Raw genomic sequence first — 50846 nt, 5'->3', positions numbered from 1 at the left:
GATGGGGCGTTCATAAAATAAAAATGTCCTCTTCAGGTCAGTGCCCATCTCTTTTTCATAATAGGTTGAATTGGACCATGTCCAGACAGGACTTTCCATATCAATCGGGCCCAAAGCTGACGATAGCCTTTCACGTGCGGCGTTAAAAACACCTTCACTTCCAAACAATATTGCTGTAAACAACTTAACCTGCTTAACGGGTCTTATAATTCCCATAATAATGTGTTAGACTATTTTAATATGAACTTAATACTAATGCAAATATCATGCAATATGTACCCTAAATCATTTTTTATACGATATTGGCGAAGCGAACGGGTAAATCCCCCACATGAAGCAGTCTTGAATCAGAATATTACTTGACAAGCACTTCATAAATCAATAAAATAACGTGTTTGTGTAAGGGGGTTTTTAATTATGAAGACTAATTCAGCTAGAAAAGAAGATGTAAAGAGGGACTGGTTTGTGGTGGATGCGGATGGCAAGGTGCTTGGAAGGCTTGCATCCCAGGTTGCGTCTGTACTGAGGGGGAAGCATAAACCGATATATACCCCGCATATAGATACCGGTGATTTTGTTGTTGTGGTCAATGCCGGTAAGATCAGGATTACAGGGACCAAGGTGAATGATAAGGAGTTTTATCACCATTCAGGGTATCCTGACGGGTTGAAAAAAGAAAGCCTCCGTCAGTATGTTGAAGAAAAACCTGACGAGCTTATAAAACGGTCTGTTTGGGGAATGCTTCCAAAGAACAAGCTTGGCAAGGCCATGTTAAAGAAATTGAAAGTTTATACAGGCGGTGTACACCCGCATGATTCACAGATGCCTAAGGCACTGGAAATAAAGGAGTAATGAATGAACACAACAACACAACACAGTGCGACAGGTAAGAGAAAGAACGCGATTGCACGCGTCAGATTAGTCCCTGGTGAGGGAAAGATCGTAGTCAATGACAGGCCGGCAGAGGATTACTTCCCTGGCCATACCCTGATCAGACTTATCAAGCAGCCTCTTGACTTGTTGTCATTAACAGGGAAATTTGATATATATGCAAACATAGCCGGGGGAGGGATTGCAGGTCAGGCAGGTGCATTAAGGCACGGAATTGCGAAAAGCCTGCTGGATGTCAATCCTGAATACAGGCGTCCATTGAAAAGCAAAGGCTTTCTCACGAGAGACGCGCGTGAAAAAGAGAGAAAAAAACCAGGGCAGAAAGGGGCCCGTAAGAAATTCCAATATTCCAAGAGATAATGCCGGGGTATTAACTCTTTTCCAAGAATGCTAAAGGTAGCTGTTGCAGGGGCGAGTGGTTATACAGGAGGTGAGTTGTTAAGACTCCTGGCCCTGCACCCTTATGTCAAAGTAGTTGCTGTTACCTCAGAAAAATCTTCAGGTAGACCAATAACACAACTGTTTCCAAGTCTGTCGCGGTTTTATGACCTGACGCTTGAGCCGCTAACTTCAGAGGTTATGTCAGGGGAGGCTGAGTTGATATTCACTGCCCTGCCTCACGGGACATCTGTTGCACCTGTCTCGGATTTTGTGAAGATGGGCAAGATGGTCGTGGATCTAAGTGCAGACTTCAGGTTAAAAGACCCGCTTACCTATGAGAAGTGGTATGGCGTGAATCACACGGCTGAATCTTTACTGCGGAGCGCTGTGTATGGACTGCCTGAGATCTACAGAAACAATATACGTGGGGCAACTCTGGTTTCAAATCCGGGATGTTATCCTACGGCAAGTATCCTCGGTATAGCGCCCCTGATGAAAAGCGGATTTTATAACGGCGGGAAGATTATTATAGATGCCAAGTCAGCTATTTCAGGTGCAGGACGTTCGCCGTCCCTCTCCTTTCACTATCCGGAGGCAAATGAAGGGATGGAGGCGTACAAGGCCGGCACCCACAGGCATATCCCGGAGATTGAGCAGGTGCTGTCAGATGTAGCAGGAAGCACGGTAACCACATGCTTTGTTCCGCACCTGATCCCGGCAAACAGGGGGTTGTTGAGCACTTGTTATGTGTCGTCTGATTTCAGCGGGGAGACGAATGATATTGTTAAACTTTACAGACAGTACTATAATGGAGAGACATTTGTGAGGGTACTCGATGCAGGGAGACAGCCAAATATAAGGGATGTAAAAGGGGCTAATTTCTGCGACATAGGGATCTCCCTTGATAAACGTAATGGGTTTATAATAGTCACCGCGGCGATAGACAATCTCGTAAAGGGTGCAGCAGGCGCCGCTATTCAGAATATGAATATAATGAAAGGCTATGAGGAGACAACAGGCTTAATGCAGCCAGGCCTGTTTCCATAATTATGAAAGAAATACCAGGCGGTATAACCGCACCAAAAGGATTCTTTGCCTCCGGCATTTACGCCGGTATAAAGCGAACCAATAAATTAGACCTCGCTATTATTTACAGCGAGAGAGATGCCGCAGTTGCAGGTACCTTTACAACTAATAAGGTAAAGGCCCCGCCTGTTATCTTTACGGAAAAGCAGATCAAGAATGGCAGGGCGAGGGCGGTAATTGTAAACAGCGGTAATGCAAATGCCTGTACAGGGGCTCAGGGAATGAAAGATGCAAAAGAGATGGCAGATCTGACAGCGGATGCCCTGTTTATTGATAAGGACCTTGTATGTGTCTCTTCAACCGGTGTTATTGGTGAACTCCTTCCAATGAGCAGGATAAAAGCTTCCATTAAACAGGCTGCTAATTCCATAAGCCCGGATGGTGGCAGTGATGCTGCAATTGCAATCATGACGACTGATACATTCCCTAAGGAGGTAGCTGTAAGGGGGCGTGTTGGCGGAAAGACGATCACTGTTGGCGGGATAGCAAAAGGTTCAGGAATGATCCATCCTGATATGGCAACTATGCTGGCATTTATTTCTACAGATGCTGCTGTAGACAAAAGTACACTTAGGGCGATATTGAGTAAAGAAGTTAACAAGTCATTCAATAAGATTACTGTAGATGGAGATACAAGCACTAACGATATGGTGTTATGTATGGCAAACGGAATGGCCGGGAATAGTCCGCTGGCCAATAAGGATCTTGCCCTTTTTCAGAAAATGATCGGACATGTATGCCGCAGTCTTGCCCTGATGATTGCAAGGGACGGTGAAGGGGCAACTAAACTTGTAGAGGTGTTCGTACGAAGGGCAAAGAGTGATAAGGACGCAGAGAAGGTCGGATTTGCAGTAGCCAATTCAAGCCTTGTTAAAACCGCCATCTTTGCAGGCGACCCCAACTGGGGACGTATCATGGCCGCTATTGGCTATTCAGGAGCAGTGGTTATCGAGGATCGTATATCCATTTCATTTGATAAAGTGAAGTTGGTCAGGAATGGTCTTGGTCTGGGCAAGGAAATTGAGAAGAAGGTAGCCGAGGTCATGAAGAACAAAGAGTATTTGATTACTATAGATTTGAACGTTGGAAATTGTGAAACCTCTGTTTGGACGACAGATCTTTCATATGACTATGTAAAGATCAATGTAGCCTACAGGTCATAGCCCTAATTATTTATTGCAATTTTTGCTGACTTATGCTAACTTTTTCTGCTGGACTAACAAATTTAATTTTCACAACAGTTACTGGAGGGTAGTTTATTATGGGAGTAGCAATTAAAGAATTACTTGAGGCAGGGGTACATTTCGGACATCAGACTAAAAGATGGAATCCAAAGATGAAGAAATTCATATTTGGTGAGAGAAATGGAATCTATATAATTGACCTGCAAAAGACAATGGCTAACTTCGAAGAAGCCAGCGAATATCTGAAGGAAGTGGCCATTCAGGGAAAGCCGGTCCTCTTCATAGGAACAAAGAGACAGGCACAGGAGATTGTCGAGGCTGAGGCAAAGAGATGCGGGATGTTCTTTATTAATCAGAGATGGCTCGGCGGCATGCTCACAAACTTTGCGACTATAAGAAAGAGTATTGACAAATATAAGAAGTATGAGAAGGCGCGTGAAGACGGTACACTTAATCAACTGCCAAAAAAAGAGGTTATAGGAATTGAAAAAAAGATGGCCCAGATGGATAAGATATTCGGTGGAATAAAAGGGATGAACGTCCTCCCTGGAGTCATCTTCGTAATTGATACAAAGAAAGAGACTATAGCGGTGCATGAGGCAAACAGGCTTGGTATTCCGGTCATAGGTGTAGTAGATACGAATTGTAATCCTGATAATATAGATTATGTAATACCAGGCAATGACGATGCTATAAAGGCGATCAGACTCATCTGTTCCAAGGTTGCAGATGCCGTTCTTGAGGGAAAGGCTATCTATGATGCAAGGGGCGGAGTTAAACAGGATATTGCTGTAAAAGCAGTAGAAGAACAACAAACTGCAGAGGCGGAAGCGGTAACTGAGATTGACGCAGTAACATCCAAGGAGGCATAATCAGCAATGGTAACGATAAGCAGTGATACGGTAAGAGAACTCAGGGAAAAGACCGGCGTTGGTATAATGGACTGCAAGAGGGCATTGGCCGATTCAGGTGGTGACCTTGAGAAGGCGGTAGACTTGTTAAGACAGAAGGGACTTGCATCGGCTGCCAAAAAGTCATCACGTGAGACAAAAGAGGGTGTGATAAGCAGTTATATTCATGGCGCCGGAAAGATTGGCGTGCTTGTAGAGGTTAATTGCGAGACAGATTTTGTGGCGAGGAATTCAGAGTTTCAGGAACTCGTGAAAGATATTGCAATGCAGATTGCGGCTTCGAATCCTTCATATGTCCGGCGTGAAGATGTCCCGGCTGATGTGCTGGAAAAGGAGCGCGATATATATAAGATACAGGCCAGGGAATCGGGCAAACCTGAACATGTGCTCGATAAGATCGTTGAAGGAAAGGTTGAGAAATTCTTCGTTGAGACATGCCTTCTTGAGCAGTCATTCATCAAGGACCCCACTGTCACAATAAATGACATGGTTCAGCAAAAGATCGCCAAGATCGGTGAAAATATCTCGATTAAACGTTTTACAAGATACCAGCTCGGCGGTTAAGCCAGACATATCGTAAAATGACTCAAAAAAAAGGCTTTAAGAGGGTACTTCTCAAGGTCAGCGGTGAGGCCCTGATGGGTGAAAAGGGATATGGTATAGATCCCGCCGTAATTGACTCCATCGCAGATGAGATCAAGGCTGTTTATGATGCCGGGGTTGATATAGCGATCGTAATAGGCGGCGGCAATATATTCCGTGGACTTGGGGCAGCGGCTACCGGTATGGAACGGGCGTCAGCAGACTACATGGGGATGCTGGCGACGGTGCTTAATTCCCTTGCCCTTCAGGATGCACTTGAGAAAAAGGGTGTTGTCACCAGGGTCCAGTCTGCAATTGAGATGAGGGCGCTGGCAGAGCCTTATATAAGGCGCAGGGCTATCAGGCATCTTGAGAAAAAAAGGGTAGTGATATTCGCAGCCGGTACCGGCAATCCATATTTCAGTACCGATACTGCCGCCTCACTTCGCGCCATGGAGACAGGGGCCGACGTAATCCTTAAAGGCACAAAGGTTGACGGAGTCTATGATACAGACCCGGTGCTCAATAAAGATGCAAAGAAATTTAAAACACTTTCTTATCTTGATGTCTTGAAGTTGGGACTCAAGGTAATGGACTCCACAGCAATCTCCCTATGCAAAGACAACAACCTCCCAATAATTGTATTCAATCTGAGGGAAAAGGGAAATGTCAAAAAGGTGGTTATGGGCGAGGACATCGGCACGGTAATTAGTTGATGAGGGTCTCAATACATGATAGGCAATATTAAAAATAAGGCTGCAGAGAAGATGGAACAGACGCTGAGTGTCTTTAGAAAAGACATCGCAGCCATGCGTACGGGCAGGGCTTCCGTATCAATAGTTGAGAATATATCAGTGGACTATTATGGCACACCCACCCCTGTCTCACAGGTGGCTGCCCTTACCGTTCCGGAGAGCAGGATGATTGTAATTCAGCCGTGGGAACAGCGTTTGATACCTGAGATTGAAAAGGCCATCATGACATCGTCGCTTGGCCTGACGCCCTCCAATGACGGAAAGATTATAAGAGTTCCTGTCCCGGCGCTTACTGAAGAGCGAAGGAAGGATATTGTCAAGACGGTAAAGAAAATGGCTGAGGATGCCCGTGTTGCGGTACGCAATATACGAAGAGATGCCAATGATGAAGCAAAGAGGGCAGGCAAAGAGGCAAGCATCTCGGAAGATGAAATCAGAAAATCTCAGGACGAGTTGCAGAAGCTGACAGATCAGTATATTCATAAGGTTGATGAAGTACTGAAGAAGAAGGAACAGGAAATAATGGAAGTATAGTTGGCGCTTCCTTGCACCTGGGCATTTTTGAGCGCCAACTATGGATGCAATATGGGCATTATAAGACAGGGTAGCACATATTTCCATGAATGGTTTTAAGCGCAGGTTAATAAGGAGGTTTTATGGTTAAGAAACTTGGAATTTTATTGGGACGTTCGATTACAGTGTATCTGATTATTGCCATGTTCGTTATTGCATCAGTACCGACTCAATCAGCCGCTATGTTTCTTTCTTCAGGCACTACCGGTGTCTCTGCTGCCGATGTAGTCGTGGATGCCGCAGCTGATGCAGTCAGGGTAAGGACATTTCTCGAATCCAAGATTGTCAGGCAGCGGCTCTCAGATTTCGGGCTTACTTCAGAAGAGGTATCATCCAGGCTGAATCATCTTTCTGCTGACCAGATGCATCAGATAGCCTCTCATATTGGTCAGGTAGATGCCGGAGGAGACAGCTTTATCGGTGGCATTATCGCCATGCTGGTGATAATTATTCTCGTTTTAGTGGTGCTGAAGTTAATGGGACTCGAGGTTGTAATTAAATAAATTTAATTAATGGATATATTTAAAAAATCTAATAAGACCCCACGGCTCAGGGCCGCTGGGGTCTTTCTTTTTTCAGGGTTGATTTTTGCTGCGCTGGCAGGATGTTCAGCAGGCAGCCATGGTTACACAACTGAAGCGGGATTTAATACACCTCTGTCGTCGTCATACATACCTGATGTACCCTTTTACCCGGGTGAAGATTACCAATGCGGGCCATCTGTCCTTGCCGGTGTCTTAAATTACCGTGGATACGATATTAAGCCTGAAGATATATCAAAAGAGATTTACCTGAAAAATATCAGGGGTACCCTTAATATTGATATGGCTGCTTTTGCGCGCAGGTTTGATGACGCAGATGTCAGGGAATTTCAGGGTAATATTACATTTTTAAAAGAGAATCTGTCCATGAATAATCCGTTGATCGTCTTTGTTGACCTTGGTATATGGAATATCAGGAAAGGGCATTACATGCTTGTGGTAGGCCACGATGACACTGCCGGAGGGTTCATTGTCTATTCTGGTGCAGAGAAAGACAAGGTTATAAGTTATAAAGATTTTATGAGGATTTGGAAACGGGGCAGCTACTGGGCGTTACGAATTACAAAAAAATGAAAAAACCGTACATTGATATACTTGCAATTATATTAATATTCTCAGTCTCTTCCTGTGTCACAATCCCAAGGTTAATAGTCATGCATGACCCTCTGACAATGAATGAACACATTACCCTCGGCCTCAGTTATGAACAAAAAGGAGAGGATGACCTTGCGGTTAAAGAGTATGACAAGGCAATCAGAATTTCGAAGGACGACTTCAGACCATTTCTTTATGCAGGTAATGTTTACTACAAAAAAAAAGATTATAAACTTGCTGAAAGATATTATAATAAAGCGTTAAAGGTTGCACCGGATAACGGAGATGTGCATAATAACCTTGCATGGGTCTATCTTGATACAGGCAGGTTTGCGGATGCTGGCAGGGAGGCAGAGAAGGCGGTCAGAATAGAGAGGAGTCCGTATTACCTGAATACACTGGCTAATATTTATTATCGTGTGGGAAGATATGAAGATGCAAGGAAAATATTAGAGGAGGCTATGGTGCTTACCTCGCCAGATGATAAGTCATTACGGGATGATGAGATAAAGTTGCTTGAAGAGATAAATATGAAAATCCCCCTTAATCCCCCTTTTTCAAAGGGCGAAATTAGTTACCCCACTTTAGAAAAGGGGGGCTGGGGGGATTTGAAAGGCTATTTCGAGTGAATCTAACAATCGCTGAGATGAATCTTTCCAATTTAGTCCATAACCTTAACCAGGTGAGAATGTTAATTCCTGCAGGCTGTAAAGTCCTTGCAGTTGTAAAGGCCAACGCCTATGGTCATGGAAGTATAGAGGTGTCGCGGGAGCTTGAAAATGCCGGTGTAGATATGCTTGGAGTCGCTACTGTTGATGAGGGACTTCGCCTGAGGAAGGCCGGTATCAACAAAGACATCCTGGTCCTTGGATTAATATGTGCCGGCAGTGTACAGGATATTATAAAGTGGCGCTTAACACCTGTTGTTTACAGTCAGTCTGTGGTAAAGTCGTTGTCTGAGGCATCCTGTTCGGCAGGCATAAAAGTACCGGTTCATGTAAAAGTGGATACCGGTATGAGAAGGATCGGGGTTGACTCAGACGATGCAGCAGAGTTTGTCTCAAGTATCTCAAATTTCAAAGGGATTACGATACAAGGCCTGATGACCCATTTTGCAGAGTCAGACCTTGATGATAAGGATTTTGTAAAGGAGCAGTTGAGCAGGTTTTTAACAGCATGCAAAAATATCGAAGAGGCTGGTATCAGAATACCTCTGAAACATGCAGCCAATAGTGCGGCGATTATTGATATGAAGGAAACTCATCTCGACATGGTGAGGCCCGGGATAATGCTGTATGGCTATTCGCCATCTGCTCTGTCTCGGGAAAAGGCTGATCTGAAACCGGTAATGACATTGAAGAGCAGTATCATATATGTGAAAAAGGTCCCTCCCAAGACAGGTATAAGTTATGGCAGGATTTTCACTACGAGTCGTGAAACCATTGTGGCTACTCTGCCTGTCGGATATGCTGATGGCTTCAGCCGCCGTCTGTCAAATACAGGGCAGGTCATTATAAGAGGAGTTCGTGCCCCTGTAATTGGACGGGTCTGTATGGATATGACGATGGTTGATGTTACCGATATTCCGGGTGCAGCAGTTGGTGATGAGGTTGCAATTATAGGCGGCCCGGATGGTAATGGTATATATGCTGATGACATAGCACGCTGGACCGATACAATACCGTATGAAGTGTTGTGCGGGATAGGCGAGAGGGTTGACAGGGTGTATATAAAATGATAATCAGATCATTTGCATACATAGGCAAGGGCACACTGAAGCTCACAGAGGAGATCGGGCGTGGTTCTATAATGTTCTGGCAGACTCTATCATGGAGTTTCAGACGTCCTTTTAATCTTCGTATAATTTTTCAGCAGATGGAGGCGATAGGTTTTAATTCGCTCCCGGTTGTCATTATCATGGCGTTGTTTACAGGAATGGTTCTTGCGATTCAGACATACACTGGCTTCAAGAGATTCAACGCAGAGAATTTTGTGGGTACTGTCGTTGCGCTTTCAGTTGCAAGAGAGCTCGGTCCGGTACTCACAGGGCTTATTGTATCTGGCCGGGCAGGAGCCGCCATGGCTGCTGAGTTGGGTACAATGCGTGTTACAGAACAGATAGATGCACTTGTGACCCTGGCGACTAATCCTGTAAAACATCTTGTTGTGCCGAGGTTTATTGCGGGACTTATTGTGCTGCCTTTGCTTGTAATAATTGCTGACATCATTTCTGTAATCGGCGGTTATTTAATAGCCGTCTATGTATTAGGCGCCAATTCCGTTATTTATATGCGAATGACTACTGAGTATATAGAATTAAATGATGTGTACGGGGGGCTGCTTAAGGCGTGCGTTTTTGGTGTCATCATCTCTACGGTCAGTTGTTATAAGGGGTTCTATACGCAGGGCGGTGCAGAGGGCGTCGGGAGGGCAACGACAGGCGCCGTGGTGTTATCCATGATGTTTGTCCTGATTGCAAACTATTTTATGGCAGCCTTGCTGTTCAGGTAAATCGGCAAATTAGCAATGAGCAGCAAACAATCAGCAATAAGTGATAATAAGTAAGTAGTAAATAGTGGGCATTTTTTTATGATAGAAATTGTCAACCTGCATAAATCCTTCAACACCAAGCAGGTCCTTCGTGGTGTTAATCTTAATATAGAGCGCGGCGAGACTATGGTTGTTATCGGAGGGAGCGGTTCAGGCAAGAGTGTACTTATTAAACACATAATCGGGCTCCTGATACCTGATGAAGGGAGTGTCACGATTAATGGTGTTGACATTTTCACCTTATCTGAAGGAGAATTGAATAATATAAGAAAGAAATTCGGTATGTTATTTCAGGGTGCGGCGCTTTTTGATTCGCTTACTGTCTGGGAAAATGTCGGATTTGCTCTCAAACAGCACACCCATATTTCAAAGGAGGAGATCCGCGATATCGCATCGCGTAAACTTGAAATGGTAGGTCTCAGGGGGATCGAAGACCTCATGCCATCCGAGTTGTCAGGCGGGATGAGGAAGAGGGTGGGACTTGCAAGGGCAATAGCTATGGAGCCTGAGATCCTTCTATATGATGAACCTACGACAGGTCTTGACCCGATAATGGCTGACGCGATAAATGACCTTATTTTAGATATGAAAAACAAGATTAATGTTACCGGGGTTGCTATAACTCATGACATGACCAGCGCTTACAAGATAGGCGACAGGATAGCGATGTTGTATGAAGGCCGTATACACGGTGTCGGTACTCCTGATGAGATCAGGATGTCAGATGATCCTGTAATCAGGCAGTTTATCACAGGAAGTTCGGTCGGGCCGATAAAGGCTGTGTAGGAAGTAAAGGAGGAAGAGTGCAGTCTTTTACAACTGAAGTAAAAGTTGGGATATTTGTTGCAGTAGCGCTTGTATTTCTTGGATACATGACAGTCAGGATAGGGGATCTGACTTTCGGTCGTGATACAGGATATATTGTCTATGGTGTGTTTGATTCTGTCGCGGGCCTTGATGTCAAGGCCCCTGTAAAAATGGCGGGTGTTGCGATTGGAATTGTAGAGACGATAACGCTTGACGACAGCAGGGCCAAAGTTGGAATGAGGATCAAGCCTGACGTTAAGATAAAAAGGGGGGTTATCGCTGCGATGAAGACCGAGAGTCTTCTTGGAGAGAGATATGTTGAATTGATCCAGGGTGACAGGGAGGTCTATCTGAAGGATGGTGATGTTATAGCGAAATCTATAAGTGTGGCAGACATTGACAGCCTGATAACAAGGATTGACAGTGTTGCAGTGGACCTTAAGACAATAAGCAGTTTCTTCAGTGAGACACTGGGGGCTCCGGAAACCAAGAAATCCATTAATGAAATAATAGTGAATATGAGAAATCTTACTGCAAATCTTGCCAACATTGCAGAGCGCGACAGCGACGCCATTGAAAAAGTTATCCAGGACCTGAGCGACCTCATTGCAGGTGTTAAGGAGATGACTGTAGAAAACAGGGAACCGCTTAAAGGGGCCATAGCCAATCTTGAAGGCATAACGAAGGATATAAGTGACATGGCCAGGGACAACAGGGAGCCGTTGAAGTCAACCATTGCCAATCTGAATCAGGTCTCGGCAGACATAAGGGAACGTACACCCAGGATACTGGAAAGGGTTGATAACCTTGTTGAAAGGGTGGACAAGGGTGAGGGTACTGTCGGTAAGCTGATGAAGGAGGATGGGTTGTATAATAAGCTTGATTCTGCGTTGGCAGGTGTTGATAAATATATATCTGCAATGGACAGGTTCACGCTTAATCTGGGATTCAGGGGTGAATACATGTTTGATGAGGGTGATACCAAGGGGTATTTCTCCCTTAAGCTGCAGCCTCGGGATGATAAATTCTATTTGTTTGAGATAATAGATGACCCAAAGGGTAAGGTAAAGGTGACAGACACAGAGGTTACAACCACTCCCGGCACCCTGGTCAAGACTCATGAGGTCAAGAGGGAGGATGCTTTAAAATTCAGCGCTCAATTTGCCAGGCGGTTTGGAGATGTAACCTTCCGCGGCGGTCTGATGGAAGGGAGCTTCGGGGTTGGGGCAGATTATCATGTTATTAATGATAAGGTAAAGGCGACAGTGGACGCATGGAAATTTGATGGAGAGGTAGATGCAGAAAATCCTCATGTAAAACTAACGGCGAGCTATACAGTTTTCAAGACGCTCTTTATAAATGCAGGCGTTGATGATGTCGCCAATGAAAAGACCTCAAGCACCTTTGCCGGGATTGGCCTGACATTCGACGATGAAGATCTTAAATACATTATGACGAGGCTTCCGGTCTCGCTGCCGTAGTCTACTCCTCTTCCATTAGTCTTGCCAGTACCGAGTAATCTTCAAGCGTGGTTGTATCCCCGACCTTTTCCTTGCCATAAGCAATATCCTTGAGAAGCCTCCTCATTATCTTTCCGCTTCTTGTCTTTGGCAGGGCATCGGCAAATCGTATTTCATCAGGTTTGGCGATAGGACCGATCTCCTTTGAAACATGCTCCCGCAACTCCTTTTTGAGAGCCTCCGACGGCATATAGCCGATGTCAAGGGTTACAAATGCCGATATACCCTGTCCCTTCAAGTCATCCGGCCTTCCAACTACAGCTGCCTCAGCGACCTTTGAATGGCTGACAAGTGCGCTCTCTATCTCCATGGTGCTGAGTCTGTGCCCTGCTACATTAATAACATCATCAACCCTGCCCATGACCCAGAAGTATCCGTCCTCATCACGCCTTGCACCATCACCGGTAAAGTAAACGTCTTTAATCTCATCCCAGTACTGTTTTTTGTATCTCTCGGGATCACCATAAACAGTCCTCAGCATTGAAGGCCATGGCCTTTTTATTACGAGGAACCCGCCCTGATTTGCAGGCACTGACTTTCCATCTTTCGTGACTACATCAGCGGAGATACCGGGTAGTGGTTTTGTAGCTGAGCCTGGTTTGGTCGGGGTTGCGCCTGGAAGAGGAGATATGAGTATAGAGCCTGTCTCTGTCTGCCACCACGTATCAACGATCGGACACTTTTCCTTACCAATGATCTTGTGGTACCAGATCCATGCCTCAGGGTTGATCGGTTCACCGACTGAGCCAAGGAGGCGCAGGCTGCCGAGGTCATTTTGCAGAGGCCACTTATCTCCATATTTAATAAGTGTCCTGATAGCTGTAGGGGCGGTATAGAAAATGTTTACCTTGTATTTGTCAACTATCTTCCAGAACCTGTCAGGCTGGGGGTGCAGCGGTGCACCTTCATACATCAGGCTTGTCGCTCCGTTTGACAGGGGGCCGTAGATTATATAGCTGTGACCTGTTACCCAGCCTATATCTGCCGTACACCAGTATGTGTCTTCGTCCTTAAGGTCAAAGACCCACTTTGTCGTAATATGAGCGCCGAGCAGATAGCCGCCTGTTGTATGAACTACACCCTTTGGTTTGCCTGTGGTGCCGCTCGTGTATAGGATAAAGAGGGGATGCTCGGAGTCTAACGGTACTGCCTCGCACTTATCGGAGGCATCCTTCATCAGGTCATGCCACCAGAGGTCACGTCCCGCAGCCATCTCCATTGCCTGTCCTGTCCGCCTGCAGACAATGACCTTTTCAACTGTAGGTGTATTCTTTACAGACTCGTCTACCTTATCTTTAAGCGTTACAATCTCACCGCGTCTGTGTCCGCCGTCAGCAGTGATAATCAGTTTTGCCTGAGAGTCATTTACACGGTCTTTAAGCGCCTCGCTGCTGAAACCGCCGAAGACAATGTTGTGGATGGCCCCTATCCTTGCGCATGCGAGCATGGCAATAGGAAGCTCCGGTATCATCGGCATGTATATGGCAACCCTGTCTCCTTGAGTTACTCCAAGCGACTTTAATACATTAGCGAATTTTGAAACTTCACGGTGCAGGTCCTGATAGGTGAGGGTCCTTGAGTCACCAGGTTCGCCTTCCCAGATGATGGCAGCCTTATTCTTTCGCCATGTAGTCAGGTGTCTGTCAAGGCAGTTATAGGAGAGATTAATTTCACCGCCAACGAACCACTTTGCAAATGGCGGATTCCACTCAAGCACCTTATCCCATTTCTTAAACCAGTGTAATTCGCCTGCAAGCCTCCCCCAGAATTCATCAGGATTGTCCTCCGCCTCTTTCCTTAAGCGTTCATAATCTTCCATACTTTTGATGTGCGATTTTTCACTGAAAGTCCTGTCTGGCGGGAATACGCGTTTTTCCTTTAGAATTGACTCAATGTCTGCTTCCGGCATTAGGCACCTCCATTTTGAAATGATAGCTGATTTTAGTATACATAGATTGATAGTGTCAAATGAAATGAAACTACACGCGTAATCTCTCGGTTAACAGAGGTATCCTGTCATACAAACCATCATTCCTGTCATCCCGAACTTGTTTCGGGATCTCCTCACGTAGCCACGTATGAGATCCTGAAACGATGCTGAAACAAGTTCAGCACATGGTTCAGGATGACAGGAAGATGACAGTAACATGATATTCCCGTTCACAGAGACATTACATTAAGTAGCTAAATATTTCTTGACAAGCGATTATTATTTAGCTATATATAAATACCTTCTATCATGGCAAACTGTCTGAGAGGGCAGGGCGCAAAGCCAACGGGGCTTATATCAGGAATTTAAGCAAGCCGGGCTGCCGAGGTGACAATGATTTTTTTAATTGTTGTCCGTTTGGCAGTCCGGCTTTTTTGTTTATGGGGGTTTATCATGACCAGCACTAATTCTATTTATCGTGATCTCCGGAGTGCAGCGACTCAAGTCGTTCTACATAAATCCCCCCATATGGTTAAAAACAGACTGGTTGTCTTAATGACGGTGGTATTGATTTTGTTTCTCCCTGTTTTTGTCCTGGCAGGGACGGTTGAGCTTCCGGAGACAGGGCAGACCACCTGCTATAACAGCTCGGGAAGTGTGATCGCCTGCCCCGGGACAGGACAGGATGGGGATATCCAGGCCGGTGTCCCCTGGCCTAGTCCGAGGTTTACAGCAGGCACTGGGACAGGGGCTGATTGTGTTACAGACAATCTTACCGGCCTGATGTGGCAAAGGATGCAAACTTAGCGGGGACATATAAGACCTGGCAGCAGGCATTGGATTATGCCATCAATCTCACCCTCTGCAGTTACATGACTGGAGGCTTCCAGACAGAAAAGAGCTGATGAGCCTTATTGACCGCTCAAAGTATGGCCCTGCCCTGCCGTCAGGTCATCCCTTTATTAATGTGCAGTCTAGTTACTACTGGTCGTCTACTACTAGCACGGACTATACGGATCTCGCGTGGATCGTCCATATGTGGGTTGGCTTCGTGTACACCTTCCCTAAGTCCAACGTCGCCCCTGTGTAGCCAGTACGTTCCGGACAGGTTGGCCCTTCGGTTCATTCGATCATTGGAACCGTCACGGAAAACAGTGCGGGTCTGAGCGGGGTAACCATGACACTGAGAGCGGAGATGCATCTTCAAGCACCACCACTGCGGCCGACGGGACATACAGCTTCCCCGGCCTTGCCGATGGGAGCTATACGATAACACCGGGCATGGGCGGCTATACCTTTACCCCTGAATACCGTTCGGTGACCGTTGCCGGGGCGGATGTGACAGCTCAGGATTTTTCAGCTACTTGTGTGCTGAACACCTATTATGAGGACTTCGACTTTGACACCTATGGTGACGCGTCGAGCGTTATCCAATCCTGCGTGCAGCCTGCCGGGTATGTAACGAATGGTGATGATTGCAACGACGGCGAACCCGACATCAATCCCGGAGCAGTTGAGATCTGCAATCTGGTGGATGACAACTGTAACGGCCAGGTGGATGAAGGGGGCACAAACCCCTTTTGGCCAGACGGGGACGATGATGGGTATGGGGATGTTGCATCTGTGCCGATTCTTGCATGTTTCGTTTCCGATGGATATGCGCCGAACAATGTGGACTGCGATGACAGTAAACCGGAGATTCATCCCGGTGCAGTGGATATATCGGGTGATGGGATAGATCAGGACTGCTCCGGATCAGATGCTGCAGGGTTGCGGATTTAGCGCTCACCAAGGTGGGTGCTCCCGGCTCGGCCTTAGTAGGCCAGAACCTGACATATACGTTGACCGCGACCAACCACGGGCCTGACATTGCGACAGGAGTTACAGTGACGGATACCCTCCCGTCCGGTGTGACATTTATCTCCGCAATACCGAGCCAGGGTAGAGACCGGAGACAACAGGATGATAGGAGGCTTTATCATTGACGGGACAGTGCCAAAGACCGTTCTTCTCCGTGCACGGGGGCCGTCAATGGGCGGGGCACCGTTTAATATAGCGGGTACATTGTCGAATCCCTATTTACGGCTGTACTCTTCAACTGCCGGAGCATATATAGCGCAGAATGACAACTGGGGTGATCAGAGCGACACCCTCTGTGAGTCAAAAGGGTTTGTCTGCGGCAGTCCGGCAGAGATTACAGCAACCGGTATTGACCCGTGCATCCCGAATCCCGGCCAGGCGTCAGCGCCTCCGGGATGCAGTAATGAATCAGCGCTTCTCATCACTCTGCCTCCTGGGGCATATACCGCTGTCATGAGCGGAGTGAGTGGGGGTACCGGTGTGGGTCTTGTGGAGGTGTTTGAGGTACTGCCATAATTCTTAACTGAGTGCAATCTGACGTCAAAAGGAGAATGAAAATAAATTAGGCTCTTGCTATACTACCTCAAAGTCTATTAAAATTTTGATCGGAATCTGCGGAAACTGCATTAGGAAATGCCGAAGAGCAATTCAGTCATGGATTGAAACAGCCAAGGAGTTCGGAGACCCTGTACCAGATCCTAAGGAAGAGAGATTAATGTTTGCATAGAATTAAAAGCGTATGCTTGTTCCGGAGACATCATTTGGCATTAGATCTTAAGATCGGTATACAGAATTATTCTTTTATTAAGAGAAATAGACATACTGTCCCCAAATTATTTCCCAGGATTGAAATTAAGTCGCTCGTTAACTACAATATTGACATTAAGATAATATGTAGTTAATATGTAGTTAACCATGAGTATCATCAAAAAAACATTAGAGGAAAATTATATATTCTTTATAAGAGAACTTTCCCGCATTGATGATGAAATTAAAAATCTGCCAGGAGGCAGTATTTCCGCCAAGAAGATTGGCAAATCAACCTACTACTATCATCAGTGGAGAGAAGGGAAAAAAGTGAAGTCTGTTTCCCTGGGCACTGAGATACCACCGGGATTGCTTCAAGCAATAAACAGAAGAAAATTACTGGAAGGACAAATAAAGGAGATATCTAAAGAGATAACAATTATAGCTAAGGTGATAGATACTCAGAGGGTTACGGTAGATGACATTATAAAAGTTCTTTCGCAGAATGATATACGGGTAATCCTTATCGGTTCATACTGTTTCCCTATCCTTAAGGAGGAGATGAAACTTAATTTGCCGACGATTAAGACCCAGGATATAGATTTCCTTTTAAATATTCCTTACCGCGGCAAAAATATAGATATAGTGTTGCTTCTAAAGCCTCTCGGATTTTCTCTGGGATTCAACCCGGATGGGTCCAATTTCTTTACAAATGGTATTTTTAAAATAGAGTTTCTGGCTCCTCAAGGCGGCAGGGGTACGGACGAGCCTGTTTACATCAAGCCTCTCAAAATAAGTGCGACTCCTTTGAGGTATCTCAGGATGTTGTTTGATCAGCAGATTGAGGTAGAGAAAGATGGGTATAAATTTATTGTGCCGAATCCGTGGGTACTTGCATACCACAAGATATTAATTGCAAAGAACAGAAGGGTTAAAGATAAAAAAGAAAAGGATATTATGCAGGCCGCAGCGATATTAAGAGAGATTTCAAAAAGGCCTGATGATCTGATAAATGCCTTGTCCTATTTGGAGACCCTGCCAGCTAAGTGGAAGAGCTACATTAAAGGACGGATTGCTGAGTATATACCGGATATTACTTTATAAAGGAGTACAGATTGTCTTAAAACCTACCTTCATTTCCATACTTCTCATCAATCTTCTCAAAGTCCTCTATGGTTTTCTGAAATTCCATGTAATCTATTTTGTCCCAAGATAAACAAATGAAGAGGCTGAAACTGGAACTACAAAAAGAATTAGTTAGGTTGTGTGATGCACTTAATCGCGCAGGAATAAAATACATAGTAGTCGGAGGATGTGCTGTTATTCTTCATGTATATTACAGGACAACTCATGATATTGGCCTCATCGTAGATACAGCGCCGGAAACCATAAGGAAAATGAAAGAAGTGCTTTATAAGGTCTTTGGATCTGAAGATGTATTTAATATTAATGATGATGTTGCACAATATGCTGTTGTCAGGATTGCCCCGGAATCTGAAGATATTGTAATTGATCTTATAGGCAAAATAGGAGCAATTTCTTTTGAGGCGGTTGATTAGGACAAGGAAGTAGTAGAGGTTGACGGAGTAATTATCCCAGTGTGTGGTCTTTCTACACTTATTGCGACTAATAAGTACAAAATTCATTTTAGGAATCAAAACGATTACTCTGTCCGACCGAAACTTCTGTAGATATAGCACGCGTAACTATGCTAATCTTATCTGCATGATAAAGAGACTAATTGCAATATTGTTAGCTGTCTCATTTCTTTTTCCGGCATTTGCTTGCAGTGAACAGCAGACATTGGGCCCCGTCAGTCCGGAAGGAAACGGTGTCCTTGTCCTTGAAGACAGCAGGTATCTTGATTCACTCCTGGACAAGATAAATCAAGCGCAGTCCGGTATCCTTGTCAGCATGTATATATTCAAGACAACCGGTAAGAAGAAGAGTGCGTCAAATAAGGTTAAAGACGCACTAATAAAGGCTGCGAAAAGAGGAGTTAAAGTTAAAGTAATACTCGAAGAAGAAGAGGGTAACTCTTCGTCACTTAACAATGATAACAGAATTACTGCAGGCAAGCTTACGAATGGCGGAGTTAAGGTCTTCTTTGATTCACCAAACAGACGTACTCACGTCAAGGCCATCGTAATTGACGACAGGTACACATTCATTGGAAGTCACAACCTGACAGCGAGCGCCCTGCAGTACAATAAGGAACTTTCCCTTATGATTGACTCTCTTGTAGTAGCGAAAAGAACAACAGGATATATTGAAGATATGATGACCAGAGCACATCGGTGAGATCGTTGATTTCAATCTTAATTCGTAATCCCTTGGTGAACCGGGGCAACCTGTCATGCTGAACTTGGTTCAGCATCTATTTTAGACCCTGAAACAAGTCAGGGTGACAAATCACCCCCATTCACCGAGGGGTTACCTTAATTCCTAAAATTTCCTTGATAGAGAATGTCTTTATATGATAGGTTGATTTGAGCGGACGATATGGTATAGCATGAGATTACTGATTTGATATTTAATATAGAATTGACAGACGATGAGTTATCGCTGATAGGAGGGATTAATGGAAAAAATAGTTAAATTGACGATATCTTCACTGGTTTGTGTACTTCTTATCATTTCTGCTGCATCATACGTTAATGCCGCAGGCAATGACATCAAACTTAATTCAGGGTTGCTGGAGAGCGAGTTCAAAGACCTTAGTAAACAGGCTGGTCTGATGATAAGCTATATTCCACTTGCACCTGCTGAACCTCTTGGAATACTGGGTTTTGATGTAGGCGTTGAGATGACGGCTACAAAGATTGACTCAGGTTCATCTGTCTGGAAAAAGGCCGTTTCTGACGGCAATCCGCCGGATTATATCTTATTGCCAAGGATTCATGCACAAAAAGGACTTCCCTTTGGAATTGATGTCGGCGCTGTTTTTGCTGCCCTCCCTGGTTCAAATATCAAACTTTACGGAGGAGAGCTTAAATGGGCGGTCTTAAAGGGAAGCATTATTTCTCCTGCTGTTGCAATAAGGGGGAGTTATACTACACTGGCAGGAGTTGATGATATTGATGTATCTACCTACGGACTTGACGCATCTGTAAGCAAGGGATTTGGTCCCATTACCCCATATGGCGGCATAGGGCAGGTCTGGGTCCACGCATCAGAGAGCGTTAATTTCCTGGATTTTGATAGTGTCAGTACAAGTGCGACCAAGCTGTTTGTCGGGACGAGGTTGAGTTTACTCTTCCTGAGCTTTGCCATTCAGGCAGATTTCTCTGATGTTAATATGTATAGTGCAAGGGCAAGTATAAGCTTCTGACATGAAAAATGGGGACAGCGGCGAGACTCTGACATACAGCGCTGAACACCTCAGCAATGCTTATCTTTTCCATGCAACCTTCATTTTTCAGGTCACAGTGTATGCGGCCGCAGGGGCTGCAATCAAACTGTTTGTATATAACAGTATGGCCATCTCCCCATGGTCTCCAGACTGCAGGTGAAGTCGGCCCGAACAGGGCGATTACCTTTGTGCCGGAGGCAGCAGCCATATGCGTGGGGCCGCTGTCATTGCCGATGAATAGAGCGGCCTTTTTCAGCAAAGCTGCAAGGTCCAGTATGCTCGTCCTGCCTGCTATAGAGTATGCTGGTGTTGTCATCAGGGATGCTATTGCCCTAACATCGTCCAACTCTTTCTGACCACCGCTGATAACGACTGGAATACACAGCTCTCTCTGGATAAGATCAATAGTCGCCGCCCATTTCTCTATGGACCAGCGTTTAAAAGAGAAGCGGGCGCCGGGATGTACAACTACATAGTCCTTGTGTAACAGCCCGTTGCTGAGTAACCATGATTCTATATAGTCTTCCTCTTCTGAACCCGTATAAAGTTCAAGTCTTGCATCTGTTCTTGACAGATTGATGGCCTGTTCAACTAACAGCAGGTTTCTTTCAACGGTATGGGTGTGGCTGTTGATTTTAACCTGCCTGTTGAAGATCAGTTTACGTATACCTTTGGGATATCTTAATCCTATCCTGATCCGGGTATTACTCAGTAAAGATAGATAAGCAGCCCTTTCTCCGCTGTCGAAATCCACAGAAAGATCACATGGCTGTTCGCGGAGGGTTTTCAGGGTGTTCCATTCATATCGAAGCCTGCTGAATAAATCTGCTTTCTCAATCATCCTCCTGTCAATAGTAATAATATTGTCTATATGTGGGTTGTATCGTATGACATCGTTAGTACCGCTGTTAACGACAACAGTAATATGGGCATATGGATATGACTGACGTATCAGCCTTATGGCAGGCGTAGTCAGCAATACATCGCCGATGTATCTTAACTTGAAAAGTCTGATGAAGTTGATGTCCTGTGTACAGGTGCCCATCTTAAGATATTATTTCAGAAAAGATCCAAGGTTTTTTGTTACCTCAACAAGCTGTCCCATCTTTTCTTTCAGGATAACCTTGGGATCTTCTGCGGGTTCATAATTCCCCGTATAAACATCAGCCATTCCTGCATTGTAGGATTCTGTTGACAGGACGATTGCAGCATCCTTCTCAACCATAGCAAATGTATCCCATCCGCTGATAACAACATAAGGGTGTTCATTCTCATCCAGGAGTGATCTGCCTTGTGAATAATAAGAAGGATCAGTCCTGATCCCGATTAAAGACAACATTGTCGGGGCTAAATCAAGATGGCTTGTCAATCGGTCTACCTTGTGAGGTTTAATCCCGGGGACATACAGGATAAAGGGAACCTTGGACTGCCAGGGTGAGAATGTAGTATTGTGTCCATAATATCCGGTCTCAAAAAACTCTTCTCCATGATCTCCTGTAATTACGATAATTGTCTTGTCCATCTGACCGGTATCTTTAATATCCCTGATAATCCTTCCCACAACAGAGTCATCAAAGTAGATTGCATTCCTGTAACGGTTAAACAACGGATGGTCCTGGTTGACTTCAGACCCGTTTTTCTTAACCTGGAAATAATTTACCTCATCTACTACTGGAGTATATTTTTCGAATCCCTTCGGAAAACGATACGGGGCATGAGGGGCGTCCAGAAACATAAAGGAGAAGAATGGCTTGTCTTTGTCTCTGTTATTCAAAAATGTCCTGAAAAGTTTCTCCATGTTGGTGTCCCTCTCATCTCCTGCATTTCCAGAAATGTGGTCTTCAATGGAGGTTTCCGGAACCTTTACAAACGCGGTGCTTCTCATCTCAGGATAAGTGAGTCTGGTGCTTGACATAATATTTAAATCATAACCAAGCTTCATTAGTGTGTCTATCAATACCGGAGACCGGCGTTCAGAAAGGAACTGGTGCCAGTAGGTGCCATAGATTCCATAGAACATGGAAAATATCCCGAAGCGGGATGCGTTGCCTCCGCTGTAGTGGTTATTAAAAATAAGCGCCTCCTTAGTGAAGTCAGAAATGTTAGGAGTGATATCCCGGTTCATCATATCAAATCGCCATGACTCAATAGTAATCCAGACAATGTTCCATTTCTTAAGATCACCGCTTGTATCAGGATCCCTATGCGGGTAGTTAAGCATAGTTCCGGTTTGGTTGGGCAGCAGGGCAGTCGAGCGCTCTTTCTTCCACCCAAGGTATTTCTCAAAAGTCTCATCCATAAACAGAGGCTGATATAATGGAAATAATTTTTGATATCGGGTGATATTCGTCATCTCATAAAAATTGGCATAGGCAAAGAGCAGTTTGTCGGTAACAACAATAATAAAAAAAGGCAGGATGATATAAATGAGACTCTTTCGCCATTTCAAATGCTCACGGCTGACATTATTACTACGTCCCGATTTATATCGCATCAGTAATCCCATTCCCCCCCATTCTGCAGCTGCGAGGAGTAGTAACACAATAACAATGGTAAGGATTGTCTTATTTCCAAGCTTGACTGAATCCCATGAGCCCTCTGTTGTAAGTGTGTTAAAGACCAGGCCATTGAAGTGAAAGCGGAAGAGCGTGTATATCTTAACATCTGTAAGGAGCATAGTCTGATAAATGAACATCATTAGAGGTGGAAGTATCCACATCTGTATCCTGCTTCGGATGAATAATGTGAATGGAAGCAGAATAATCCCGATGATCATCAGTATCATTGCAAAGTGAGATAAAAAGGCAACTCGTGTATAGAACCATCCCAGGTGTGTTTCAAAAGTCGGTGCAAAGGAGAGGTATTCCCTGGCAAGAAAGAGAGAGAGTAAGTAATTGCCAAGAACAAAATAGAATAGTTCTCTTAAGTAATTTGAATATTTCAATTGAATGTCTCCCATCCGGGCATATTAAACACCTCCATGTTCATTACTTACAAACGTCATTTTAATTTCAACCTGATTCAATCTAAAGCTTCAAAATATTAGATAGCTTTTTCCCTATAATTGGAATCGAGTAATTCCCTTCAACCTTGATGCGGGCGTTATGTCCCATTTTTATTCTAAGGTCTTTATTCTCAATCAGCATGCTTAATACATTATAGTATTCATCTTCTGATTGTACTACAAATCCATCCCTGCCATTTTCAATAATGTCGCTGTTGACCCCGACGTCTGAGCATACAGGTGGTACTGAAGCAGCCATGTACTGCAATGCCTTATATGCACACTTGCCCTCTGTATATTTATTATCCGGCAGAGGCATGACCCCGATATCAAACAGCGCAATCTCCCTTTCCTGAGTCTCAAGACTCCAGGGTATGAATGTCACTTCGACCGAAGGAATTTCGATGGTCTTGCTGCTTAATATCCTGAAATCTATTTTATGTTCCATGGAGAGTCTGGGCAGTACAGAATGTGATAATATCTTGAGGTAAGGAAGGTTTACCTCTCCGCCCACCCAGCCGATGATTGTCTTATCATCCGGCCCATTGTGTTCCTTTAATGGTATATTACGCGTTTCAACAGCGGAAGGGAGAATAAATACATTTTTATTTAACCAGCCGGCGTTATCAGCAAGGATTCTGTTTCCTGCTACAACAATATCCACTTGTTTTATCAGGTATTTAAACTTCTTATATCGTGACCAGCTGCGTGACGTCTTATGATCATACTGTCTGTAATAAATGGCGTCATCAAAATCGAAGATTAACTTTCTGGCAAATTTTCTTAAAAGGAAGGCATCCACAGGAGACAATAATTTCTTTTGAAGATATGTTATATCGTAATTTGCACATTTCTTAATAAGACTTATTTTATCTAAGTTATTTTTTGGATATTGAACAACGTCAGTCTCAATCCCATATTTCTGTATTTCAGGCAGCAGGTTTAAAACCCTTATCCTGCTGCTGGGAAGTCTGTCGTCCTGGATAATAAATAAGACCTTGATCATTTCGTCACTACCTGCGAACCATATTCAATTAGATTGTAATTATCTGTTGCAGATAACAGAAAGCATATTCCTTAATGTCCTGTCAAATGTAAACTCTTCTGCCCTTTTTCTCGCCGTCTTTTTGATGATCGGCGTAACAGCATTATCAAGTGTCTGTCTTATCCTTTCAGCTATTTCTTCAGCGTCAGTCGGATCATCAATGAGCCATCCATTTTCTCCAGCTGAAACTACCTCAGAATTTCCGCTATCCCGTGTAGTAACTACGGGGAGGCCGGATGCCAGTGCCTCAAGGATGACATTTGCCATAGGTTCATAAAGCGTTGGCGCTACAAGAATATCTGATGCGGCATAATACCTTTCTGCATCGTCTACCGGGCCTAAAAAGAGTACCCTGTCAGACACAGAAATCTTTTCAGCAATTTCTTTATATAATTTAATACTGCCTTTCCCTATCACTGCAAGGAACGTATTTGCAGGGAGATACTGCATGCTCTCGATGGCGTATCTTAGCCCCTTTCTTTCAAATCCCGTACCGATAAATAAGAGTAGTTTAACAGTCTCAGTTATACCAAGCTGTTTGCGTATCAGGTCGCGGTATTTATTTTCATTAGCAGGATGAAAACGATCAAGATCAACGCCGTTATATATAACAGTGATATCATCCGGACGCACATTCCTGTATTCCGACAGGATATTTTGTTTTATGAAATTTGATGGAGCGATAATCTTCCTGTATGCCCTCCTGTTAAAGATATGCCAGTCGAGGATACGTATGGACAGGTGCAGAGGATTAATAATGAATGAGAGCCTCCTGAAAGGAGAGGAGTATCGCATCCTTATCCTGAGCCATGTCTTGTGTACCCCGTCTGATGTTCTTAGTATATCCTGAGAAAACAACCTTTCATTGCTGAATATGATATCAGCATCAAATCGTCTTAATACAACCCATGCCGCAACAGCAAAGCTCCAGACCTTGAGTATTGACAACCCTCCAATCATTGGGACCTTATGAAAAGTTACACCGTTATTAGTTCCCCCGGGCCACTTGTTGGCAAAGATATGGACATCGTGTCCTTCACGAACAAGATGAGAGGCCAGCAGATTCAGGTAACGCTCGGCCCCGCCAAACGGATTATATTTCTTTCTGATAATTGCTATTTTCAATATCGGGTTCTATTTAATTGATATGGGAATTGTTTATTCCTTATCAGGTCATCCGTTGTTTACGGTTTTTAAGGAACGTCTTGCCTTTAATTTAATATCGTGCCGGCTGATCCTGTTGGTCTTGGAAATAACCTGTTTGATGAATGATATGTTTTGCCTGACCTTATCTTTGCCAACCAGGTAATGAATCAGGAATCTCAGACGGTCACTCTTTGTAATTATTCGTGATGAAGCAGAATAGTTCAATGCTGCGATGTCTTTGACTATCCAGTGCCTGCGGAACCAGCGTCTTCTGTCAACCCTCTGGAGGTCGAGGACACGCAGATCCCTGATGCCGTCTTCCGATCGCCTTATAAATATGTGGCAGCAGTAGAAATCCCTGTGATTAAACCCTGCATTGTGCATTCTTTTTGCTATCTCAGCGACCTCCCGTATTAATGCCCTTTTTTCCATTATCTTATCAGATGACATGGGATATGAAAAATAATCCTGTATAAATTTCTCAAGAGACTGGAATCCTGACAGTTCTTTCGTCATCAGAAATGATTCCATCCGTAATAATGAACCTTTTTCGCCTGCTGCAACAGGGGTCAGTGTCGGGATGCCGCATTTTTTGAATGAATCAATAACCTCCCACTCCTTTCGACCCCATGACAGGGAAAAGCCTGATAAATATGTACGCAGCATTTCAACGGGTCTCACAGGACCTGTATGACGCTTCAGGAAAAAGGTTGTTGTATTTTTTCCATCAGTAAGATCCACTTTAGTAATAGTCCTGGAGGGGAGACGTTTTAAGACCTTTCCTCCGGAAAAGTTCATAAAGTCTTTGAATTGATTCAGGCAATTCTGCTGCAACAATTCACTGAATTTGTTGTTAAGATAGAGCCACATTATTTCTTAACGAGGATATAACTCCCGCGTCCTGAGAATCTGTCTGTTATATGTTCCACCCACAGGGTTTTAAGTAATCGCAGTCGTTCTTTCCACGTCATTTCATTTCGCCAGAGGGGTGAAGAAAGATCAATTGAAATCGTGTGTCTTGATATCCTGTCATCCATAACTGCAGGGTGTGTACCTTCATATGGCGCTACAAATTTTCTGGGGAGGTTGTAATAAGTGTTGAATGCAGATTGTGCTGATTTAGTCTCACTCCAGTAATTTGAGGTAGTCTGTGCCTTAGCCTGCATGGCCTTCTCTGACTTGACGCTGCAATAGTGAAAAAGCTGTATCCCTGTATCTATTACCCTCATCCTGCGTCCTTTTTCTTTATACCGGGGGTGTACAGTAAAACCTGCTGCATCGCCCCGGGACATGACAAAATGATGGGGCTTTACGATCCGGCATCGTCTCCTCTTTCTCTGAGGGTAAACATCAACAACGGTCCTGTAGTCTCCCCAGAAACTCAGCTCGGTCAGTGCAAGACCGTCAACCCTGTCATCATATGCGTAGCGGTCCGCAAAAGACATTATTTTCTGAAGATCATTTTCGTGTATGACCTCGTCTGCCTGAAGATAGAATGCCCATTTGCCTGTACAGTTAAAGAGGGCGATATTGGTTTGCTGTGCATATATGTAAGCCCCTGTGGTCATATTTGGATTCCATTGACTGTGAACTATTTTAATTTTAGGGTTTCCTATGGACTGTATAAGTTTTGCAGTATCATCATTATCAGGTCCTATGTTGACTATAAATTCATCTACAACAGGCAGTATGGAGGAAATACTTTCAACTACAGGATAGTCGAGTGAGACGGCATTCCTGATAAATGTGAAACCGGACAGTTTTAACATAACGCTAACTTATTTTGCAAAGGACTACCCATTTGTCAGAAAAAAAACGCAGGGTAGGAAATATCCTGACTACCTTTATCCCGGCAGAGTGCAGTTCACTTTGCAGTTCAGATTCAGAAAAACGATATGAAGGCGGCCTTCCAATGCCAAGGTTGCTGAGGAAGCTTTTAATGTAGTACTTTACCGTGTATTTGTGGCGGAAATCTATGATCAGCCATTTCCTGCTGATCCGTGCCATCTCAATTAATATGTTATGTCTTACCTCTTTCGGAACATGGAACATAAATCGAATGCTTAATACAGAGTCAAATGACCTGTCCCTGAAAGGCAGCGATTCTGCATCACACCGCACCATACCATTGATCAGGCCGGATTTATTAAACCTGGTACGAGACACCTCCATCATTTCCCTTGAGATGTCAGATCCGGTAAAAGAAATCTTATTGTCTATTAACAGCGGGAATAATCTGCCTGTACCGCATGGTATATCGAGGACATTCTTAATCTCATGCCCGAGGTCCCGGGCCGTTGAAATAGCCTTCTGTATAGCAGCAAGTTTCCTGTTATTGCGCATCCTGTGCGAGCGTTTTATGAACCTTACATCATCATATTTTGAGGCGACAGTATCGCTCTGATAGTGCTTTTTTTTCTTCTCATATTTCTCTACTGTTTCGCCAGCAACTGTTTTATTTGCGTTCATCCGAAAAATGACACCTTCTCATGACTGGTTCATGACCCACTGAGCTGTCTGAGATAACCTTTCTCTGCCAGATAATCCTTTAAGGCATTACGCCAGTGCGACATGTCATCGAGACCAAGTAATCCCAGATTTCTGTTTTCGAGTACTGAGTAAGCCGGTCTGCGGGCCCTGGACCCGAACTCAGACGAAGATGTAGGGGATATATCCGCAACAATTCCTGTCAGTTCAAATATGGCGCTTGCAAACTCAAACCATGAGCATCCACCGTTATTTGTAATATGATAGAGACCATATTTATCAGTCCTTATCAGTTGCGAAACACGTGCCGCAAGTTCCTTTACATAAGTTGGTGTTACAATCTGGTCTGATACTACCTTGATTTTCTTGCCGCTGTTTGCAAGTTTTATCATCGTTTCAATGAAATTCCCGCCCTTACCGCTTTGTCCCTTCGCGCCGTAAAGACCGCATGTCCTTATTAAAAAGTACTTGCTGCATGTATTTCTGACAAAAAGCTCTCCTGAAAGTTTTGAAACCGCATAGACACTGCCTGGATTGGGACAGTCATCTTCGACATACGGGGTCTTCTTGTCTCCTCCGAATACAAAGTCTGTGCTGAAGTGAACAAACGGGATCCCGTATTCATTGCAAATCATTGCAAGGTTCCTTACGGCGAAGCTGTTTACGGCAAAACTCAACTCAACGTTGTCTTCGCAGTCGTCAACCTTGTGATAGGCAGCCGTGTTTATTACTACATCTGGCAAGTTAGAGGAGATGATGTCATTTACCTTCTGTTCATCCGTTAACTCTATGTCCCTGTGAGTCAGGGGTATGAGTATATCATCCTGCAACATGTTTACCAGCTCACTGCCGAGCTGACCGCCTGCACCAAGAATAAGTATCTTCACTCGAAATAGCCTTTCAAATCCCCCCTGCCCCCCTTTTCTAAAGTGGGGTAACCAATTTCCCCCTTTGAAAAAGGGGGATTAAGGGGGATTATTTTCATGTATCTTTGTGAGCCCCAAGGGCTCATGACAGTTCATCCGAAAATACTCCCTGATGATTTAGCCGTAAAAAATGCTGCCTTCGCAATAAGGATAATCAGCCCCGCAATAATTCCCAGCCATGTATTATATTCCCTGTGTTTCAGTACTAAATACCAGGCGAAATGCATATCCGTAATTTTAGTCGCTGCTGATCCAGAGGAGAGAATTTTTATAGGGAAAAAAACCGGTACCCGCGCCTTATATCTTGAAAATGTTTCTCCGAATTTAGATGACAGGAACGCTTCTTCGTCCTGTATAGTTAATCTGTATATATATATGAAAGCGGCTAAGTAGAGCAGGATAAGTAAGGCCCTGCTCGTAATGATGCTGAATCCTGTACCAATAAGGAAATTACCGACATAGAGAGGGTTTCTTGTAATAGCATATGGTCCGCTTTGTGAAAGCTCTTCATTCTTCTTTATGTAGCCTGATGCCCATATCCGCATAATTTCCCCAAGGATGATAAAGGGGATGCCGGCAAGAACCGAAGTGCGGGTAGGTGCGGCATAGTATAAAAAGAAGGCCGCAGCTGCGAAGCTTAGTGTAACCCTGTTCCTGGAAATGGATTGTCTGAGATATTCTGAAAAAGTCTGTTGCAATTGAAAAACCTGTATATGTTGTTTACTGAGAAAATGTCAAATATGACATTAACTTATGCTGGTTGCCTCGTCTATGAGCATGACCGGTATATCGTCTTTAACGGGGTAGAGGAGTTTGCATCTGTCACATATAAGCCCGTCTCCCTTTGCCGACAGCCGGATGTCACCTTTGCACTTGGGACATGCGAGTATTTCAAGCAGATCTTTACTTAGCGCCATGTTTCACTCCCTTAAGTATCCCGAGAACTGCATTCAATACATCTTCCGGGGTAATTGTGTCCATGCATACGGTTTTTCCCTCAGTACATGGTCTTCTCATACAGGGACTGCAATCAAGATTCTTCCTTACAACTGCATGTCCTTGTCCGTAAGGGCCGGTTAACTCAGGATCAGTCGGGCCGAACAATGCTGCTACCGGTGTTCCCAGGGCTGCCGCAATATGCATCGGCCCTGAATCATTTGTAATGAGCAGATTGACTTTAGTAAGTAATGCCGCCAGTTTTCTGATAGATGTCTTGCCAGTTGCTATGCCAGGCGTCTCATCTACAAGAGATGATATCTCATTCGCAATCGGAATATCATCCTTACTGCCAACGATTATTATACCTGCTTTCAGTTCTTTTATCAATTGATTTATTAAAGCGGAATAAGAGGCTGCAGGCCAGCGTTTTTTTATCCACCGTGCAGACGGATTGATGGCAATAAGGGGTTGCTTGTCGCTTAAATTATTTTCCAGAAGGAACTGCCTTACCCATTCTGCATCTTCAATCCTGATGTAAAACGGAAACTGTAATTTTCTTCTTTCCCCCTTTAATAAAGGGGGAAAAAGGGGGATTTGAGGACAGGAGAGAGCACTGATAGTGAGCATATATCTGTCAACAGCATGAATTTTACCTGGCGGTACCATAACTTTGTTATTGTAAAATATTGGAGCAAATTCTCTTGCATTGGAGAAACCAAATCTGTCTGCGGCACCGGAGAAAAAAGTAATAATCCCGCTTCTGAAAAGGCCCTGAAGGTCAATTACAGTATCAAATCTTAAACTGCGTGTTTCGCGGATAGCAGAGTTAATACCTGATAATCCTTTCTTAAGGATTATCAGGCGGTCAATCAGGGGGTTGTCTGCAAGGACATCCTGCCAGACCTCTTTAACAACCCAGGCAATAAAAGCGTCAGGATATATCTTCCTTAACGCCCACAGCACGGGAAGGCTGTGAATGATGTCACCGAGTGAGCTTGGTTTGACAATCAAAATACGCCTGACTTCACCCGAATACCCCATCCCCGCCCCTTCCCTCCCCTTGAAAGGGAGGGTGTTTTTATTTTCCTTCTCGCTCATTGCTCGTTGCTCATTGCTCATAACTTCTTTTATAATCCAGGATACTGCCTCATATAAATTTGCAGCAATATGGTCGGGCCTGTCTTCCGGATCCTGATTTGTCAGGCCCTTCATTTCTTCCGTACCATAACCTGTCAATACGAGTATGCCTTTGGCGCCAACGCTGTGAGCTGTTTTAATATCAATAATCTTATCTCCGATGACGAAGGATCTGCGAAGTGATACGCCATGATCTTTTGCTGCCTTAAGCAGCATCCCAGGCCGGGGCTTTCTGCAGGCACACCCTTCATCAGGGTGGTGGGGACACACATAAATGTCATCCAAAAAGCAGCCTTTTCTCTTAAGTATGGCTATCATACTGTCATGCAGTTTATTGACAAAATCAGATGAGAAATATCCCCGGGCAATACCGGACTGGTTTGTTATGACAATCGCCGGAATATTGTTTACATTTAATTTACAGACAGCATCTGATACACCTGGAAGTATTTTAAATCTGTCGAAGGAGTCCACATAGCCGGCTTCCTCGTTGATAGTGCCGTCCCTGTCAATGAATACTACGAATTTGTTCACTCTAAAATTGCCTTTCAAATCCCCCCTGCCCCCCCTTTTCTAAAGTGGGGTAACTAATTTTCCCCTTTGAAAAAGGGGGAGTAAGGGGGATTTTTATGTGCCTCTGTGAGCCTCTGCTAATGATGGTTCACCCGAGAATACTTTTTACAGCTGCCATCACATCTTCTACTTTTATCAAATCCATGCATTTAAGGTCAGTAGGGCATATCCTTTTAAAACATGGACTGCATTCTGCATTTTTCCTGATTACGATGTTTCCATCTCCCATAGGGCCTGTCTTTACCGGGTCTGTGGAACCAAATATGGCTACTACAGGTATTGCAAGGGCTGCTGCAATGTGCATTGGGCCTGAGTCGTTTGTAACAAAAACAGTGCACTGCTTTATCAGTGAAATAAGCCCCCTAATTGTAGTCTTTCCTGCCATATTGATTACCGGAACACCGGAAAGGGCCTCTATCTCTGCTGCTATACCTGATTCCTGCTGACTTCCGAAGATAATGATATTTGCATTATTGTACCTCTCTGCAATGCCCCTGCAGACCCGGGCAAAACGTTCAGGATACCAGCGTTTGGCAGAGCCATATGCAGCGCCAGGATTTATGCCTATAATCAGAGAGCCTGATGGTACTTTGTAATTCAGCAGTATTTTATCTGCGTTCTGAAGTTCTACCTTAGACAGGTGCAGCCATTCTTTTTTCTTATGATTACCTGAAAATCCTGGGTAAAATCCCCCCTTACCCCCCTTTTCTAAAGGGGGGTAGCTGTTTTCCTCCTTTGAAAAAGTGGGAACAAGGGTGCTTCTCATTTTCCTTTGTGAGCCAAGGCTCATGGGTGTTTCATCCGAAATTACTGCATTTCTGTCATTCTGAACTTGTTTCAGAATCTCTTTTTCAAGAAACCCCTTTAAAAGACTTACTATGTTCAGGTAATATCCAACCTGATCAAGTTTCCTAGTCTCTTCTGTTACTGATACCGGCAAATTAAGCATGATGCCGCGTCCATCCCTTTTATATCCGCAGCGATGCGGGATACGGGCAAGATGAACCATCAGTGCTGTCCTGAATGAGTTAGGGAATAGTACCGCCAAATCAAATCGCTTGTTTCTTAGTTCATTTACGGTTGTTAACATGGTCCCGGAGTATATCGTTCTTTCATCTATATACGGACTTTCTTTAAACAGTTCACATATATGTGGAAGACCCAGTACTGTCATGTGAGAAGAAGGCAAAAGCTCCCTGATACCTGCGATCGCAGGCAATGCAAGCACTGCATCCCCAAGCCAATTGGGTGCGACTATTAGCACTTTATTTATATTTGTACCATTCATCCGAAAATACCCTTGTTAACCCCATCACCACCCCTTCATTATGGCCTTGTCTTCCACCTTCTGTGCATCCAGAACCATTGTTCAGGGTGGTCTCTAACAAATGACTCGATTATACTGGTAAACTTTTGGGTGTATGTTAATACGTCACTCTCGAGATCATCACTTCTCTTAATCTCTATCTCCGGCAAATAGACAACCCTGTGCCTGCAGGTATCTTCTCTAACGATAAATACCGGAATTACCGATGCACCGCTTTTCATGGCAATAAGCGCCAATCCCTTATTGGTGGCTGCCAATTGCCCAAAATAGTCTACGAAAACACCGTCTTCCTTTGAGCTGTTCTGATCAAGAAGGATCCCGACAGCGCCGCCTTTTTTTAATACACGCAGGGTATCCCTGAGGACCCCTTTTTTAGAAAGGACATTGGCCCCGAGTACACTTCTGAGAGAAACAATGATCTGGTTCAAACGGTAATTGTCAATGGGTCTTGCGATGACATTAAATCCACACTTATTGGTGGACAAAACCTGGCCAAGCAGCTCCCAGTTTCCAAAGTGGGCGCCCAGGTATATGATGCCTTTATTATTCATTATTGCATTATTTACATGATCCTGTCCCTCAATCTTAACCCATTTATTCAGCATTTCCCTGACTGAGTCCGGAGGACGACTTGCTATATGAATAAATTCTGCAACAGATCTTCCAAGGTTTTCAAAGACCTTATTTGCAATGCGGGAGATGTCCTTCCTATCCCTTCCCGGAAATGCCCTCGAAAGGTTCTCTATGGCAACATTACGGTGCCTCTTGTCAATCTTATATCCAAGACGTCCTATAAGTCCGCCTGCATCTGAGGCAATCCTGTAGGGCAGGATTGCGAGAATTCGCAAAAAAACAACCGCCGCTGTGTATTCTGCAAGTCTTTTCAATTTGCTGTGCTTTTTCTTTTTCACTCGAAGAAACCCTTGATCATCCGCTTTTGTAGCCACCCTGTAAATCCATTGTCAATTATCATCTCAACATTAAGAATAAAGATTTTCATTGCGTCACTTGTCTTATCACAAAGGTCTAAGCCGTGCAGTCTGACAGCATCCTTGGCAGTCGTAAGCACTGCTTCTGCTGATATATCTGATGCCTCTTTCATGATCTTTCGCAAGTCATCATTCTTAAACCAGTAGTGGTCAGGGTATGATATTCTACCAACGACCTTTCCTCCGATATCTTCTATACTCTTTCGAAAAGACAGCGGATTTGCTATGCCGGAGAAAATAAATACCTTCTTGCCATTTATAATATTAAGACCATAAGAATAACCATCAGTGTCTGTTATATCCGCTGCCTTATATGATGCATAAAACACAGGGGCATCAGGATTATGTCTTCTCACCACTGTCTCTATGTCGTCTTTTCCGCCTTCATTTGCCCTTGTTACAATCACGCAGTCGGCCCTTGAAATGCCATTTAACGGCTCTCTCAGTATACCTTTAGGGAGAAGATGCCCGTTGCCGAAAGGATTTGAGGCGTCAATGAGAAGTATGTTTGTATCCCTGTGAAGCTGAAGGTGCTGATAGCCGTCATCAAGTATGAAGATACCTGAACCTGTATGTGATGCGGCATAGATGCCTGATTTATATCTGTTTCCGCCGACAATTACCGGGACATTCTTAAGTGTTGATGCCATCAGATATGGCTCGTCACCGGAATCTTCAGGAGTTGTAAGAATTGATTTCCCATCACTGACTACCAGTACCGGCGCTTTAGACTTTCTCTTATAACCGCGTGAGAGTATTACAACATTATTATTAAGTATTCTGGTTATTGCTATGACCGCTGGCGTCTTTCCTGTGCCTCCGGTGGTGAGATTTCCGACGCAGATAACAGGGCAGGGTAGTCTCCCTGTTTTGAACAGACTGGATTGATAAAGCCATTTCCGTATGAACAGGATTAATCTATATATATGTGATAGGAGTGTAAGCAATATACATCATTCTTTTTCAGCAAACTGCATATCATACAGCCTCTTGTATAATCCGCCTTTCCGGATCAACTCCTCATGCTGCCCCATCTCAGCAACCTTCCCGCCATCCATTGCAATAATCATGTCAGCATTTTTTACCGTAGACAGACGGTGTGCAATGACAAATGTCGTCCTCCCAATCATTAAGTTTTCAAGCGCCATCTGGATTATATGTTCTGATTCTGTATCGAGTGCAGATGTGGCTTCATCAAGAATCATTACAGGGGGATCTTTTAGTATTGCACGGGCTATAGCTATACGTTGTTTTTCTCCGCCGGACAACTTTGCCCCTCTTTCTCCAATAATCGTGTTATACCCGTCAGGCATCCTGCTGATAAAATCATCAGCATATGCCTTTTTTGCAGCATTAACTATACCGTCCATACTGATATCTTCTTTCCCGTATGAAATATTGCCTACTACTGTATCATTGAACAAAATAACATCCTGACTGACTATGCCTATCTGACTTCTCAAAGAGCTGAGAGTAAATTCCCTGATATCTGTGCCGTCAAAGTAAATTCCCCCTGTATCCGGATCATAGAACCTAAGCAACAGGTTTCCGATCGTTGTCTTGCCGCCTCCGCTGCTGCCAACAATAGCAACTGTCTTGCCATGTTCAACTGAAAAACTGACGTTTGAAAGTGCATGTTTCGACGATCCGTCATATTTTAACGAGATGTTCTTCAATTCAATCTTTTCCTTTATACCTGTAAGCTTTCTTGTCCCCTTGTCTGTATCCCTCTCGCTGCTCATATCGAGGATTGCAAAGACCCTTTCAGCCGCAGCTATTGATTGTTGTATCGCTGCATTTACCCTTGTCAGTGCCTTGAGAGGACTGAACATCATAATAAGAGCCGTCAGAAATGAGAAAAAGGTGCCTGGCGTTGTGACACCTTTGACCACCTGATACCCGCCATACCAGATTATGAGCGATGCACCGGCGGCGCCGATAAATTCCATAATAGGGGTACTGAGTTCAGTAAGTTTCACACCCTTCATGCTGATCTTGAAAAGGCTGTAATTCTTTTCATTGAATTTATTAATCTCGGATTCCTCCATTCCAAATGCCTTAACAACACTGGCCCCTGTAAATGTCTCATGCAATATGGCGGTCACCCCTGAAATCTCCTCCTGGCCCTTAGTGCTGATGCGCCTTAATTTCCTGCCAAGCTGTATAAGCGGGTAGTAAGCGAATGGCAGGACAATGCATGATATTGCGGCAAGTCTCCAGTCCTGATAAAAGATAACGCCGAATAGGGCGATTACGGTGATAGTATTCTGTACAAGGTCTTTTATCGAGGTTGATGCCGCATTGTTTATGATGCCAACGTCGTTCAGTAATCTCGACATAAGACTGCCTGTAGAATGTTCGGTGTAAAATTTCATTGGCATGACAGCAATGTGAGAGTACAGGTCATTACGCATATCCATAATGACGCGGTTCCCAACGTACCTCATCAGATAAGACTGGTAGTAATTGCAAACACCCTTGATGAAATATATAATCAGGACGACCAACGGGATCATAAGCAGCAAGTGCACATTTTTCTCGATGAATATCTTGTCAAGTGCAGGCTGGACTAACCATGCAGCAGCGGCAGTTGTTCCGGACACACCAATGGCGCAAAGAGATGCTATTATTATTCTTAACCAGTATGGTTTGACGTATTTCAGTATCCGCTGATACATATTCGACTTTTTAACGAGCCTGTCATGTTTCGTTTATTATAACATCCCTGCTATTTCCTTTGCCACCCTTTCAGATGCCCCTGGCGGGCCGAGCATCAGCCTGACAGCGTTTAATTCCTTTCTTGTCTTCTCATAATATTGAAAGTCATTCAGGAATCTTTTGGCCTCACGGGCTATATTGACAGGAGTTGCATCATACTGTATCAATTCAGGGACAATCCTCTTACCTGCCAGTATATTTACGAGACCAATATGTTTTACGTTGACGAGCAGTCTTGCGATTGCGTAGGTAATCAGAGACATCTTATAGATTATCACCATAGGTTTTCCAAAGAGCGCTGCCTGCAGCGTAATTGTACCGGAGGCTGCCAGTATAAAATTACTGACATTAATTACATCATTTGCGTCTCCCTTTATCAGTTTTACATCGAGCGATCTGTTATTGTCTGAAGCCTTCCATTTGTGTACAATCCCCTCCACTTCATTAAAATCAAGCGATTCAGCTACTGCCATAATTACCTGTATCTTAGGATTTTCGTCTATGATTATCTGAGCAGCAGTTAGTAATAATGGAAGTAATGTCCTGACCTCTACTGTCCGGCTTCCCGGCAGGATGCCAAGAACAGTCCTGTTTTCATTCAGTCCGTAAAGCCGCATGGATTCTTTCTTATCTCTGGCTGAGAGTACCTCGTCAACAAGCGGATGGCCAAGGAAAGAGCAGTCTATTCCTTCTTGGGTATAGATCTCTTCTTCAAAAGGCAATATTACAATCATCTTTTTTATTCTGCCTGCCAGCTGGCGTATTCTCCCCTTCCTCCATGCCCAGACCTGCGGGCTTATATAGTATACTGCAGGTACGCCTGCTTTTTCAGCCACACCGGCAAGTCTTATATTGAATCCGGGATAGTCAATAAGAACAACAAGGTCTGCGCCTCCTGACTTGATTATGTCTGATACCAGGTTAAAGGCTTTTTTGATTTTGCGCAGCTTTGGTACTATTTCAGAGAAACCGACTACACTGATATAAGATATATCATAGAGGATTTCAACACCTGCGTCCCGCATCCTTTTTCCCCCTATGCCTGAAATCTTAAGGTCAGGTCTGGTTTCAAAGAGATGTCTCGCCAGATCAGCGCCATACATGTCTCCGGAAGCCTCACCGGCTATAATCAGGATTTTTTTCACTCGAAAACAGCTCCCCTGTCATTGACGCCTGTCATCCCGGACATTTTCGGTATTTCCCGACCCTGCAACTGTGAGCCAGGGTTCCCGGTGCTTTCATTATATGTATCGTTTGGTCATCTTAAACGTCATTATGTTGGTGTGGAGGATAGTCTTTTTTCAGCATCTTCGCGAATCCTGATGGCGACTCTTAACGCTTCCCTGCCATCTTCTCCTGATACTGCCGGGGTGGATCTTTTACGGACCGCATTTATAAAGGATGCAAGCTCGGATAACAGGGGCTCCTCTTTTTCCAGTTTTGTGTCTTCTCCTGTTATTTTGGGAATATTATTCTCGATTACTCTCCTGTATATTCCCATACTCTGCTGAGCATAATCTACAGCAATATAGGTGTTGGCCTGGAAAATTCTGATTTTCCTTACCTTTTCCCTGGATACCCGGCTGGCTGTAAGATTAGCTACACATCCGTTTGAAAACTCCAGTCTGGCATTGGCGATATCAATATTACTGGTGAGTACAGGAACGCCCAGTGCCCTTACTTCAACAACATCTGATTTAACTATGGAAAGTATGATGTCAATATCATGTATCATAAGATCCAGAATGACATCTACATCTATTCCTCTTCCTACATAAGGCCCAAGCCGGTGTGTCTCAATGAATCCCGGTTTCCGGACAACGTTCAGCAAATTCTTATATGCTGAATTGAATCGTTCAATGTGACCCACCTGGAGAAGAACACTGCGCTTCTGTGCCTCTTTAATCAGATCGTCCGCCTCATCAATTGTAGTTGTGACAGGTTTTTCTATCAGGACGTCAATATTGTGTTTAATAAAATCAAGTGAAATGCTATGGTGGAGAACTGTAGGCACGGCTATACTTACGGCCTGAACATTCCCGGGTAATTCCTTGTAGTCATAGTATGCCTTTGTAGAGTATTTTGCGGCTATTTCGTCCGCCCGGGATTTATTCGCATCAACTACACCAACAAGGAGAACGTCACTCATGGAAGAGTAGATTCTTGCGTGATGTTCTCCAAGATATCCGACTCCAATTACTGCGACCTTAATTTTATTATCCATTAGAGAACACAACCTCCCTTGCGTTATATCCCAACAACAGATATGCCTGCTTTATCAGCTGACATCAGCATCTCGTCCTTGTCTATCATGATAGTAAGTCCTGCTTCTATAGCAAGTACCCCCGCCCTGATCTCAATCATGCTTCTTATTGTAGTTGGTCCGACTGTCGGCAGGTCAAACCTTGTGTCCTGATCTGGTTTGCAAACCTTGACTACAACTGCCCCGCCATTGGCAAGTCTTCCACCCCGGAGTATGGTTTCATCCGTACCTTCAACCGCCTCAACCGCTATAACTGCTCGGTTTTTGACAATCACGCACTGTCCTATGTCAAGTCTGCCTATTTCCTTTGCCATATTCACACCGAATCGTATATCCTCCCACTCTTCAGCCTTTGGCCCCTTTTTCGTCAGTGTCCCCTTATCCGCCAGGATTGACTTTATGTATGATGTGGCAGAATTTACTTTTATCCCATCTTTCTCCAATTGACCGGCAATAGCCCTGAGGATTGTATCATCTTTCCTGTCCTTAAGCCTCGTCAGAAGCGCCAGGGCCTTGATATCAGGCATGATATTGGTGAACATGAGACGCTTACTTACACCTCCGGCCATTATAGCCTCTGTTACACCCTCTTTTTTCAGGATATTAATTAACGAGGACAGCTGGCCTAATTTAGTCCAATAAACCCTGTCTGATGCGTTTTCAATTTCCGGAGACGTCAGGCCTGTATGTGCAATGGAGATTATGGTATAACCGCTTTTCCTTGCGGCATCGGCAATTATAACGGGGAACCTGCCATCACCTGCAATAATACCGAGCTTCATCAGATAATACCTTCATATTGTGCACCCTGGGTCATGAGATTATTACCTGCATATTCCACGCCTCGTTTCCTTGATGAACTTTACCATCCGTTCCACATCATCTGAATCAGGCACCTCTTTGAGGACGTTAATCATTGCATCTTTAAGCTGAAGCTTTGATCTGAAGAGTATGTTGTATGCCTTCTTTATCTTCTGTACACGTGCCTTATCAAATCCCTGTCTTCTAAGGCCTACAATATTTAGACCAAAGAGCTCAGCCCTGTTTCCAACTGCAGATACATATGGAGGTACATCAAGAGACACTGCAGAGCATGCGCCAACCATTGCATAGGCACCTATGCGTACGAACTGGTGTATCCCTGTCAGTCCTCCGATCAGTGCGTGGTCTTCTACCGTTACATGTCCGCCAAGGGTTGCAGCATTTGCCATTATTACATGGTTTCCAATCAGGCAGTCATGAGCTATATGGACATATGCCATTATGAAATTATCAGACCCCACAGTTGTAATGCCGCCGCCTTTTTTTGTTCCCCTGTGAAGAGTCACGTATTCGCGAATGGTGTTTCTGTCCCCAATAACTACCCTTGTCTCTTCACCCGCAAATGAAATATCCTGCGGTGGAGTACCTATTGAAGTAAACGATGAGATCTTGCATTTATTCCCTATCCTGGTCCATTTCCCGATTAATGCATGTGAGTCAATAACAGTCCCATCCCCAATCTCAACATGCTCTTCAATGATAGAGTAGGGACCGACCGTAACCCCCTCGCCCAATTCAGCCTTAGGATCTATTATCGCTGTTTCATGAATTCTATTCATTATATTTGCTCCATAATCTCATTGATTTTCACTCATTGCTTCTCATTTATCTCCCAGCACAGCCATAATCTCAGCATCGCAAGCCGTCTCTCCGTCAACCGTGGCGACTCCCTTCATCTTCCAGAAGGTTCCCTTTGATCTCAGCAGTTTAACTTCAAATCTTATCTGGTCTCCTGGTAAGACCGGTTTCCGGAACCTTGCATTATCAATCCCCGCAAAATATACCAGTTTATTTGATAAGTCCATTGTGGTCTCAGCTGATTTATATGCCAGTACGCATCCTACCTGTGCCATAGCCTCTATAACCAGTACACCTGGCATGACGGGAAAATCAGGAAAATGTCCCTGGAAAAAACCCTCATTCATTGTTACGTTCTTTATCCCCACAATACGCTTGAACAATTCGATCTCTGTTATCCTGTCTATAAGAAGAAATGGGTATCGGTGCGGGAGAATTCTGAGTATCTCCTTTATATCCATGAATTACCTCCTTTTACTCATCGCTCTAAAATCATTGCTCATTGTTTATTTATTATCTCATCCAGCCTTTTCTCAAGTTCTGCAATCTTTTTTTTCAACACTGGCAGGTCTTCAAACACAGCCATTGCCTTCAGCCAGCTGCGATGAGACATGGCCGGCATGCCTGAGACCGTTTCTCCGTCCTTTATATCCTTTGTGGCCCCGGACTGGCCTGTAATTATAACATTATTACCCACATTAATGTGGTCTGCTACTCCGGACTGACCGGCCATTATTACATAATTACCTGTTGTTGAACTCCCTGCTATTCCGGACTGAGCGGCAAACAGGCAATTTTCACCAATTGATACATTGTGGGCTACCTGAATAAGATTATCAATCTTAGAGCCTTTCCTGATTATCGTGTCTCCTGTAGTTCCCCTGTCAATAGCAGTATTGGCGCCAATCTCAACATCATCTTCAATAACGACGCCACCGATCTGTGGTATTTTATGATGTATCCCGTGGTGTGTTACATATCCAAAACCGTCACTGCCGATTACTGCTCCGCAATGTATGATAACACGGCTGCCAATCCTGCACATCTCCCTCACTGCGACATTTGAATATATTATAGAATTACTCCCTATAACAGAACCCTCTCCAATGAATGTGAATGGATATATGGTGACATTGTTCCCTATTACAGCATTATTACCAATATAGACATAAGGGAAAATGGATATATCCTCACCTAATTCTACATTGTTTCCCACAAAGGCGCTGCTGTCTACTCCTCTGGCAGAGTACGGCTTGTCGTGAAATAAGTGTAATAGCTGTGAGAACGCAAAGTAGGGGTTATCAACTTTAATGGCAGGCAGTCTGTCAAATGACATATCCTTCGGGATAACCACTGCTGAGGCCAGGGTCTTCTCAATGTCTTTCAGGTATCTGCGGTGTGCAAGAAAACTTATTTCTCCAATTTTAGCATCTCTCAGACCCGCTACACTGGATATTAATATATCACCACGCCCGTTAATCAGTTCACCGCTAATAGCGGTTGCAATCTCTTTAAGTGTTATGTCTCTTTTCCGGTTCACTCGATAATACCCTTTTTAACCCATCCCCACTCTTTCGATTTCTCTCAGGACAGGCCTGTCCCTACTTCTTGTTCTCTTTTTCATTAGTCAGTCCCTTATCAAGTTCCTTTATCACACTTTCAGTCAGATTAAGGGATGGCATTGCATAAATAATGATGTCTACATCAAGGTTTGTCAGGATCATGGAATAGCCTTCTTTTTCTCCCAGGCTTTTTGCTATCTTTCTCAATTCAATATTAAATTCGTCGAGTTTATCGGTTCTTCTCTGCTGAATTTCTTTTTGTAATTCTGAAACCTTTTTCTGATAGTCCATGAATTTTCTCTGGAACAGGTCTTCCTTTTCCTGCTTTGCCGACGGACTCAGGACGGCACCCTGCTTAGTCATCTCATCCTGAAGATTTTTGAGTTCTGATTCTTCTATATCAACGATCTTCTGCCGGCTCTGGACATATTCGTTAAGCTGGTCTTTGACCTGTTTGCCCCTTAAACTCTCATCCAGGACCTTTTGCGCGTCTATGAAGCCGACTTTCATGTCCTCAGCCATGACCGGCATAACGGTATACATCGCAAGGAAGAGACCTGTAATTACTGCATACAACATTTTGTTACTGAGCTTCATTTTATATTCTCCTTTCATTCATTAGAAATAACCTTTCAAATCCCCCCTGACCCCCCATATTAAAACAAAGTTCCTATAGAAAATTCCCAGATGCTCTGCCGCTCGCCTGGTCTCGGATCGAGGTTGTATCCCCATTCAAGGCGTAATGGGCCAATAGGTGAGAACCACCTGAAACCTCCGCCTGCGCTTGTCCTGATGTCAGACATGGTGATGGAGTCATCTTTCCCGAAACCTGAACCAGCATCATAAAACAACACCCCGTTAATTTTTGCATCTTTAACCAAGGGCACAACATATTCTAAATTAAATATAAGTTCCTTGTCAGCTCCTAAAAGATCATTAGTTACAGGGTCGATTGTGGATTTAGTTGTGGCCTTGCCATAATCAAAACCCCTCACTGAATATATGCCCCCGACATAGAACTTTTCATTGGCAGGAAGGTCTACTCCCCTGAATCCTCTTCCTTCTCCATATCTGCCATGGAACATTATTGCTGTGTCGAGGGGCATAGGATAATACCACGTTGTGTCAAGGATATACTTCACAAAGATATTGCTGCCGCCGAAGATTTTGTCTGCATATTCTATAGATATGTTATTCTTATTGCCGGAACGCGGGTCCCAGTAGTTGTCCCTCGTATCCCTTGTAGCTGAAGTTGTGATGCTTCCGGTAGTCGTCGTGCCATCATTAATACCGGATGGCGGGGTACCGCTTACTGTAATATTCTGTATTCCGTATGTTATGCCTCCGCTCCAGTATTCTCCGAAAGAGCGGCCGACTCCTATGTTACCGCCCCTGCTGTTAACGTCATATGAATCGTATGTGTTGACTGTATCAAACAGATTGGTCGTGACGGAAGTAGGTGTGTCCATAAACCACGGTTCCCTGAATGTGATATTATAGCTTGTCCTGAGTTCTCCAAACTCCCCTTTGGCTTTAAGGAGTTCACCCTTTCCAAAGAGGTTGCCTTCGGTCACATCCAGCATCCCAACCAGTCCATATACTGAACTGTAACCGCCTCCCACGCTGAATGCCCCGGTTGGTTTTTCCTTGACCCTCACATTAAGGTCAACCATATCCTTACTGACCGTATCAGGCACAATCTCAACATTCTCAAAGAAGTTCAGGTTGTTTATACGCTGAAAACTCCTTCTGAGCGCACTTGTATTAAGATAGTCCTGCTCACTCAATCTTAATTCCCGCCGTATTACCTTGTCCCTTGTCTTTTCGTTGCCGCTTATATTAATCTTCCTGACCTTTATTTTCTCTCCCTTGTCTATATTGAAGGTTATATCAATCTCATGAGAATGATCATCCGGCCTGATGTCAGGTGACACGTTCGCAAAGGCATACCCCTTTTCACCATACATGTCAGTTATCATTCCCATATCTTCACGCAAAGTCTTCCTGCTGAAGATCATACCCTTTCGAAGGCTGGTCCTGGATTCTATATTATCCCTTGTAAAGATGTCATTACCCTTAAAATCAATCCCCCTGATTCGGAATTGTTCTCCCTCTGTGACATCGAAGGTGATTCTCATCCATTTTCCGCCTTCAATTACCTCTATTTCCGGCCCGCTTACCTGCGCCTGTACATAACCCCGGTCCAGATAGTAGTCACGTATCCTGTCTACATCATTCTGGGCCTCAACCTCTTTGAAGATACCTGTGTCTGTAATCCATGATGTCAGCAGATTGTATTTTTTTGTGTTTATGACTTTTATGAGGCTTGATTCGGATATCTTTGCAGCTCCGGCAACACGAACTTCTTTAATCTTTATCTTTCTGCCCTCTTTAATATAGTATGTGACTGAAACAGTATCCTCTGATATCTTGTTAACAACAGGTATTATTGTCGCTTCATAGTAGCCATCTTCCCGGTATAGCTCTCTCAGTCGCTCAACATTTTCTTTTACCTGTTTTTGACTTACAGGGACCCCAGTAATAAAGGAAGCCTTTTCCTTCAGCCTTTCAGTAGTTATTTTATCATTGCCTTCATATTTTACATCCTTAAGTATTGGTCTTTCTTTTACATGATATATCAATTTGATGCCATCTTCAGATGCCTCGGTCTCCACCCTTATATCATCAAAGTAGTCTGTGTCGTAGAGTACTTTGATATCTTCCCGTACCGAATCCGCAGAATAAATGTCACCGGCCTTTTCTCTAATCTTTGAAAGGATAGTTGAAGTCTCTATTCGCCTGTTGCCACTTATCTCAATCTGATTTATATGTGATTCAACCTCTGCATGACACAGTGTGGGAAAGAGGAAACATGTCGAAATAAAGCATATAAGTACGATTAAGAAAGTGTTAAGACGGTAGATCATATTATTAAATACCTTTCAAGAAACGAAAAATAATAGCATTTCTATGACGAATGTGCAAAGAATATATGAGGGGGCGAAGAACAGCGACTATTTTATGATGACCAGGCACGAAAATGCATCACAAGGAATCATGAAAATTAAGTCAGGGTGTATTTTGAAGTTGTAGAATTTGGTGGGCTCTCGCAGAATTGAACTGCGGACACGAGGCTTTTCAGGCCTCTGCTCTACCGACTGAGCTAAGAGCCCACGGACTTTACGCTGAAAATGGACCATCTGCGGCGTCAGAACAGAATATATGAGTTTCAATGTACCGTAAGGTACGCCTCAACTCATATATTCTGTTCTTCCTTGCATATGACCTGTTTTGAGCATAAAGTCAATGCTATTATGTCCTGTCTTGGCCTTCCTTGCACCTGACCCATTTTGAGCGTATATTCAGCGATATAAGCTGAATTGATTGAATTTATTCACGGTTTTTCTATTGACTGTCTCCGAGTCTGACGTGAATCTTCTTAAGAAACGATTTGTCGAAGCTGCTCAGATCTTCATCGGCCTCTGTTGATGCATCACTGTCTGATGCTGTTATCATTGTAATTGAGGCTACTATCATGTCAACAGGATAGCCTTCCTGTTCCATCATTGCCAGAGTATTCCTTATCTCATCGTTATCGTTAACAACCTCACCTATTGTATCAGCGAGCGACCTCATTAGTTCTCTGAGCCTTTCATCTGATCTGTCCATTATGTACGTCATATTAAATGAACAACCCGTTTATTGTCAAGCCCTTGATCATACAGTTTTGCCTATCCTGCAAAGATCTTCTTTATAACATCTTCAATTTCAACGTCCTCCACAGACAGGTCGTCTACAGGCAGGTCATTAAGTATCCTTGAAGTGGCCAATGCGATTGTGTTCCGTTCTGTCTTCAATACTGCATTCAGCCTGTCTCTCTCCAGTACCTCTCCATATTTTTCGAGGACACTTTCTGCAAACTCTGAGGAGAAGCGCAGTCTTATTATCTTGTGGTCTGCATATGTTGTCATCAGGTCTTTAACAGAACCGTCATATATTATAGCTCCATGATTAATGACTATAACCCTTTTACACAGCCTCTCTACATCCCTCATATAATGGCTCGTCAGCAGGACCGTTGTTTTCTTAAGACTGTTATATTCTTCAATATAATTTATAATCTTGTCCTGAGAAATTATATCAAGACCTATAGAAGGTTCATCGAGAAACAGTACTTTAGGGGAGTGGAGGAGGGCTGCAACAAGCTCGCACTTCATCCTCTGGCCCATGGACAGTTTTCTTACCGGTACATCCAGCAGGTCTTTGATGTCAAACATCTCTGTCAGCTCCGAAAGATTTCGGTTGTATGTCGTCTGGTCAACCTCGTAGATTTCCCTGTTCAGTGTGAATGACTCCTGTGCAGGCAGGTCCCACCAGAGCTGGTTTTTCTGACCCATCACAATAGAGAATTGTTTCTGATAAGACGGCTCCCTTTTCCAGGGTATATGACCGAGGACTGAGGCGTTTCCGCCCGACGGGTAGAGTATGCCCGATAGTATTTTGAGTGTAGTTGTCTTGCCGGCGCCATTAGGGCCTAAGAATCCTACAAGCTCTCCTTCAGCGATTTCAAAAGATATTCCTTTCAAAGCCTCATTATAGAGCTTTTCCCTCCAGAAAAGACTCTTGAGGGAGCCTGTCAGGCCAGGCTCTTTTTTGAAATAGTCGTAGGACTTGCGGAGCTCTTTAACATATATTGAATTTGGCATTTTACCCGCTGGCTGAAGAATAATGTTCGATGCTCATCTTCCACACAAACAATCCCGTACATAGGAACGATATCCCTATGACAAGCGACAGGATTGCGAAATTGAATCCTAAACGCCCTGTCAGCACCGATGCCGGCACTGTAGCGATGATTCCTATCGGTACAATGAAAGTGAATATCACCTTGCCTATCCCCCGGTAGATGTCTCCCGGATATCTCGAAGTCTCCATGAAAAAATAGACAACTGTATTTAACTCCTGTGACTTCACTACCCAGAATACAATGCTGTTAATAATCAGGCTGAATCCGTAATATATCATTAGTGAGTTTAACAGGAACATTATATAAAGCGGGAAGACTACCCAGCTCCAGTTGTCAATATGAACGAACCCGAATATAACAAGGGCAATCCCCATCATCCCTTCACCAAAGCTTTCTGAAATGGAGAGATGCCTCATGCCCAGATGGATGCCCGATGCAATCGGTCTTACCATAAACATATCAAAGGTGCCTGTACGTATGTGGTTTCCCAACTCTAAAAATCCGCGTCTGAAGGTTAGATACGCCATCTCCCTCACAATCCCGACGGTTCCAATCAGTATTACAGACTGATTAAAAGTCCATCCGGCAATTGTGTTTACATGACCATAAATTACCTTGAAAAGGACGAGACTCACGCAAACGAACCCTATGTCCATAATGACCAGTGTCAGGAAGTTGGACCTGTAGATCATGTCTTCCTTGAGACACTGGTAGAAGAAAGCCTTATAAAGCCGCATGTAACGGGTTAATACCCTTATCATTCAAGCACCCACTGCCTCATATCTCTTTATTCCCCTGATCAGAAGGATACGGGAGAGGCCTAAGAATAGTATAATCCAGACTATCAATATTGCGAAAGAGGGGAGTGGATTCACAATCTTTCCAAGGTATATGCTGATAGGAAAGTATACGAGATATCTGAAGGGAAGGAAATCTGCAATCTTAGTAAGGAGTGGCGGGAACAGGTCAAGCGGAAGCATTGCCCCTGCAAAAAAGAGTATCATGGTCTGGAGCATGTATTTAAATGTCCGCACTTGTGTCAGCCAGAAGGTGATCATGCCGATGCAAAAGTCCATCTCAAATGCAAGGATTATCCCAAGGATTATTGAGATCAGAAAGTAGATAAGGGAGCTAAGGTGAGGAGGTAAAGAGACGTAATCGCTGACAAAAAAAGAGACTATGCCTGCCGTGATGATGATGAAAACTGACTCAAGCATCTTGCCTGATATGTTTATAGTGAACCAGTACATATAGTAATCAAGCGGTTTTGTGAGAAAGTTTGAAAAGTTTCCCGTCTTTATATTATCTATGACATCCCAGCTTACATAAGAGAAGATGATAGAGTTGATCATAAGCTGAAGGATATAATAAGTTGTGAGCTGGGATAGTGTATAGTTTCCTACCGACTGGCCTTCGCTGTATATGGCGGACCAAAGGTATAGGAGCACGCCTATATAGATGGAGTATCCGCCTATATAGACCACAAGTGAAAACCTGTACTGGAGTGAGTTCTGCCAGTTTATATGGAAAAGAGAAAAATATTTATTCATAGCTGCTTTAGCGCCAGACCTGCCGCTCCCACTATGCCGGCTGTATCTATTAGTTTACCTCGAACTATTTTGGTCCTCTCTGCAAGTACTTTGAAGGCCCGTTTTTTTATTTCCTTCCTTGCCGAGGGCATAAAAAGATCCCATGCTCCTGCAACGGCCCCGGCCAGGACAATCATCTCAGGGTTGATAATATTGATGAGATTGGCCATGGCAATGCCGAGATATTTCCCTGCCTCTGCCAGTATATCCACAGATAGCCTGTCACCCTTTAAAGCTGATTCATAGATCATCTTTGCCGTGATACTGCTGTTGTCACCGTATGATAGTTTTTTAAGAACAGACCTTTTCCCATTGTTTAGAGATGTCACAGCACTCCGTACCATGCCTGTAGCAGATGAGTATGTTTCAAGGCAACCGTTGTTTCCGCAATTGCAGTGCGGTCCATCCGGGTTTACAGTCATGTGTCCTATTTCACCTGACATTCCGTCGGCGCCATGCCATATCTCACCGTTAAGAATAATTCCTCCTCCTATACCTGTTCCCATGGTAAGACAGACCAGGCTATTGACCTTACGTCCAGCCCCCTTCCATTTTTCACCATATGCTGCTGCATTGGCATCGTTATCGAGCACAACCGGCAGATTAGACTCTCTTTCAAGAATGGCCCTTAGCCGCACATCTTTCCAATCTTTAAAATTGGGTGAGGTCAAAACAACCCCTCTTTTCAGATCAATTATACCTGGAGAGCCTATACCTATGGCCATTACCTTTTTGCCGCGTCCCTCTTCAATCTGTATAAGTTCTTTAATGTTAGCAGCGATAGAGGAGATGACATGTTTTTTGTCACGTCTTGAGGAGATGGATACCCTCCTTGAATGCCGTAGTCTGCCGCTCCTCATGACGGTTGACAGACGAATAGCAGAGCCGCCCAGATCTATACCTATTACAATATCGTTGTTTAGTTTCACTTGGAAATAACCCATCCCCTTATTTAATTTTATTCCTGTTTCTGATATATTGACAGTACAAAACATATGGAGGATGAATGAACACCCTAAACAGTATACTTAATTTAATAACTTTATTATACGGTGCAGTCCTGATCGTAGCTGCCTTTAAAAGCAACAGGATTACTGAGACCTTCCGACTCGATACTTTTTTTACGCCCCGTCCGACGCCAGCCACAAGAATGATAAATCTGCCTGCCGGACTGCTTGCCATAGGATACACCTTATATACAATGCTTAAATAAAACGTTATCAATCATATCAGAGTAAGCTATTTATCGTCAAAGATTATCTAATGCCTATACTTTTGTAAAATAAATTCTACATTATCATAATAAATTATATTACATCATAATCATAAGTTGAGTGATTGTTCCAGCCGTCTATCTCCTATATATTTATAAAAAGGCGATAACTTACCTGACAAGGCCTTGTTGTGGGGGGGTAAATTTGGACGATATGATTGATTTAACTGCGTTAAGAATAGAAGACATTGTTAGTCAGCATGGAAGTATCTCACTTTCAAGGCTTGAATATTCTATTGATGCCTCCTACAATCTTATTTTTTTAGCAGTTGAAAGGCTCGTGGCAAAAGGGAATATCAGGCTGAATAAAGTCTCTGGGGATTACATTATCTCGCTGCCTGCGAATAAACCGGGAACAGGGAGTCATTTTTCTTTGGAAAATCAACAAGGAGGAAGACGAGACATTACCGATGAGTAATCAAGCAATGGTCAAATATATATGGATAACGCAGGCTCCGATGTTATTTTCGCAAACCCTTCCATCCGTCACATTTCCTTAAATTGAAACATCCCTTGTTAATGCATTTGCTTGACAGTATAAGGGTCATTTCCTTATAATCCATCTATGAAATTTCAGGACGTTATTCTTTCACTTCAAAGGTTTTGGGCCGACAGGGGCTGTGTTATCAGACAGCCTTATGATATTGAAGTTGGGGCTGGAACATTTAATCCCGCTACATTTTTCAGGGTGTTGGGGCCTGATCCCTGGAGGGTCGCATATGTTGAGCCGTCGAGGAGGCCGACTGACGGCCGGTATGGTGAGAACCCCAACCGCCTCCAGCACTATTACCAGTTTCAGGTTATCCTGAAGCCCGTTCCGGATGATATTCAGGATATCTATTTACAGAGTCTTGCTTCTCTTGGGCTTAAAAAAGATGAGCATGACTTCCGTTTTGTTGAAGACGATTGGGAATCGCCGACACTCGGGGCATGGGGACTTGGGTGGGAGGTCTGGCTTGACGGGATGGAAATTACCCAATTTACCTACTTTCAGGAAGTTGGAGGGATCGAGCTGGAGCCGGTCTCTGTTGAGATTACATATGGTCTCGAGCGAATAGCCATGTATCTTCAGGGCGTGGACAATGTATTCGATCTCGTCTGGACAGATGGAATGTCGTATGGAGATATCCATCACAGGACAGAGGTGGAGTTTTCCAGGTATAATTTTGAAGAGGCAGACATAGAGATGTTGTTCACGTTATTTAAGATGTATGAGAGTGAATCATCATCTCTTAT

57 protein-coding genes, 1 tRNA gene and 1 riboswitch are annotated in these 50846 nt (G+C 44.0%); of the genes, 27 read left to right on the top strand and 31 right to left on the bottom strand.

Annotated features, from left to right (window positions below):
- Positions 1–183: DUF4416 family protein (locus tag IT392_00290; protein ID MCC6542926.1), on the bottom strand; the 183-nt coding region annotated here is incomplete at its 3' end.
- A 234-nt stretch (positions 184–417) separates the two neighbouring features.
- On the opposite strand from IT392_00290, the gene rplM reads away from it, so the two are divergent.
- From rplM to IT392_00215, 15 genes are all read left to right on the top strand, one after another.
- Positions 418–852, top strand: coding sequence for a 50S ribosomal protein L13 (gene rplM, locus IT392_00285; GenBank protein ID MCC6542925.1), 435 nt, complete (start codon positions 418–420; stop codon positions 850–852).
- A 3-nt stretch (positions 853–855) separates the two neighbouring features.
- Positions 856–1251, top strand: coding sequence for a 30S ribosomal protein S9 (gene rpsI, locus IT392_00280; protein MCC6542924.1), 396 nt, complete (start codon positions 856–858; stop codon positions 1249–1251).
- A 27-nt stretch (positions 1252–1278) separates the two neighbouring features.
- Positions 1279–2319 (top strand): N-acetyl-gamma-glutamyl-phosphate reductase, encoded by a 1041-nt coding sequence (locus tag IT392_00275; protein ID MCC6542923.1) that lies wholly within the window; start codon positions 1279–1281, stop codon positions 2317–2319.
- 2 nt (positions 2320–2321) lie between these two features.
- A complete protein-coding gene (gene argJ / locus IT392_00270) occupies positions 2322–3521 on the top strand; it encodes a bifunctional glutamate N-acetyltransferase/amino-acid acetyltransferase ArgJ (protein ID MCC6542922.1) in 1200 nt (399 codons plus the stop codon).
- A gap of 95 nt (positions 3522–3616) precedes the next feature.
- A complete protein-coding gene (rpsB, locus tag IT392_00265) occupies positions 3617–4414 on the top strand; it encodes a 30S ribosomal protein S2 (protein MCC6542921.1) in 798 nt (265 codons plus the stop codon).
- Positions 4415–4420: 6 nt separating this feature from the next.
- Entirely contained in the window at positions 4421–5017 is a 597-nt protein-coding gene (gene tsf / locus IT392_00260; GenBank protein MCC6542920.1) for a translation elongation factor Ts, read from the top strand.
- A 17-nt stretch (positions 5018–5034) separates the two neighbouring features.
- Positions 5035–5751: a UMP kinase gene (locus tag IT392_00255; GenBank protein MCC6542919.1), complete on the top strand. Its 717-nt coding sequence runs from the start codon at positions 5035–5037 to the stop codon at positions 5749–5751.
- A 15-nt stretch (positions 5752–5766) separates the two neighbouring features.
- Positions 5767–6324: a ribosome recycling factor gene (gene frr / locus IT392_00250; protein ID MCC6542918.1), complete on the top strand. Its 558-nt coding sequence runs from the start codon at positions 5767–5769 to the stop codon at positions 6322–6324.
- 122 nt (positions 6325–6446) lie between these two features.
- Complete coding sequence (locus IT392_00245) at positions 6447–6866, top strand: PA2779 family protein (protein MCC6542917.1); 420 nt, start codon at positions 6447–6449, stop codon at positions 6864–6866.
- Positions 6867–6875: 9 nt separating this feature from the next.
- On the top strand, positions 6876–7478 hold the full coding sequence (locus tag IT392_00240; GenBank protein ID MCC6542916.1) for a C39 family peptidase: 603 nt from the start codon (positions 6876–6878) through the stop codon (positions 7476–7478).
- The gene (locus IT392_00235) at positions 7475–8128 is read left to right on the top strand and encodes a tetratricopeptide repeat protein (protein ID MCC6542915.1); all 654 of its coding nucleotides are present in this window, start codon (positions 7475–7477) and stop codon (positions 8126–8128) included. Before IT392_00240 ends, IT392_00235 begins: the two co-directional genes overlap by 4 nt.
- The gene (gene alr / locus IT392_00230) at positions 8125–9237 is read left to right on the top strand and encodes an alanine racemase (protein MCC6542914.1); all 1113 of its coding nucleotides are present in this window, start codon (positions 8125–8127) and stop codon (positions 9235–9237) included. The genes IT392_00235 and alr overlap by 4 nt, the downstream gene beginning before the upstream one ends.
- Complete coding sequence (locus IT392_00225; GenBank protein ID MCC6542913.1) at positions 9234–10010, top strand: ABC transporter permease; 777 nt, start codon at positions 9234–9236, stop codon at positions 10008–10010. The genes alr and IT392_00225 overlap by 4 nt, the downstream gene beginning before the upstream one ends.
- Positions 10011–10088: 78 nt before the next feature.
- Positions 10089–10835: an ABC transporter ATP-binding protein gene (locus IT392_00220; GenBank protein MCC6542912.1), complete on the top strand. Its 747-nt coding sequence runs from the start codon at positions 10089–10091 to the stop codon at positions 10833–10835.
- A 17-nt stretch (positions 10836–10852) separates the two neighbouring features.
- Entirely contained in the window at positions 10853–12337 is a 1485-nt protein-coding gene (locus IT392_00215; GenBank protein ID MCC6542911.1) for an MCE family protein, read from the top strand.
- A 1-nt stretch (position 12338) separates the two neighbouring features.
- On the opposite strand, the gene acs is transcribed toward IT392_00215, so the two are convergent.
- The gene (gene acs / locus IT392_00210; protein MCC6542910.1) at positions 12339–14285 is read right to left on the bottom strand and encodes an acetate--CoA ligase; all 1947 of its coding nucleotides are present in this window, start codon (positions 14283–14285) and stop codon (positions 12339–12341) included.
- Between the two features lie 322 nt (positions 14286–14607).
- Positions 14608–14693, top strand: a riboswitch (cyclic di-GMP riboswitch).
- A 66-nt stretch (positions 14694–14759) separates the two neighbouring features.
- Here acs and IT392_00205 point away from each other — a divergent pair.
- The 9 genes from IT392_00205 to IT392_00165 all read left to right on the top strand — a co-directional run bounded on the left by IT392_00205 (position 14760) and on the right by IT392_00165 (position 20244).
- Positions 14760–15113, top strand: a complete 354-nt coding sequence (locus tag IT392_00205; GenBank protein MCC6542909.1) for a hypothetical protein — start codon at positions 14760–14762, stop codon at positions 15111–15113.
- Positions 15114–15210: 97 nt separating this feature from the next.
- Entirely contained in the window at positions 15211–15396 is a 186-nt protein-coding gene (locus IT392_00200; GenBank protein ID MCC6542908.1) for a hypothetical protein, read from the top strand.
- Positions 15397–15587: 191 nt separating this feature from the next.
- Positions 15588–16088, top strand: coding sequence for a putative metal-binding motif-containing protein (locus tag IT392_00195; GenBank protein ID MCC6542907.1), 501 nt, complete (start codon positions 15588–15590; stop codon positions 16086–16088).
- Between the two features lie 11 nt (positions 16089–16099).
- Positions 16100–16291: a DUF11 domain-containing protein gene (locus IT392_00190; GenBank protein ID MCC6542906.1), complete on the top strand. Its 192-nt coding sequence runs from the start codon at positions 16100–16102 to the stop codon at positions 16289–16291.
- Entirely contained in the window at positions 16269–16682 is a 414-nt protein-coding gene (locus IT392_00185) for a hypothetical protein (protein MCC6542905.1), read from the top strand. Before IT392_00190 ends, IT392_00185 begins: the two co-directional genes overlap by 23 nt.
- Positions 16683–17081: 399 nt before the next feature.
- The gene (locus tag IT392_00180) at positions 17082–18017 is read left to right on the top strand and encodes a hypothetical protein (protein MCC6542904.1); all 936 of its coding nucleotides are present in this window, start codon (positions 17082–17084) and stop codon (positions 18015–18017) included.
- Between the two features lie 116 nt (positions 18018–18133).
- Positions 18134–18472 carry a hypothetical protein gene (locus tag IT392_00175; protein ID MCC6542903.1) on the top strand — a complete coding sequence of 113 codons (339 nt, stop codon included), beginning with the start codon at positions 18134–18136 and terminating at the stop codon, positions 18470–18472.
- A gap of 166 nt (positions 18473–18638) precedes the next feature.
- On the top strand, positions 18639–19214 hold the full coding sequence (locus tag IT392_00170) for a phospholipase (GenBank protein MCC6542902.1): 576 nt from the start codon (positions 18639–18641) through the stop codon (positions 19212–19214).
- 280 nt (positions 19215–19494) lie between these two features.
- On the top strand, positions 19495–20244 hold the full coding sequence (locus IT392_00165) for a hypothetical protein (GenBank protein ID MCC6542901.1): 750 nt from the start codon (positions 19495–19497) through the stop codon (positions 20242–20244).
- Here the strand turns inward: IT392_00165 and rfaQ are convergent.
- The 29 genes from rfaQ to IT392_00020 all read right to left on the bottom strand — a co-directional run bounded on the left by rfaQ (position 20207) and on the right by IT392_00020 (position 49266).
- Positions 20207–21310: a putative lipopolysaccharide heptosyltransferase III gene (gene rfaQ / locus IT392_00160; protein ID MCC6542900.1), complete on the bottom strand. Its 1104-nt coding sequence runs from the start codon at positions 21308–21310 to the stop codon at positions 20207–20209. The genes IT392_00165 and rfaQ overlap by 38 nt on opposite strands.
- Positions 21311–21319: 9 nt before the next feature.
- Positions 21320–23209: a sulfatase-like hydrolase/transferase gene (locus IT392_00155; protein MCC6542899.1), complete on the bottom strand. Its 1890-nt coding sequence runs from the start codon at positions 23207–23209 to the stop codon at positions 21320–21322.
- Positions 23210–23291: 82 nt separating this feature from the next.
- The gene (locus tag IT392_00150) at positions 23292–24275 is read right to left on the bottom strand and encodes a glycosyltransferase family 4 protein (protein ID MCC6542898.1); all 984 of its coding nucleotides are present in this window, start codon (positions 24273–24275) and stop codon (positions 23292–23294) included.
- Positions 24276–24314: 39 nt separating this feature from the next.
- A complete protein-coding gene (locus IT392_00145) occupies positions 24315–25439 on the bottom strand; it encodes a glycosyltransferase family 4 protein (GenBank protein ID MCC6542897.1) in 1125 nt (374 codons plus the stop codon).
- A gap of 48 nt (positions 25440–25487) precedes the next feature.
- Positions 25488–26330, bottom strand: a complete 843-nt coding sequence (locus IT392_00140) for a hypothetical protein (protein MCC6542896.1) — start codon at positions 26328–26330, stop codon at positions 25488–25490.
- Complete coding sequence (locus IT392_00135) at positions 26330–27229, bottom strand: glycosyltransferase (GenBank protein ID MCC6542895.1); 900 nt, start codon at positions 27227–27229, stop codon at positions 26330–26332. Before IT392_00135 ends, IT392_00140 begins: the two co-directional genes overlap by 1 nt.
- A 4-nt stretch (positions 27230–27233) precedes the next feature.
- Positions 27234–27929 carry a methyltransferase domain-containing protein gene (locus tag IT392_00130; protein ID MCC6542894.1) on the bottom strand — a complete coding sequence of 232 codons (696 nt, stop codon included), beginning with the start codon at positions 27927–27929 and terminating at the stop codon, positions 27234–27236.
- Positions 27930–27958: 29 nt separating this feature from the next.
- Positions 27959–28834 (bottom strand): dTDP-4-dehydrorhamnose reductase, encoded by an 876-nt coding sequence (gene rfbD / locus IT392_00125; protein MCC6542893.1) that lies wholly within the window; start codon positions 28832–28834, stop codon positions 27959–27961.
- A gap of 131 nt (positions 28835–28965) precedes the next feature.
- Positions 28966–29571, bottom strand: a complete 606-nt coding sequence (locus tag IT392_00120) for an isoprenylcysteine carboxylmethyltransferase family protein (GenBank protein MCC6542892.1) — start codon at positions 29569–29571, stop codon at positions 28966–28968.
- Between the two features lie 48 nt (positions 29572–29619).
- The gene (locus tag IT392_00115) at positions 29620–29790 is read right to left on the bottom strand and encodes a Trm112 family protein (GenBank protein ID MCC6542891.1); all 171 of its coding nucleotides are present in this window, start codon (positions 29788–29790) and stop codon (positions 29620–29622) included.
- Entirely contained in the window at positions 29777–31483 is a 1707-nt protein-coding gene (waaF, locus tag IT392_00110; GenBank protein ID MCC6542890.1) for a lipopolysaccharide heptosyltransferase II, read from the bottom strand. The genes IT392_00115 and waaF (IT392_00110) overlap by 14 nt, the downstream gene beginning before the upstream one ends.
- Positions 31484–31610: 127 nt before the next feature.
- Positions 31611–32810 (bottom strand): lipopolysaccharide heptosyltransferase II, encoded by a 1200-nt coding sequence (waaF, locus tag IT392_00105; GenBank protein ID MCC6542889.1) that lies wholly within the window; start codon positions 32808–32810, stop codon positions 31611–31613.
- 38 nt (positions 32811–32848) lie between these two features.
- Positions 32849–33760 (bottom strand): lysophospholipid acyltransferase family protein, encoded by a 912-nt coding sequence (locus IT392_00100; GenBank protein ID MCC6542888.1) that lies wholly within the window; start codon positions 33758–33760, stop codon positions 32849–32851.
- The gene (gene lpxK / locus IT392_00095) at positions 33757–34785 is read right to left on the bottom strand and encodes a tetraacyldisaccharide 4'-kinase (protein ID MCC6542887.1); all 1029 of its coding nucleotides are present in this window, start codon (positions 34783–34785) and stop codon (positions 33757–33759) included. Before lpxK ends, IT392_00100 begins: the two co-directional genes overlap by 4 nt.
- Positions 34786–34791: 6 nt before the next feature.
- Positions 34792–36516, bottom strand: coding sequence for a lipid A export permease/ATP-binding protein MsbA (gene msbA, locus IT392_00090; GenBank protein MCC6542886.1), 1725 nt, complete (start codon positions 36514–36516; stop codon positions 34792–34794).
- A 36-nt stretch (positions 36517–36552) separates the two neighbouring features.
- Positions 36553–37701 carry a lipid-A-disaccharide synthase gene (gene lpxB, locus IT392_00085; protein MCC6542885.1) on the bottom strand — a complete coding sequence of 383 codons (1149 nt, stop codon included), beginning with the start codon at positions 37699–37701 and terminating at the stop codon, positions 36553–36555.
- A 128-nt stretch (positions 37702–37829) separates the two neighbouring features.
- Positions 37830–38780, bottom strand: a complete 951-nt coding sequence (locus IT392_00080; GenBank protein MCC6542884.1) for a Gfo/Idh/MocA family oxidoreductase — start codon at positions 38778–38780, stop codon at positions 37830–37832.
- A 23-nt stretch (positions 38781–38803) separates the two neighbouring features.
- Positions 38804–39601, bottom strand: coding sequence for a UDP-2,3-diacylglucosamine diphosphatase LpxI (lpxI, locus tag IT392_00075; protein MCC6542883.1), 798 nt, complete (start codon positions 39599–39601; stop codon positions 38804–38806).
- A 42-nt stretch (positions 39602–39643) separates the two neighbouring features.
- Positions 39644–40420 carry an acyl-ACP--UDP-N-acetylglucosamine O-acyltransferase gene (lpxA, locus tag IT392_00070; protein ID MCC6542882.1) on the bottom strand — a complete coding sequence of 259 codons (777 nt, stop codon included), beginning with the start codon at positions 40418–40420 and terminating at the stop codon, positions 39644–39646.
- A gap of 42 nt (positions 40421–40462) precedes the next feature.
- On the bottom strand, positions 40463–40900 hold the full coding sequence (fabZ, locus tag IT392_00065; protein MCC6542881.1) for a 3-hydroxyacyl-ACP dehydratase FabZ: 438 nt from the start codon (positions 40898–40900) through the stop codon (positions 40463–40465).
- A 38-nt stretch (positions 40901–40938) separates the two neighbouring features.
- Positions 40939–41979, bottom strand: a complete 1041-nt coding sequence (gene lpxD / locus IT392_00060; protein ID MCC6542880.1) for a UDP-3-O-(3-hydroxymyristoyl)glucosamine N-acyltransferase — start codon at positions 41977–41979, stop codon at positions 40939–40941.
- Positions 41980–42040: 61 nt separating this feature from the next.
- Positions 42041–42598, bottom strand: a complete 558-nt coding sequence (locus IT392_00055; GenBank protein MCC6542879.1) for an OmpH family outer membrane protein — start codon at positions 42596–42598, stop codon at positions 42041–42043.
- Positions 42599–42657: 59 nt separating this feature from the next.
- Positions 42658–44928, bottom strand: a complete 2271-nt coding sequence (bamA, locus tag IT392_00050; GenBank protein MCC6542878.1) for an outer membrane protein assembly factor BamA — start codon at positions 44926–44928, stop codon at positions 42658–42660.
- Between the two features lie 170 nt (positions 44929–45098).
- A tRNA-Phe gene (locus tag IT392_00045) sits at positions 45099–45174 on the bottom strand.
- 232 nt (positions 45175–45406) lie between these two features.
- On the bottom strand, positions 45407–45670 hold the full coding sequence (locus IT392_00040; protein ID MCC6542877.1) for a hypothetical protein: 264 nt from the start codon (positions 45668–45670) through the stop codon (positions 45407–45409).
- Between the two features lie 62 nt (positions 45671–45732).
- Complete coding sequence (locus tag IT392_00035; protein ID MCC6542876.1) at positions 45733–46707, bottom strand: ATP-binding cassette domain-containing protein; 975 nt, start codon at positions 46705–46707, stop codon at positions 45733–45735.
- A 1-nt stretch (position 46708) separates the two neighbouring features.
- Positions 46709–47509 carry an ABC-2 family transporter protein gene (locus IT392_00030; protein MCC6542875.1) on the bottom strand — a complete coding sequence of 267 codons (801 nt, stop codon included), beginning with the start codon at positions 47507–47509 and terminating at the stop codon, positions 46709–46711.
- Positions 47510–48298, bottom strand: a complete 789-nt coding sequence (locus IT392_00025; protein ID MCC6542874.1) for an ABC-2 family transporter protein — start codon at positions 48296–48298, stop codon at positions 47510–47512. It abuts the gene before it with no gap.
- Positions 48295–49266: an ROK family protein gene (locus tag IT392_00020; GenBank protein MCC6542873.1), complete on the bottom strand. Its 972-nt coding sequence runs from the start codon at positions 49264–49266 to the stop codon at positions 48295–48297. Before IT392_00020 ends, IT392_00025 begins: the two co-directional genes overlap by 4 nt.
- Positions 49267–49343: 77 nt before the next feature.
- Between IT392_00020 and IT392_00015 the strand changes: the two genes are divergently transcribed.
- The 3 genes from IT392_00015 to IT392_00005 form a co-directional block, all read left to right on the top strand.
- Entirely contained in the window at positions 49344–49550 is a 207-nt protein-coding gene (locus IT392_00015) for a hypothetical protein (GenBank protein MCC6542872.1), read from the top strand.
- Between the two features lie 214 nt (positions 49551–49764).
- Positions 49765–50028: a hypothetical protein gene (locus tag IT392_00010; protein MCC6542871.1), complete on the top strand. Its 264-nt coding sequence runs from the start codon at positions 49765–49767 to the stop codon at positions 50026–50028.
- Between the two features lie 147 nt (positions 50029–50175).
- Positions 50176–50846: glycine--tRNA ligase subunit alpha (locus IT392_00005; GenBank protein ID MCC6542870.1), on the top strand; the 671-nt coding region annotated here is incomplete at its 3' end.

This window comes from Nitrospirota bacterium, assembly GCA_020846775.1.
In the GTDB taxonomy this organism is placed as follows: Bacteria; Nitrospirota; 9FT-COMBO-42-15; order HDB-SIOI813; family HDB-SIOI813; genus RBG-16-43-11.
The sequence above is the reverse complement of the archived record's forward strand: the minus strand, read 5'-3'. Positions and strand labels throughout refer to the sequence as shown.

Coding starts and splice junctions, on each gene's coding strand:
- IT392_00115 (MCC6542891.1), bottom strand. CDS start 29,790: ATGGCGCTAAGTAAAGATCTGCTTGAAATACTCGCATGTCCCAAGTGC.
- IT392_00165 (MCC6542901.1), top strand. CDS start 19,495: ATGGAAAAAATAGTTAAATTGACGATATCTTCACTGGTTTGTGTACTT.
- IT392_00225 (MCC6542913.1), top strand. CDS start 9,234: ATGATAATCAGATCATTTGCATACATAGGCAAGGGCACACTGAAGCTC.
- IT392_00185 (MCC6542905.1), top strand. CDS start 16,269: ATGATAGGAGGCTTTATCATTGACGGGACAGTGCCAAAGACCGTTCTT.
- IT392_00040 (MCC6542877.1), bottom strand. CDS start 45,670: ATGGACAGATCAGATGAAAGGCTCAGAGAACTAATGAGGTCGCTCGCT.
- lpxI (MCC6542883.1), bottom strand. CDS start 39,601: ATGAAGCTCGGTATTATTGCAGGTGATGGCAGGTTCCCCGTTATAATT.
- rpsI (MCC6542924.1), top strand. CDS start 856: ATGAACACAACAACACAACACAGTGCGACAGGTAAGAGAAAGAACGCG.
- IT392_00175 (MCC6542903.1), top strand. CDS start 18,134: ATGAAGAGGCTGAAACTGGAACTACAAAAAGAATTAGTTAGGTTGTGT.
- IT392_00220 (MCC6542912.1), top strand. CDS start 10,089: ATGATAGAAATTGTCAACCTGCATAAATCCTTCAACACCAAGCAGGTC.
- tsf (MCC6542920.1), top strand. CDS start 4,421: ATGGTAACGATAAGCAGTGATACGGTAAGAGAACTCAGGGAAAAGACC.
- IT392_00240 (MCC6542916.1), top strand. CDS start 6,876: ATGGATATATTTAAAAAATCTAATAAGACCCCACGGCTCAGGGCCGCT.
- msbA (MCC6542886.1), bottom strand. CDS start 36,516: ATGTATCAGCGGATACTGAAATACGTCAAACCATACTGGTTAAGAATA.
- IT392_00030 (MCC6542875.1), bottom strand. CDS start 47,509: ATGATAAGGGTATTAACCCGTTACATGCGGCTTTATAAGGCTTTCTTC.
- IT392_00135 (MCC6542895.1), bottom strand. CDS start 27,229: ATGTTAAAACTGTCCGGTTTCACATTTATCAGGAATGCCGTCTCACTC.
- IT392_00035 (MCC6542876.1), bottom strand. CDS start 46,707: ATGCCAAATTCAATATATGTTAAAGAGCTCCGCAAGTCCTACGACTAT.
- IT392_00015 (MCC6542872.1), top strand. CDS start 49,344: ATGAACACCCTAAACAGTATACTTAATTTAATAACTTTATTATACGGT.
- IT392_00255 (MCC6542919.1), top strand. CDS start 5,035: ATGACTCAAAAAAAAGGCTTTAAGAGGGTACTTCTCAAGGTCAGCGGT.
- IT392_00080 (MCC6542884.1), bottom strand. CDS start 38,780: ATGGATAATAAAATTAAGGTCGCAGTAATTGGAGTCGGATATCTTGGA.
- acs (MCC6542910.1), bottom strand. CDS start 14,285: ATGCCGGAAGCAGACATTGAGTCAATTCTAAAGGAAAAACGCGTATTC.
- IT392_00055 (MCC6542879.1), bottom strand. CDS start 42,598: ATGAAGCTCAGTAACAAAATGTTGTATGCAGTAATTACAGGTCTCTTC.
- IT392_00235 (MCC6542915.1), top strand. CDS start 7,475: ATGAAAAAACCGTACATTGATATACTTGCAATTATATTAATATTCTCA.
- IT392_00275 (MCC6542923.1), top strand. CDS start 1,279: ATGCTAAAGGTAGCTGTTGCAGGGGCGAGTGGTTATACAGGAGGTGAG.
- IT392_00200 (MCC6542908.1), top strand. CDS start 15,211: ATGAGCCTTATTGACCGCTCAAAGTATGGCCCTGCCCTGCCGTCAGGT.
- IT392_00245 (MCC6542917.1), top strand. CDS start 6,447: ATGGTTAAGAAACTTGGAATTTTATTGGGACGTTCGATTACAGTGTAT.
- rplM (MCC6542925.1), top strand. CDS start 418: ATGAAGACTAATTCAGCTAGAAAAGAAGATGTAAAGAGGGACTGGTTT.
- bamA (MCC6542878.1), bottom strand. CDS start 44,928: ATGATCTACCGTCTTAACACTTTCTTAATCGTACTTATATGCTTTATT.
- argJ (MCC6542922.1), top strand. CDS start 2,322: ATGAAAGAAATACCAGGCGGTATAACCGCACCAAAAGGATTCTTTGCC.
- IT392_00170 (MCC6542902.1), top strand. CDS start 18,639: ATGATAAAGAGACTAATTGCAATATTGTTAGCTGTCTCATTTCTTTTT.
- IT392_00180 (MCC6542904.1), top strand. CDS start 17,082: ATGAGTATCATCAAAAAAACATTAGAGGAAAATTATATATTCTTTATA.
- waaF (MCC6542889.1), bottom strand. CDS start 32,810: ATGAATGGTACAAATATAAATAAAGTGCTAATAGTCGCACCCAATTGG.
- IT392_00140 (MCC6542896.1), bottom strand. CDS start 26,330: ATGTGGCTCTATCTTAACAACAAATTCAGTGAATTGTTGCAGCAGAAT.
- rfaQ (MCC6542900.1), bottom strand. CDS start 21,310: ATGGGCACCTGTACACAGGACATCAACTTCATCAGACTTTTCAAGTTA.
- frr (MCC6542918.1), top strand. CDS start 5,767: ATGATAGGCAATATTAAAAATAAGGCTGCAGAGAAGATGGAACAGACG.
- fabZ (MCC6542881.1), bottom strand. CDS start 40,900: ATGGATATAAAGGAGATACTCAGAATTCTCCCGCACCGATACCCATTT.
- IT392_00025 (MCC6542874.1), bottom strand. CDS start 48,298: ATGAATAAATATTTTTCTCTTTTCCATATAAACTGGCAGAACTCACTC.
- IT392_00010 (MCC6542871.1), top strand. CDS start 49,765: ATGATTGATTTAACTGCGTTAAGAATAGAAGACATTGTTAGTCAGCAT.
- IT392_00130 (MCC6542894.1), bottom strand. CDS start 27,929: ATGAACGCAAATAAAACAGTTGCTGGCGAAACAGTAGAGAAATATGAG.
- IT392_00195 (MCC6542907.1), top strand. CDS start 15,588: ATGGGCGGCTATACCTTTACCCCTGAATACCGTTCGGTGACCGTTGCC.
- IT392_00150 (MCC6542898.1), bottom strand. CDS start 24,275: ATGATCAAGGTCTTATTTATTATCCAGGACGACAGACTTCCCAGCAGC.
- lpxA (MCC6542882.1), bottom strand. CDS start 40,420: ATGAATAGAATTCATGAAACAGCGATAATAGATCCTAAGGCTGAATTG.
- IT392_00205 (MCC6542909.1), top strand. CDS start 14,760: ATGACCAGCACTAATTCTATTTATCGTGATCTCCGGAGTGCAGCGACT.